The following is a 57174-nucleotide window of genomic DNA, read 5'->3' on the forward strand; positions in this document are numbered from 1 at the left end:
GTTCACGCTCGGCGCGATCGTCGCCGCCGTCGGGGGCCTCACGTTCCTGTGGGCACCGGCCCTGCCTGCCGTGCTGCTGAGCGGGTACATCGCGTATCTGCGGTCGCAGGAACGGCGGCGCTTCGTCTACACCATGGACCGGCGCCGGGCCGAGGCCGCGGCCAAGCGACTGCGCGAGAGCCATCCGCGCCGCCGCCCGCCGGCCGAGACGCCCGTCGCCGACGAACCGGAGGAGGGACCCGAGCCGGAGAGCGACCCCGGCCTCGCCACCCTCGCCGCCGACCGCCGCGCGCTCGTCGAACAGACCGACCACGCGGAGTGGGTGGACCAGCAGCGCGAGCGCCGGCGCGGCCCCGCGCACGGCGACAGCTGGGACCCGGTTCCGGTTCCGCTGCCCACGTACGTCACCGCGCCGGTCGCCCCCCGCGCCGGCGGCAGCGTCGACCTGGGCGCGCCGGACACCTGGAGCTCGGCGCGGTCGAGTGCCGTGGAGCCGGCCCAGGAGCGCGAGGCGGAGGAGGCCCACGCGGCCCCGGAGGTCCCGGCGTCGGATCAGCCGCCGGGCGCCGGCCGCCGGGGCTCGCGCCGCCCCCGCGAGCGGGGCCGCACCCCTCTCTTCGACCAGTACGCGGACGGTGACCGTCCCCGCGCGGCCAACGAGTGAGACCGCGCCCGGGACCGGCCGGGCCGCTCGCTGACCAGCGAGGAGGCCCGCCGGGAACGGATTTCCAAGCACCCGCGTGGGGATGCTAGAGTTTCACTCGTTGCAAGGGCCTGTGGCGCAGTCCGGTAGCGCACCTCGTTCGCATCGAGGGGGCCAGGGGTTCAAATCCCCTCAGGTCCACTGCAATTGAACCCCGTCGGAATGATCCGGCGGGGTTCTTGCCATGCGGGGCGCCGCCCCGCGGGTGGCCCCGTGAGGGGCCCGCACGGATCGGGCGGCGGGCCGCCTCAGTCCACCAGCGGCTTGGCGAAGCAGCGGCTCTCCTGGTGGAAGCGGTAGTAGCCGAACTTGGCGCAGGGTTCGTAGCCGCTCGACGCGTAGAGGGAGATGGCCTCGGGCTGTCTGGCGCCGGTCTCCAGGACCATGCGGGTGCGGCCCGCGCCCCGGGCGTCCTCCTCAAGAGCGGCGAGCACGCGCCGCGACAGACCCCGGCCGCGGGCCTCCGGGACGACGTACATGCGCTTGAGCTCGGCGTCGCCGTCCGCGTAACCCTCGTCGTTCTCGTTCTGCGTGCGCCAGCCTCCGGTGGCGACCGGGGTGTCCGTCGTGTCGTACACGACGAGATACAGGCCGCGCGGCGGCTCGAACATCTGGGGGTCGAGCGGCGTCACATCGCCCTCGTCCTCGTAGCGCTCGGCGTACTCGAGCTGGACGCGGTCGTTGAGCTTGACGGCGTCGGGATGGTCGAAGGGGACGCGACGTATATTCATGCGCTTCAGTGTACTTCTATGCGATCGACGGGGGCAGGCTGTCGTACGGGTCCCTGCCAGTGTGCCGGTAGGGTGCCCGGATGCTCACTGTGACCTCCGCCAATGTGAACGGACTGCGGGCCGCCGCCAAGAAGGGTTTCGTGGAGTGGCTCGCCGGGACCTCCGCCGATGTGCTCTGCCTCCAGGAGGTACGGGCCGAGGCGGCGCAGCTCCCCGAAACGGTCCGTGAGCCCGCGGGGTGGCATGCCGTGCACGTTCCCGCCGCCGCGAAGGGGCGTGCGGGTGTGTCCCTCTATACGCGGCGCGCGCCGGAGCGCATGCAGATCGGATTCGGCTCCGCCGAGTTCGACGGCAGCGGGCGGTACGTCGAGGTGGACCTGCCCGGCGTCACGGTCGCGAGTCTCTATCTGCCGTCCGGCGAGGTCGGCACCGAGCGGCAGGACGAGAAGGTCCGCTTCATGGACGAGTTCCTGGCGTATCTGAAGGCGCTGCGCGAGCGCGCCGCCGCCGACGGGCGCGAGGTGCTGGTGTGCGGCGACTGGAACATCGCCCACCGCGAGGCCGACCTCAAGAACTGGCGCAGCAACCAGAAGAACTCCGGCTTCCTGCCGGAGGAGCGCGCCTGGCTGGGCCGGGTACTCGACGAGGGCGACGGCGGCTACGTCGATGTCGTACGCGCCCTGCATCCGGATGCCGAAGGGCCCTACTCGTGGTGGTCGTACCGGGGCAAGGCCTTCGACAACGACAGCGGATGGCGCATCGACCTCCAGGTGTCGACGCCGGGGCTCGCGCGTCGCGCGGTGAAGGGGTTCGTGGAGCGGGCCGCCAGCTACGACCTGCGGTGGTCCGACCATGCGCCGGTGACGGTGGTCTACGACCTCCAGGGGTGAGGCCCCGGACCTCCGGCGGCCCCGCGGCCCGGCGTCCGGCCGTCCCGCCGTACGCCGGGCGGGCCGGGCCCGGCTCAGGCCCCGTTGCGTCGCTGCGCGGCCAGCCGGCGGTCCAGGGCCAGGGAGAGTTCCGCCTCGACCACGCTCTTCGCCAGCGGGCGGAGGCGTTCGATGTCGGACTCCCTTGCGTGTGCGAGGACCATGTCGGCGAACAACTCGGCCATCGCGTCGGCGTGTTCGCGCACGCGCCGGCCCGCCTCCAGGACCGCGGCGAGGGGGATGCCCTCGTGGACGAGTGCGGACGACACGTCGAGCAGGCGGCGGCTGACGTGGACGATCTCCTCGCCGTCGGTGCCGAGGTAGCCGAGGTCGAGGGCGGCGGCGAGGTTCTCCGGGGTGACCTGGCCGGCGAAGTGGTCGGCGAGCTCCCCGGGGGTGAGGCGGACCGGGATCTCCTCGGTGGGGGCGCCGAGTCCGAGCAGCTCGCCCACGTCGCGGCCGTGGTCGAAGGCCTCGGCGAGTTCGGCGATGCCGCTGAGGGTGTGACCGCGCTCCAGGAGTGCCGCGATGGTGCGCAGCCGGGCCAGATGGTGGTCGTCGTACCAGGCGATGCGGCCCTCGCGCCGGGGTGGCGGGATCAGCTTGCGCTCGCGGTAGAAGCGCAGGGTGCGCACCGTGATGCCGGCTTCCCTGGCCAGCTCCTCCATGCGGTACTCGCGCTTCCCTGATCCCTCTGTCACGGGATCAGCCTATGTTCTGCACGGGTCGTACCGCGGGTAACTCCCTCGTCCCGACCCCTACCCATGAGTACCGCGCTGCTCTACGCTCCTCATCGCGCCAGTGTTTACTGGCGGAATCGCGGCAAGGGAGGCGCCGGTATGGCGGGGACGACCGGGGAGAGGGCCGGGAAGACGGCAAGGGCGACGACCGGGGCGTCGGGGCCGTCCGGGAAGGGGGAGCGGGGAAGCGGGCGCGAGCACGTCCGGGTGGCCGTGATCGGGTCCGGTTTCGGGGGGCTCGGGGCCGCGGTCCGGCTGCGCCGCGAGGGCATCACCGACTTCGTGGTGCTGGAGCGGGCCGGCGCGGTCGGCGGCACCTGGCGCGACAACAGCTACCCGGGCTGCGCCTGCGACGTGCCCTCGCATCTGTACTCGTTCTCGTTCGCGCCCAACCCCGACTGGCCGCGCACCTTCTCCGGGCAGGAGCACATCGCGGCGTACCTGGAGCACGTCGCCGACGTGTACCGGCTGCGCCCGCACATCCGCTTCGACTCCGAGGTGAAGCTGATGCGCTGGGACGCGGACGAGCTGTGGTGGGAGATCGAGACGACCAGGGGGGCCACGCTGACCGCCGACGTCGTGGTCTCCGCCACCGGGCCGCTCTCCGACCCCAAGGTCCCGGACATCCCGGGCCTCGACACCTTCCCCGGCAAGGTCTTCCACTCGGCCCGCTGGGACCACGACTTCGACCTCACGGGCAAGCGGGTCGCCATGATCGGCACGGGGGCGTCGGCGATCCAGATCGTGCCCGCGATCCAGCCGGACGTCGCCAGGCTGACGCTGTTCCAGCGCACCCCGCCGTGGGTGATGCCGCGCGCCGACCGGAACATCACGGGCGTGGAGCGCTGGCTGCACCGGCAGCTGCCGTTCACCACCCAGGCCCGCCGCGGCCTCCTGTGGGGCATCCGGGAACTCCAGGTCCAGGCGTTCACCAAGCGCCCCGACGAACTCGGCCTGATCGAGCGGCTCGCCAAGCGGAACATGGCCCGTGCCGTCAAGGACCCGGCGCTGCGTGCCAAGTTGACGCCGACGTACCGGATCGGCTGCAAGCGGATCCTGCTCTCCAACACCTACTACCCGGCGCTCGCCCGGCCCAATGTGGACGTGGTCGCGAGCGGCCTCGCCGAGGTCCGCGGCTCGACCCTCGTCGCCGCCGACGGCACCGAGACCGAGGCCGACGCGATCGTCTTCGGCACCGGGTTCCACGTCACCGACATGCCGATCGCCGAGCGGGTGGTGGGCGCCGACGGCGGCACGCTCGCCGAGAGCTGGAAGGACGGCATGCGGTCGCTGCGCGGCGCGACCGCGGCAGGCTTCCCCAACTGGATGACGATCATCGGCCCCAACACCGGGCTCGGGAACTCCTCGATGATCCTGATGATCGAGTCCCAGCTGAACTACATGGCCGACTATCTGCGCCAGCTCGGTGTGCTCGGCGGCCGGGTCGCCCTCGGTGCCCGCCCGGACGCCGTCACCGCCTGGAACGACAAGGTCCAGGAGCGCATGAAGCGCACGGTGTGGAACACCGGCGGCTGCACCAGCTGGTACCTCGACGCCAACGGCGTCAACACGACCGTATGGCCCGGTACGACAACGGAGTTCCGCACCGCCACGCGCCGTGTCGACCTCGCCGAGTACGAGGTGATCCGGCCACCCAGGGCCGAGGAGCCGGCGGCCGCGGGGACGAGGACCGGGGCGCAGGGGGCCGCGGACGGCGCGGCGGCCCGCAAGGGTGCCCGTACGAAGAAGGTGGAGGCGGGGGCATGAGCAGACTGACCCATGTGACGTCCGGGCCGTTCGCGCCGCCGGCGCCCGCACAGGAGCTGACCGCGGTCTCCGCCGACGGCTCCCGGCTGCACGTCGAGGTGCACGGGCCCGAGGGCGCGCCGGCCGTGGTGCTCTCGCACGGCTGGACCTGTTCGACGGCGTTCTGGGCCGCACAGATCCGCGCCCTCGCCGACGGCCACCGTGTCATCGCCTACGACCAGCGCGGCCACGGGCGCAGCCCGGCACCCGGCGGGCACGGCGGATACAGCACGCGGGCGCTCGCCGACGACCTGGAGGCGGTGCTCGCCACGGCCCTGGAGCCCGGGGAGCGCGCCGTGCTCGTCGGGCACTCCATGGGCGGGATGACGATGATGGCGGCGGCGGACCGGGCGAAGTTCCACGAGCACGCGGCGGCCGTGCTGCTCTGCTCCACCGGAAGCTCGCAGCTGGTGGCCGAGTCGCTGGTGGTGCCGCTGCGCGCGGGGCGGCTGCGGACCCGTGTCACCCACGCCGTCCTCGGCTCGCGGGCGCCGCTCGGACCGGTGACACCGCTCGCCAGGAAGATCCTGCGGTACGCCACGATGAGCCCGGGGGCCGCCGCGGACAAGGTCGACGTGTGTGCCCGGATCGTGCACGCCTGCCCGCGCACCGTGCGGCACGGCTGGTCGCAGGTGCTGGCCGGGCTCGACCTGGACGCCGGCGTGCGGCGGCTGAGCATGCCGACGGCGGTCGTCGTGGGTACGGCCGACCGGCTGACGCCCGTCGTGCACACGCGGAGTCTGGTCGCCGCGCTGCCGCAGTGCGTCGGCGTCACCGAGCTGACCGGGCTCGGCCATATGACACCGGTGGAGGCCCCGGAGGCGGTCACCGGCCGGATAAGGGAACTCGTCGAGACGTACGTGCAGGTGAAGGGGGCAGCGTCAGCATGAGCAGGGTGAGTCTGGAAGGTCAGGTCGCCGTCGTCACGGGTGCCGCCCGTGGAGTGGGCGAGCTGCTGGCCCGCAAGCTGTCGGCCCGCGGGGCGCGGATCGCGCTGGTCGGGCTGGAGCCGGACGCCCTCAAGGAGGTGTCCGGGCGGCTGCACACCGACAGCGACCACTGGTACGCCGATGTCACCGACCACGAGGCGATGGCGCGGGTCGCGCAGGAGGTGAAGCAGCGGTTCGGAAAGGTCGACATCGTCGTCGCCAACGCGGGGGTCGCTTCGGGCGGGCCCTTCGTCGACTCGGACCCCGAGGCGTGGCGGCGGGTCATCGAGGTCAACCTGATCGGGTCGGCGGTCACGGCACGGGCGTTCCTGCCGGTGCTGATCGAGAGCCGTGGCTATCTGCTCCAGATCGCCTCGCTCGCGGCGATCACGCCGGCGCCGATGATGACCGCGTACTGCGCGTCCAAGTCGGGTGTCGAGGCGTATGCGCACAGCCTGCGGGCCGAGGTCGGCTACCGGGGCGTCAGGGTCGGGGTCGGGTATCTGTCGTGGACCGACACGGACATGGTCCGCGGGGCCGACCGTGACGACGTCATGCGGGAGCTCAGGCAGCGGCTGCCGTGGCCGTCCAACAAGACGTATCCGCTGGGACCCGCGGTCGACCGGATCGTCGCCGGCATCGAGCGCCGCTCGAGCCATGTCTACGCGCAGTGGTGGCTGCGCGGGATGCAGTCGGTGCGCGGATATCTGCCCGGGATCATCGGAGCCGTGGGGCAGCGCGAGATGCGGCGGTTCGAGCCGCGGCTCGGCAGCGTCTCCACCGGCCTCGTGGGGGAGGGCGGCGCCGCGGACGAGCGGGAGCGCGCCGGGCGTTAGCCCTGGGTGCGCGGGGGGCGGTAGCGGACCGTAACTGATCGAAATGCGATGTATGTCCGGGCGTGTCAGTCTGGTCGAGGCCCGATCCCCTCACCCACTACGGGAGTGAAACTCATGGGCATGCAGGATCAGTTCAAGGACAAGGGCGAGCAGCTCGCCGAGCAGGCCAAGCGGAAGGCCGGCGGTGCCAAGCAGGGTGGGCAGCGTCAGTCGCCGCAGCGCCCCTCCTCGCAGGAGCGTTCGCACCAGCAGCCGCAGTCGCGTCGTCCGCAGATCCAGGAGGACGAGGCCGAGCGGACCACCCGTGAGGACCGGGATCGACAGGACATGGACTACGACGCGTAGTTGACGTCACGTCGGCCAACGCAGGGGCGCACCTCTTTCCGGGGTGCGCCCTTCGCGGTGCGGGGCCGGCCGGGGTGCCGGGTGCCGCGCAGGTGTGGCACGGCGGCGGGCGGCGGTGTTCACCGCGGCGGCAGCTTCGGGCGGGACCGGTCGGGGACGTCCGAGTAGTCGGGCGGCGTGGCGGCGGAGTGTTCGGTGAGCAGGTCCAGGGCCACCTGGACGGCGTCGTCGAGGCCCGCGTGACGGCCCTCCGCCCAGTCCAGGGGCGTGCGCAGGACCGCGATGTCGGGGTCGACACCGTGGTTCTCGATGGCCCAGCCGTACGCGTCGAACCAGGCCGCGTTCATGGGAACGGTGATCACCGTGCCGTCGCCCAGGCGGTGCCGCCCCGTCATGCCGACGACCCCGCCCCAGGTGCGCTGGCCCACCACCGGGCCGATTTCGAGCAGTTTGAAGGCCGCCGTGATCATGTCGCCGTCCGACGACGTCGCCTCGTCGGCGAGGGCCACGATCGGGCCGCGCGGGGCGTTGGAGGCGTACGACACCGGCTGGGCGTTCCGGGTCAGGTCCCAGCCCAGGATGGTCCGGGTCAGGCTCTCCACCACCAGCTCGCTGATGTGGCCGCCCGCGTTGCCGCGCACGTCCACGATGAGCGCGGGGCGGGTGACCTCCATGCGCAGATCGCGGTTGAACTGGGCCCAGCCGGAGCCGCCCATGTCGGGGATGTGCAGATAGCCGCAGTTGCCGTCGCTCAACTCCCGTACCACCTCGCGGCGTTTGGCCACCCAGTCCTGGTAGCGCAGGGGTCGCTCGTCGATGAGGGGGATCACCGCGACCCGGCGTGAGGGGCCCTCGCCCTCGGCCGGGGCGAAGGTCAGTTCGACGGTGGTGCCGCCCGCAGCGGCGAGCAGCGGGTACGGGCCCGTCACCGGGTCCACCCGCCGGCCGTCGATATGGGTGAGGGCCGCACCCTCGCGGATCCCGGTGCCCGCCAGCGGTGAGCGGGCCTTGGAGTCCGACGAGTCGCCGGGCAGGATGCGCTTGACCACCCAGTGGTCGCCACGGCGCACCAGGTTGGCGCCGAGCAGGCCGATGGCGCGCTGGTAGTGCGGGGGGCCCTCGTTGCGGCGCGCGGGCGTGACGTAGGCGTGGGACGTGCCCAGTTCGCCGAGCACCTCGCGCAGCAGGTCCGCGAACTCGTCGGGGGACGCGACGCGTTCGACCAGCGGCCGGTACTGGTCGAGCACCCCCGACCAGTCGATGCCGCACATGTTCGGGGCCCAGAAGTAGTCGCGGGTGATCCGTCCGGCCTCGTCGAACGCCTGCCGCCACTCCGCCGTCGGGTCGACCTCGTGCAGGATGCGGCGCAGGTCGATCCAGACCGTCGAGTCCAGGTCCCCGGGCTCGGTGGCGGGCACCGCCTTCAGCTCACCGCTGTCCGCCACGACGAGCCGGGTGCCGTCGCCGCTGACCGCGAACATGTCCAGATGCGGGACGAGTTCGGCCTTGCGGGCCTTGACGATGTCGAAGTGCTCGAGGGTGGGGCGGACCGAGGGGTCGGCCGGGTTGACGAAGGTCTCGCCGAGCGCGCCCGAGATGGGCCACCGCAGCCACACGAGCCCGCCTCCCGCCACCGGGTGCAGGGCCGAGTACTTGGACGCGGCCACCGGGAAGGGGGTGACCCGGCTCTCCAGTCCCTCCGCCTCGACGGTGACGTACCCCTCGCCGCCCTCCTCCTCGGCCTCGGTCGGGTCGAGGCCGCCCGCCGCGGGGCGGCCGTCCGGCAGCAGTGCGAAGGGGGAGGGGGTGGCGGAGGAGAGGGGGACGAGATAGGGGCGGCAGCCCAGCGGGAAGGACAGGTCGCCGGTGTGGACGTCGTAGACGGGGTCGAAGCCGCGCCAGGAGAGGAAGGCCAGATAGCGGCCGTCGCGGGTGAAGACCGGACTCTCGTCCTCGAAGCGGCCGTTGGTGACGTCGACGATCGTCCGTGGTCCCGGCCCGGTGATCCGCGCCATCTTGATCTTCCGCAGGGAGCGTCCGATGTGCGGGTGCGACCAGGTCAGCCAGTCCCCGTCGGGGGAGAAGGCCAGGTCCCGCACGGGGCCGTTGTCGGACCGGATCACCTCGATGACCTCGGGCGGGGACTCCTCGTCCGGGGAGGGTTCGCCCCCTGCCTCCTCGCCCACGGTGAGCAGCAGCAGCCGGCCGTCGTGCGCCGCGATCGCGAGCCGCTCGCCCTCCGGGTCGGAGACCATTTCGAGGACCCGGCCGAGCAGGCCTGACGCCAGTCGCCGCGGCTCCCTGACGCCGCTCGCGCGCGGCAGATAGGCGATCTCGACGGCGTCCTCGCCGTCCGCGTCGGTGACGTAGGCGACCTGTCCGCCCGTGCCCAGCATCTCCGGCAGCCGCACCCGCACCCCGGGGGTGTCCGCGATGGTGCGGGCGGGCCCGTCGCGGTGCGTGAGCCAGTACAGGCTGCCGCGTACGACGACGGCGCTGGCCCGGCCGGTCGTGTCGACGGACAGTCCCTCGACGTTCTGCGAGGCAGGCACCTGGTAGGGGCGGCGCCCGGTGCGCGGACCGCCGAGGCGTACGTCGAGCATGCGCGGTACCGAGTCGGGGGTCAGCGCGTCGACGATCCACAGGTCACCGGCGCACTGGTAGACGACGCGCCGGCCGTCGGACGCGGCGTTGCGGGCGTAGAAGGCGTCGTGGTCGGTGTGGCGGCGCAGGTCGGAGCCGTCGGGCAGGCACGAGTACAGGTTGCCGATGCCCTCGTGGTCGGAGAGGAAGGCGATCCGGCCGTCGACGAACATCGGTGACGCCAGGTGGCCTTCGACGTCCGGCAGCAGCCGTTCGCCGTGCAGCCAGAGCCGTCCCATGGCGCCGCCGCGGTACCGCTTCCAGGAGGCGGGCTCGTGCGGCGGCTTGCCCGTGAGAAGCAGGGTCAGATGCTTGCCGCCGACGTCGGCGATCGCGATGTCGTGGACCGGGCCCCAGGGCAACTTGTCGCCTGGTGAGCCGTCGGTGGGGACGCGGTAGGCCCAGCTGAAGTAGGAGAACGGCTGGCCGTGCGAGCCGACGGCCAGGATGTCGGGGTGGCCGTCCTTCTCGGGCGGGGCCCAGCCGCAGACGCGGGTGTCGGTGCTGCCCCAGTACGTCAGCTGCCGGGTCGGGCTGCCGCCGTCGACCGGTGCAAGATGGATCTCCGGGTCGAGGCTGCGCCAGTTCGTGAACGCGATCAGGGTGCCGTCCGGCGAGAACCGCGGGTGGCTCACCTTGGTCCGGTCGACGGTGAGCCGCCAGGCCCGCTCGTCGCAGGTGCCGTCGGGGGTGAGGGGAGCCAGCCACAGGTCGTCCTCGGCGGCGAAGCAGAGCCGGTCGCCGTGCAGATGGGGAAATCGCAGATAGGCGTGGTCGCCGTGTGCGTCGCTCACCTACTCATGCTTGGCCGGTCGGCAGGCCGCGGCAACTCGTGGCGCGAGGGCGGGCCGGGCCCGTACCGGGTGCAGGCGCCCGGGCCGGTGCCGGGAGCCGTCCGGGCCCGTGCGCGCAAGGCCGTGCCGGCCTGTGGTGGCAAGGCCGTCCCGGCCTGTGGCACAGCACACGTACGAAACGGTTTCGTTTCGCTAGGCGGTGGGGTAGCTTTGAGGCGTACGAAACCGTTTCGTACGGAGCGGGAGGCAGGCATGGCCGAGGCCCCACGGCGCAGCAGGATCACGCCCGAGCGTGAGGCCGAGCTGTACGAAGCCGTGCTCGACCTGCTCCGGGACGTCGGGTACGACGCGCTCACCATGGACGCCGTCGCCGCCCGCACCCGGTCCAGCAAGGCCACCCTCTACCGCCAGTGGGGGAGCAAGCCCGAGCTGGTCGTCAAGGCGTTGCGGCACCGCAAGCCGGTGTGCCTCGCCGAGATCGACACCGGGAGCCTGCGGGGCGACTTCCACGAGATGGCCAGCCGTGAGGACGACTGCCGGATGGCGGAGGACTCCGCGCTGATGCGGGGCCTGGCCATGGCGGTGCACGACAACCCCGATCTGCACAAGGCGTTCCGCGAGCTGCTGATCGAGCCGGAGATGACCGGCCTCGACCAGCTGCTGCTGCGCGCCGTGGAGCGTGGCGAGGTCGCCGCGGACAATCCCGCACTGCGTCTCGTCGTCCCGATGTTCGTCGGAGCCTTCGTCGCCCGGCCGCTCATCGAGAACGTGCCCGTCGACAAGGCCTACCTCACCACGTACATCGACGCCGTGGTCCTCCCCGCCCTCGGCGTCTGACCCGCCCCAGTCCTTCCGCACCTCGTTTCCTGACGCGACCGCTCACGTCGTCGGGCCGATGACCCCTGCCCCGTTGACCCACGACCTGACCGGGAGTACGCCCCCGTGGCCACGTTCCTGTACCGACTCGGCCGACTCGCCTTCCGGCGACGGCACTTCGCCGCCCTGATATGGGTGGCCCTGCTGACCCTCGCGGGTGTCGGCGCCGCCAACGCACCGGCGCCGGGCACCACCTCCTTCTCGATCCCCGGCACCGAGGCGCAGCACGCCTTCGACCTGCTGGAGAAACGCTTCCCCGGCACCACGGCGAACGGCGCCACCGCCCGGGTCGTCTTCCATGCGCCCCACGGCGAGAAGATGACCGACCGCGACAACAGGTCCACCGTCGAGAAGACCGTCAAGAAGCTCGGCTCCGGCTCCGAGGTGGCGCGGGTCGCCGACCCGTTCCGGGCCCGGACCATCAGCAAGGACGGCAGGACCGCCTACGCGCAGGTCTCGTACAAGGTCTCCGGCATGGAGCTGAAGGACTCCTCGCGCGACGCGCTCAAGGACGCGGCGCAGGACGCGCGTGCGTCGGGGCTGACCGTCGAGGTCGGCGGTGACGCGCTCCAGGCGGTCCCGGAGACCGGGGCCGGCGAGGTCGTCGGCATCGGCATCGCCGCGGTCGTCCTCGTGATCACCTTCGGCTCGCTGCTCGCGGCCGGGCTGCCGCTGGTCACCGCCCTGATCGGCGTCGGCATCGGCGTCTCGTCGATCGCCGCGCTCGCCAGCACCCTCGACCTGGGCTCGACCACCTCCACGCTGGCCACGATGATCGGCCTCGCCGTCGGCATCGACTACGCGCTCTTCATCGTCTCCCGCTACCGCGCCGAACTCGCCGAGGGCCGGGAGCGCGAGGAGGCCGCGGGCCGGGCCGTCGGCACCGCGGGCTCCGCCGTCGTCTTCGCCGGACTGACCGTCGTCATCGCCCTGGTCGGCCTCGCCGTGGTCAACATCCCGATGCTCACGAAGATGGGCGTCGCGGCGGCGGCCACCGTCGCCATCGCCGTCCTCATCGCCCTCACGCTGATCCCGGCCCTGCTCGGCTACGCCGGCAGGCGGGTGAAGCCGATGGGCGAGAAGAGCAGGCTGCTCGGCGGGGGCCGCGCCAAGGCGAAGGCGGCCGCCGGCAAGCCGAACATGGGCACCCGCTGGGCCAGCTTCGTCGTCCGCCGCCCGGTCGCCGTGCTGCTCCTCGGCGTCATCGGGCTCGGCGCGGTCGCCGTCCCGGCCGCCTCGCTCGAACTCGGCCTGCCCGACGACGGTTCGCAGCCGGTGTCGACGACCCAGCGCAAGGCCTACGACCTGCTCTCGGACGGCTTCGGCCCCGGCGTCAACGGCCCGCTGATGGTCGTCACCGACACCCGGGACGCCAAGAACCCGAAGGCCGCCGTCGGCGAGGTCGCCAAGAAGGTCAAGGGTCTGCCCGACGTCCAGGTGGTGACCCCGCCGACGTACAACAAGGCCGGGGACACCGCGATGATCAGCGTCGTCCCCGACTCCAAGCCGAGCAGCACGAGGACCGAGGACCTGGTCCATGCGATCCGCGGCGAGCGGGGCGAGATCGCGTCGGACACCGGTGCGAAGATCATGGTCACCGGCACCACGGCCATGAACATCGACGTCTCGCAGAAGCTGAACGACGCGCTGCTGCCCTATCTGGCGCTGGTCGTCGGTCTGGCCTTCCTGCTGCTGATCGTGGTGTTCCGCTCGGTGCTCGTGCCGCTGAAGGCCGCGCTCGGCTTCCTGCTCTCCGTGCTCGCCGCGCTCGGTGCGGTCGTCGCGGTCTTCCAGTGGGGCTGGCTCGGCTCCCTGTTCGGGGTCGAGCAGACCGGCCCGGTCATGTCGATGATGCCGATCTTCATGGTGGGTGTCGTCTTCGGTCTCGCGATGGACTACGAGGTGTTCCTCGTGACGCGGATGCGTGAGGCGTACGTCCACGGGGAGCGGCCCGGGCAGGCGATCGTGACCGGGTTCCGGCACGGGGCGCGCGTGGTGACCGCCGCGGCCGTCATCATGATCGCCGTGTTCTCCGGGTTCATCGGATCCAGCGAGCAGATGGTCAAGATGATCGGGTTCGGGCTCGCGGTCGCCGTCTTCTTCGACGCGTTCGTGGTGCGGATGGCGATCGTGCCGGCGGTGCTGGCGCTGCTCGGCCGGGCGGCCTGGTGGCTGCCGCGGTGGCTGGACCGGGCCCTGCCCAACGTGGACGTCGAGGGCGAGGGGCTGCGTACCGGGGCCGAGGACCGCTCCCAGGGCGACCCGGACCCCGACGGCGAGCGGCAGCTGGCGCGCGTCTGAGCCTCCCGCGGACTCCCACGGACGGTGCCCCTTCCCGGTTGCGGGAAGGGGCACCGTCCGTCGACGAGGAGCTAGCGGACCGCGGACGCCGTGGCGGAGTAGATGCGGTTCAGGAAGCGGATCAGGGTCGAGGAGTCGAACCAGACGACCGCGGTGCCCTCGCGGGAGTGCAGCTCGATCACGGTCTGGACCCGTCCGCAGGGCCAGATCCGCACATCACCCCCCGTGGCGGGGGCCCGCAACCCCTCCTCCAGGAGCTCGCGCGCGAACAGCCAGTCGTTGCGGGCGTCCCCGGGGGCGCCGGGCAGCCGCAGCCGGACGAGGTTCGGATCGGAGTCGGGGTCGTAGCGCAGCGCCACGGGCACCGGACGCTCGCCCACCGCGGAGTCCGTGGCGATGTGGGCCCGTGCGTGCTGCTCGATGGCGGCTGACATCGTCCGACTCCTCACCCTCGTTGTGCACACGGTTCCCGTGCACCGGTGCACCCCGGCCCGGCTGTGTGCCCGGCCCTGTCCTTCGACCCAGTGACGTATGTCCTTTAATGTCCCATATTTCCAGGTTTAATCCTCGGGATATTCGGCCTCGATGCGCTCTTGCAAGCAGTTCGCAATAAGGCACTATCATCGAACGGTTCCAGACAACGGCCGAACTCCCACCCTCGGAGCCCGCTCATGCATGTCCCCGACGGATTCATCAACGCACCCGTCTCGGCGGTCACCGGTGTGGTGGCCGCGGGCGCCGTCGCCGTCAGCCTGCGCGGAGCCCGGCGCGAGCTGGACGAACGGACCGCGCCGCTCGCGGGCCTGGTCGCCGCGTTCATCTTCGCCGTGCAGATGCTGAACTTCCCGGTCGCCGCGGGGACCAGCGGCCATCTGCTCGGCGGGGCGCTCGCGGCGATACTTGTCGGGCCGTACACCGGGGTCCTCTGCGTCTCCGTCGTGCTCCTCATGCAAGGTGTCCTCTTCGCCGACGGCGGTCTCACCGCGCTGGGCGTGAACGTCACCGACATGGCGATCGCGACGACCGTCGTGGCCTATGCCGTCTTCCGTGTCCTGGTGAAGCTCCTGCCCCGTCGGCGGCGTTCCATCACCGTGGCGTCCTTCACTGCCGCGCTGGTGTCCGTACCGGCCGCGGCCGTGGTGTTCACACTGATCTACGCCATCGGCGGCACCACGGACGTGCCGATCGCCAAGGTCGCGACCGCGATGGTCGGCGTCCACGTCCTCATCGGCATCGGCGAGGCCGTCATCACCGCCCTCACGGTCGGCGCGGTCATCGCGGTCCGGCCCGACCTGGTGTACGGGGCCCGCGGCCTCCAGCAGCAGCTGAAGCTGCGGGTCGGCGGGGAACTGGTCGATGCCCCGGCCGCCGCCCCCGTCGCCGTGCCCGCAGCCCGCTCCTCGCGCAAGGTGTGGATCGCCGGCATCGCCACCTCCCTCGTCCTCGCGGGCTTCGTCAGCTACTACGCCTCCGCGAGCCCCGACGGCCTGGAGAAGGTCGCGCACGACCAGGGCATCGACACGAAGGAGCAGAAGCACGCGTCCGAGGACTCGCCGCTCGCCGGGTACGGGGTCAAGGACATCGCCGACGCCCGGCTCTCCGGCGGCCTCGCCGGCGTGATCGGCGTCGGGGCGACGGTCGTCGCCGGCAGCGCGGTGTTCTGGGTGCTGCGCCGCCGCCGCAGCGCCGATGCGGGCCCGGCGTCGCTGCCCGAAGGCGTCTGACATGGCTGCCGAGTCCGAGCGCGTCGCATCCGGGGGTGCCGCACCCGTGCGCGCCGTATACCGTTCGACGGGGGCCTGACATGGGCGCAGGCCACGCACACAAGCTCTACCGGCACGGGCACTCGCCCGTGCACGCGCTGCCCCCGCACACCAAGCTCGCCGCCGTCTTCTGTTTCGTCGTGGTCGTCGTGTCCACGCCGCGCGAGGCGATGTGGGCGTTCGCGCTGTACGCGGCGCTGCTCGCCGTCGTCGCGTACGCGGCCCGGATCCCGGCGGGCTTCCTGCTGAAGCGGCTGCTGATCGAGGTGCCGTTCGTGGCGTTCGCGGTGCTCATGCCGTTCGTCGCGGGCGGCGAGCGGGTCGACGTGCTCGGGCTGTCCCTGAGCGTCAACGGACTGTGGGGCGCCTGGAACGTGCTCGCCAAGGGCACCCTCGGCGTCGCCGCGTCCGTCCTGCTCGCCTCCACCACCGAACTGCGCGAACTCCTCCTCGGCCTGCAGCGCCTGAAGCTCCCGCCGCTGCTCGTGCAGATCGCCTCGTTCATGATCCGGTACGGGGACGTCATCACGGACGAGATGCGCCGGATGCGGATCGCGCGGGAGTCGCGCGGCTTCGAGGCCAGCGGCGTACGCCACTGGGGCGTCCTCGCCAAGTCGGCGGGCGCCCTGTTCATCCGCTCCTACGAGCGCGGCGAGCGCGTGCACCTCGCCATGGTCAGTCGCGGTTACGCGGGCTCGATGCCGGTCATCGACGAGGTGGCCGCCACCCGGGCCCAGTGGACCTACGCGCTGGCCCTCCCCTTCTCCGCCCTTGTCGTCTGTCTGCTGGGATGGACCCTGTGACCGCAACACCGTCCACGGACCCCGTGACCACGCCGCCCTCCCTGGAGGTGGCCGGCCTCGCCTTCGCCTACCCCGACGGCCACCAGGCCCTCTTCGGGGTCGACTTCACGATCGGGCGCGGCGAGCGCGTCGCCCTGCTCGGCCCGAACGGCGCCGGGAAGACCACGCTCGTCCTGCACCTCAACGGCATCCTGTCCGGCGGCGCCGGCAGCGTGCAGGTCGCCGGGCTGCCCGTCGGCAAGCAGCACATGGCCGAGATCCGGCGCCGGGTCGGCATCGTCTTCCAGGATCCGGACGACCAGTTGTTCATGCCGACCGTCCGCGAGGACGTGGCCTTCGGCCCGGCGGCCGCCGGGATCAAGGGGGCCGAGCTGGAGGAGCGGGTGCGCGGCGCGCTGGAGCGCGTGGGCATGGCGGCGTTCGCCGACCGGCCCCCGCACCATCTGTCCTTCGGGCAGCGCCGCCGGGTCGCCGTCGCCACCGTCCTCGCGATGGAGCCGGAGATCCTCGTCCTCGACGAGCCCTCCTCCAACCTCGACCCGGCGTCCCGCCGCGAACTCGCCGACATCCTGCGCTCCCTGGACGTCACCGTCCTCATGGTCACCCACGACCTGCCGTACGCGCTGGAGCTGTGCCCGCGCTCGATGATCCTCAGTGACGGCGTGATCGCCGCCGACGGCCCGACCGGCGACGTCCTCGCCGACGAGGACCTGATGCGCGCCCACCGCCTTGAGCTGCCCTTCGGCTTCGACCCGAGGTCCGTGACCACGGGCGCGTGACGCACGCGACGGCGATGGGCTGCGCTCGCGCGCGACGCAGGTGCCGCGCGACCGCCGCTCACCCGCCCCCGTCCGCTTGGCGACCGAGGAAATATCGATGCATCCCTGCTCCTGGGCTGGGAATCGTAGATGATCCATGCGTGTTGCACCTACTGTCGCAATCACCGAGACTGCCAGCGGCACACCGACAGACAGGGAGCACGGACGTGGTGGAGGAAGGCGTGGTCGTGAACGGCACCGTCGCCGCGGGCTTCGAGCCGGTCGGGGAAGCGTTCGTACGCAACTTCGCCGACCGCGGTGAACGGGGTGCCGCGGTCGCCGTCTACCGCGACGGGCACAAGGTCGTCGACCTGTGGGCCGGCACCCGCGACGTCGACGGGGGCCCCGACGGCGCGCCCTGGGAGCGGGGGACCGCGCAGATCGTCCGGTCCGCGACGAAGGGCGTCGCCGCGGCCGTGCTGCTGCTCCTCCACCAGCGCGGGGAACTGGACCTGGACGCACCGGTCGGCGCCCACTGGCCCGAGTTCAAGGCCCGGGGCAAGGAGCGCACCCTCGTCCGCCACGTCCTGGCGCACCGTGCGGGCATACCCGCGCTCGACCGGCCGCTCACCCCCGCCGAGGCCGCCGACCCCGAGCGGGGTGCCGCCGCCGTCGCCGCCCAGGCCCCGTTCTGGGAGCCCGGCACGGACCACGGCTACCACGCGCAGACGTACAGCTGGCTCACCGGTGAGCTCGTGCGGAGGGTGACCGGCCGCTCCATCGGCCGGTGGATCGCCGACGAGCTGGCCGGGCCGCTCGGGCTCGACCTGTGGGTCGGGCTGCCGGAGGCCGAGGCGCACCGCGTCGGCCGGGTCGGACCGGTCGAGGCCCCCGTCCCGCCGGGCGGCCTGCGCACCCGCCCCAGGCGGAACGTCGCCGAGGCCTATGCCGACCCCGCGTCCCTCACCCGCCGCGCCTTCGGCGCGATCGAACCGGCTCCCGACGAGAACGACCCTGCCTACCGCGCGGCCGTGCTGCCCGCGTCCAACGGCATCGCCACGGCGGACGCCCTGGCCCGCTTCTACGCGGCGCTGATCGGGGAAGTGGACGGGGCGGGCCGGCTGTTCACCCCGCAGACCGTCGCGGCGGCCCGTGCCGAGGAGTCCGCCGGACCCGACCGCGTGCTGGTCGTCGGGACCCGCTTCGGGCTCGGATACATGCTGCACGGCGCCGCGTCGCCGCTCCTCGGGCCCGGCTCCTTCGGGCACCCCGGCCGGGGCGGTTCGCTCGGCTTCGCCGACCCCGGCACCGGTATCGCCTTCGGCTATGTGACCAACGGTCACCAGAAGGGCGTCACCGCGGACCCGCGCGCCCAGGCACTGGTCCACGCGGTACGGACGGTGACAGGGCTCTAGGGGGCGTCTTGCCGGTCGGCCCGCGGGTCCAAGGACCGGCACGTATCACCGGATTGGGGTGAATCGGGCATCGCCCGCGGCCGGTCGTGCCCGTGCTGCCGCCGGCGGAGGCACCCGAACCGCGGGAGTCTAGCTCGCGTGCAGCATCAGGCCGATGCCCGCCACCATCAGGGCCGCCGCGACCAGCCGCGGCGTGCCGAAGCGCTCCTTGAAGAAGAGGGTTCCGATCGCGGCGCCCACGATGATCGAGGACTCGCGCAGCGCCGCGACGGGGGCGAGCGCGGCCCGGGTCTGGGCCCACAGGACCAGGCCGTAGGCCGCCATCGACATGACGGCGCCGAGGAGCCCGCGGGCCGCGTACGGCCGCAGCTGGACGAGCAGCGCACCACGCCGCGCCCACAGCGCGTACGCCGGGATCAGCGTGCCCTCCAGGATCAGCAGCCAGGCGATGTAGCCCAGGGGGGTGCCGGAGGCGCGTACGCCGAGGCCGTCGACGACCGTGTACGCGGCGATGGACAGGCCCGTCGCCACCGCCGCGGTCAGCGCGGGCCCGTGCGGCCGCGCGCCCGCGCCGCGCAGGCCCCACAGCGCAAGACCGAGGAGACCCGCGGATGCCACGGCCACGCCCGCCGCCTGCCAGGCGCCGAGGGACTCGCCGGCGAACACGGCGGCGAGCACCGTCACCACGAGCGGGGCCGTACCGCGGGCGATGGGGTACATCTGGCCGAAGTCGCCCAGCGAGAACGACCGCATGAGCAGCACCTGGTAGGCGGTGTGCAGGATCGCCGATGCCACCAGGTAGGGCCAGGCGGCGGTCTCGGGCAGCGGGGCGAAGCACGCGAGCACCACGCTGACCGCTGCCGCGCCGCCGCCGATCAGAGTGAAGGCGACCAACTGGTCCTTGATGGCGTGGGCGATGGCGTTCCAGCCCGCGTGGGTGACGGCCGCGAACAGGACGGCCACCGCGACGAGCGGCGTCACGAGGCCGTCTCGCGCACGTCCGCCAGGACGGCGCCCGCAGGGGCGGCCGGGGTCTTCGGGGGCATCGGGCACATCGTGTGCGAGGTTCCCGCGCCGGGCCGGACGGCCGCGCGGCCGAGGGGGGAGTGGACCGCGTCGGTCGGCCCCGTCCCGTGCAGGACTTCCGCGAAGCGGGGGCGCGCGGCGACGCTCTCGGATTCGGTCATGGCCCGCAACCTAGCGGTAGGTGTACCGGACACGCGAACGAGTTCCGGAGGCCGGGACGACGGCGAAGCGGCAGGTCATCCGCCCAGCTTCAGCAGGGCCGCCACGATCGGGCCCGCCGAGTCGCCGCCGTGGCCGCCCGCCTGGACGACGCCGGCGGCCGCGAGGTCGCCGCGCCAGGCGGTGAACCAGCCGTTGGGCTCCTTCTGGTTGTCGACCTCGGCGGAACCGGTCTTGGCGCCGTAGTCGGGGCCCAGACCGGCCATGGCCTTCGCCGCGGTGCCCGACGAGGCCGTGTACTGGAGCAGTTCCCGGAGCTGCGCCCGGGTGGACGAGGACAGGGAGCGGGTCGACCTGGCGAGGGTGCGGTGGTCGACGGACGGCGCGACCAGGTACGGCTGGTGGAAGGTGCCCGTCTTGGCCGTGGAGACCACGGACGCCATGTTCAGCGGGTTCATACGCACCCCGCCCTGCCCGATCAGCGACGCCGCCATCTGGGCGTTGCTCTGCACCGGCACCGCACCGTCGAAGGACGGGACGCCGATGGACCAGTTGTCCATGCCCAGCCCGAAGACCTGCTGGGCCTGCTTCGTCAGGTCGTCGTCGTGGAGCTTCTTGGCCTGAGAGATGAAGGCCGTGTTGCAGGACGCGGCGAAGCTCGCCTTGAACGTGCCGTTCTTGATCTGGAACTTGTTGTCGTTCTGGAACTTCCACCCGCCGTACGTCACGTACTTGGGGCACGGGTGCGGCTTGTCGGCCGACGCCAGTTTCTTGTCGATGAGCAGCGACGACGTCACGATCTTCATCGTGGAGCCGGGCGCCAGGGAGCCCTGGAGGGCCGTGTTGAACCCCGTCGGCCGCGAGTTGGCGACGGCAAGGATCTCGCCGGTGCTGGGGCGCATGACGACGACGGAGGCGCGGGACCTGCTCTTGACCTGGTCCTCCGCCGCGGCCTGAAGGCTCGCGCTGAGCGTCGTCCGCACGGTGCCGGGGGTGCCCTCGGTGAGGGTGACGAGCGTCTTGTCGGGCAGCTCCAGGCCCTTGGCCGGCTTCTTCCCGGCACTGGCCCCCGAGCCCTTCGCGCGCACCACGCGCAGCTCGATGCCCGCCTTGCCACCCGCCGTGTCGCCGTACTTCTCGCGCAGCCCGTCCAGGACGCTGCCCAGCGACGGGTACGTCGCCGTGGTCAGCTCCTTGCCGGAGCTGTCCAGCGCCTTGACCGGCGGTGTGCCGGCCTCGCCGGTGACCAGGCGGTCGCCCTGGCGCAGATCGGGGTGGACGACGGAGGGCTTCCAGCCGACGAGCGGCTTTCCGTCCTCGGCCCGGCGGACGACGGTGAGCTCGGAGCCGTACGCGAGGGGCTTGCTCTTCCCCTTGTACGACACCGTGGCCCGCACCGAGAACGGCACCGTCGCGCCCGTCGCGGGGTGCGGCGTCAGCGTGACGTGGGTGATGCGGGCGTCCCGGGCGTATCCGGTGAGGGCGGTGCGGGCGGCCGCCGCGTCGTCGGTGGAGCGGGCGGCCAGCGGGGCGTCGCCGCGCTGCCAGGCGGTGAGGAACGCGCGGGAGACGGACCGCACTTCGGCCGCCGTGGGCGGACCGGTCGGCACGTGCTTCTGGTCGATGGTCGCGTGGGACTCGTCGGACGTCCCACCGCCGTACAGGCCGTACGCACCGACCGCGGCACCGCCGAGGACGACGGCGACCGCTCCGCCGATCACCGCGGGGTGCGTTCTTCCGCGCGCGCGGGCGCGTCTTCTCTGTCCCACGTCCGCCTCCTCCACGAGCTCGGGCATTCTCCCGAAGGCACACCTTAGGGGGTGGCCTCACGCCCCGTTAACGCCTGCCTATTGCCCCTGGTAACGATCCGGTACGCCCCTCACCCCCTGCCGGGTCAGCCGCCGGCCCGCAGCACCGCCGCCACGATCGGGCCCGCCGCGGCCCCGCCGTGGCCGCCCTCCTGGGTCATCGCGGCCGCCGCGACATCGCCCCGGTACCCGGTGAACCAGCTGTTGGACCTGGACTGTCCGTCGACCTCCGCCGAGCCGGTCTTGGCGCCGATGTCGACGCCGAGCCCGGCCATGACCGGCGCAGCGGTGCCGCTGGTCGCCGTGAGCCGCATCATCTGCCGCAGCTGGGCGACGGTGCCCGCGGACAGGCCGCGTGCGTGAGCCAGCTCACGGCCGTCGAGCTTCTGCGACACGATGACCGGCTGCCGGAAGGCGCCGGTCATGGCGGTCGCTGTGACGGATGCCATGTTCAGCGGGGACATCTGGACCTGGCCCTGCCCGATCGCGTTGGCCGCCCGGTCCGGACCGCCGGACGCGGGGACCCGGCCGTCGAAGGAGGCGATGCCGGTCGCCCAGTTGTCCTGTCCGAGCCCGAACCGGTCCTGCGCCTCGCGGGTCAGCGAGTCGTCCGTGAGCGGCTTCTCGTCGACGAGTTTGACGAAGGCCGTGTTGCAGGAGCGGGCGAAGCTGTTGGCGAGCGTGGCGTGCTCGTTGGCGGACATCCCCTGGAGGTTGTGGAAGGTCTGGCTCTGCCACACCGCGGTGTCCGGGCAGGGCGCGGATCCGTTCGCCGAGGTGACACCGTTGTCGATGAGCATCGCCGAGGTGATGATCTTCATCGTGGAGCCGGGGGCCAATTCGCCCTGGAACGCCGCGTTGAATCCGTCGTCGCGGTGGTTCGCCACCGCCAGCACCTCTCCGGTGCTCGGCTTCACCGCCACGACCGACGACTCCGTGTACCGCGTCACCGCCCGCTCCGCGGCGGCCTGCACAGCGGCGCTGAGCGTGGTCCTCAGCTTCCCCGGTCTGCCCTTGGCGAGCGTGAGCAGTGTCGTGTCGGGTGCCGAGTCGTCCTCGTGGTGTACGGACAGTTCGATGCCCGCCCTGCCGCCCGCCTTGTCGCCGTACTTCTTGCGCAGTTGGTCCAGGACCGGCCCGAGCGAGGGGTACTTCTCCTTCGTCAGGACTACGTCGTGGCGGTCCACCGCCTCGATGGGCGGCGCCGTGGCCTCGCCGGTCACCAGACTGTCGCCGCGCTCCAGTTCGGGATGCACGACGGAGGGCGCCCAGTCGACCAGGGCCCGCCCGGTGGAGACGCCGCGGACGACGGTCAGCTTCGTGTCGTACGCAAGGGACTTGCTCCTGCCGCCGTACGACACCGTGGCCCGCACCGAGAACGGCACGGTCGCGCCGGACGCGGGGTGCGGCGTGATGTGTACATGCGTGATGTGCGCGTCGTCGTGGTAGCCGGCGAGCAGCCGCTCGGCGACCTGCGCGTTGTTGGTGGCGGCGGCAGCCTGCGCGGCCTCGCCCTTCTCCCAAGCCGCGAAGAACCGGTGCGTGGTGTCACGGATCTCGGCGCTCGTCGGCGGCCCGGTCCTGACCCTGTCCGCCCCGTCCGACGACGTGCCGCTCCCTCCCGCGATGCCGTGCACGATGGTGTAGGCGCCGTATCCGGCACCCGTCACCATGACGGCGAACACGCCGCCGACCAGGGCGACCTTTGCCCCCTTGCGCATGATGGGTTCCCCTCCCCAAGGCGACCTCCTGAACTTGAACGTGTTCAAGAAGTTGTTCGCCCGTCACTCTACGGGGAGCGGGCGTCACGCAGCCGCATCTTTATGCGACTGGAATCTGGGCGATCACACCGTGCGCCTCGGCCGTGTCCGCCGGCGCCGCGGGGCGGCCGTGAGGCGCCGCTCTCCCTGTACCGCTCCGGCTCGGCGCGCGACGGTCACCCCGGGCGTCCGCCCGCTCCGTCCGCCCGGCCTCGTCGACGGGAGTGAACGCCCCGTCCGTCCGGGCCCATCCGTCCATCGGATGCACTCGCAAATTGTCACCCTCGTGAGTGGATTCACCGCTGCTGCATTCACTCACGGAAAAGTGCAGGTCGGATGGACGGGAGGGGCGCTCCTCATCCGTCGGTCCTTTTCCGGATTGATGGTCGCGCGAAAGCACGCAGTGATACCGTCTGGACGCGCACATCACCCATCCGGGTGATGCAACACGAAGGACCCCGCCCATCCGAGCTGCAACTCGGAAGATCAGAGCGGAGTCCTTCGCGCATCGTGGTCGAAAGGCCCTGGTTGATCACTCAGCTGGGGTCTTTCGCGATCAGAGCCATGTATGCAACCTGTCGATCAGACTGAGTAAGAGCATCGTCACGGCGGCGCATGCCGACACTCGCTGAGCAGTGATCCTGGGCGCCCAGTGCTCTCGCCAACGATCTCGAATCCTCCTCACTAGATTCTTCAAGATCGTCCCCTCCCTGCTGTCTCCGTCGAAGCGACAGCCCGCGGGATTCGGTCCCGTGTCCGTGAAGGTGTTCGTGCCTCCAGCTGGTGAAGCGCGACAACCCGAAGGGATTAAGCGGCACCCTATCCCGCCTGCTACCAGGCGTGCTCGCCCCGTAACGGGCGCGCGAATGCCATAAAAGGGAAGTCGATCAATTGAATGGGCTGGTGGAAAGGGGTGCGGGTCACTGCGTGCCGATTTCCTGGGTGTGGCGTTCGCCTCAGTCGATCCAAAAGGCCCATTCATCGACATTTCGGGCGGAGATCCGAAACCGTCCTTGCTTTCCAAGATCGAAGTAAGGCCTCGGTAAGCATCCGCGGAATCAATACCCGCCGATCAGGGCGATGCTGGCACTGAGTGCCAGGTGTTTTCCGGCAATCTCCACCGCTCAGCGGCGTGAGTGTCACCCAGGCGCGTCACATATCCGGACATTAGAAATCTATAGGACCTAGGAATCAAAGCCCAAGATGTCCATTATGTGGTGCTGGCGTCGATACGAGGACTTTTAGTGATCGTGTCAACAAGAGTTCTCCGGAGCGGTTCGACGGAGAGGAACCCCCCAGCTGATGGGAGGGGCCGGGTCACGGGAAGCGCGGACGGGCGCACGCGCTCCGAGGTGCCTTCGATCCGCCCGGGCCCTGCGCGCGACGCCGCGGTACGTTCCGTCGCGCTCTGTCATCACCCTGGGTCACCGCGCCGCGGGTGGGGCCGCGGCCCGCAACGACCACGAGGGCGCGGCCGGCAGCCGCGCCCTCGTGGTGTGTCCGCCCCGGCTAGACCCAGCTGTCGAGCCACATCCGCGCCCGCCACGCGTCGAGCGGGATGGTGGTGCCCGTGTAGATCGGCCAGAAGTAGATGAAGTTCCAGACGATGAGCAGGACCAGGACGCCCGCGGTCGCGGCCCCGGCCACCCGGCGGCGTTCGGTGGCGCCGGGCGGGCCCAGGATCGCGCCGATCATCATGGCCACGGCCAGGCACAGGAAGGGCACGAAGACGACCGCGTAGAAGAAGAAGATCGTGCGGTGCTGGTACATGAACCACGGCAGGTAGCCGGCCGCGATGCCGCAGGCGATCGCCCCCGCGCGCCAGTCGCGGCGGAACGCCCAGCGCCACAGCACGTACAGCACCGCGAAGCAGGCCGCCCACCACAGCAGCGGGGTGCCCAGCGCCAGGACCTCGCTCGCGCACTTGTCGGCCGCGTCGGCGGGACAGCCGCCCTGACCGGGGGCCGGGGACTCGTAGTAGTACGACACGGGGCGGCCGAGGACGATCCAGCTCCATGGGTTCGACTGGTAGGTGTGCGGGGAGCTCAGGCCGACGTGGAACTGGTAGACCTCGTACTCGTAGTGCCACAGGCTGCGCAGCCAGTCCGGCAGCCAGGTCCAGTCGCCGCCCTTGCCGTCGGTCGCGGCCCAGTTGCGGAAGTAGCCGCCCGTGCCGTCCGCCGGCGAGAGGATCCAGCCCAGCCAGGACAGCAGATACGTTCCGATGGCCACCGGCACCGTCGACAGGAACGCCCAGCCGAGGTCGCGCTTCAGCACGGCCAGGTACGGCCGGCGCGCCCCGGCGACACGTCGTGCGCCCACGTCCCACAGCACCGTCATCAGCGCGAACGCGGCCAGGATGTACAGGCCGTTCCACTTGGTGCCGAAGGCGAGACCGAGGCAGAGTCCGGCGGCCACCCGCCACGGCCGAAAGCCCTGACGGAACGTCTCCGCGACGCCTGCGTCCGGGTGTGCGGCTCCGTCGGGACCGACCGGCAGCGCGGCCGCGAGCCGGGCGCGTGCCTTGTCCCGGTCGATGACGAGGCAGCCGAAGGCGGCGAGCACGAAGAACATCAGCACCTCGTCGAGCAGCGCGGTGCGGCTCATCACGAAGTGCAGTCCGTCCACGGCGAGCAGGGCGCCCGCCAGACAGCCCAGGAACGTCGAGCGGAACAGCCGCCGTCCGATGCGGCACAGCATCAGCACCGACAGCGTGCCGAGCAGCGCCGTCATGAACCGCCAGCCGAACGGATCGAACCCGAACATCCACTCGCCGAGTCCGATCACGTACTTGCCGATCGGCGGGTGCACGACGTACGCGGCGTCGGTGGGCAGTGCGACATGGCCGTGCTGCTGCAGGACCAAGTCGTTGGCATCCTTGGGCCAGTTGACCTCGTAGCCGCGGTGGATCAGCGCCCACGCGTCCTTCGCGTAGTACGTCTCGTCGAATATCACCGCCCGCGGCCTGCCCAGGTTCCAGAACCGCGTCAGACCGGCGACGAGCGTCACCAGCAGCGGCCCCAGCCACTCCAGCCGGCGCACCATCCGCTCGGCCGTGTCCGGGGAGACGCCGAACGTCTCCCACAGGCGCGGGCCGGGCCGGGTGTACGGCGGCACGAGCCGCTCCCGGACGCCGGCTCTGGGCCGCTCGGCGTACCCGAATCGGCGCAGCCGCAACTGCCATGACGGCTGCTGCTCTACGGAGGCCTGGCCCTGCCGGGTGTCCGTGGAGGACGCGGTACTGGTCACCGCGCCATCGTAGGGAACGCGTCTGTGCGAGTCCCGTGGGCCGGGCCCGTGACTCGCCCATGCCGCGCCCGCCACGGGACGGAACGGCGCATGCCGGGCGTCCCGCGACGGCGCGGCGGCCCGTGCCGCGGGTGCTGCGAGGATGGAGCGGTGACAGCAACGCCCGGAACCCTCGTACTCGCAGGCACCCCCATCGGCGACGTCGCGGACGCACCGCCGCGGCTCGCGGCCGAGCTGGCGGGCGCCGACGTCGTCGCCGCGGAGGACACGCGCCGGCTGCGCCGGCTCGCCCAGGCCCTCGGCGTGACCCCGTCCGGGCGTGTCGTGTCGTACTTCGAGGGCAATGAATCCGCCCGTACGCCCGAGCTGGTCGAGGCGCTGGCGGACGGGGCGCGGGTGCTGCTGGTCACCGATGCGGGCATGCCGTCCGTGTCCGACCCGGGCTACCGGCTGGTCGCGGCGGCCGTCGAGCGGGACATCAGGGTGACCGCCGTGCCCGGTCCGTCTGCCGTGCTGACCGCTCTTGCCCTGTCCGGACTGCCCGTCGACCGTTTCTGCTTCGAGGGTTTTCTGCCGCGCAAGGCGGGCGAGCGGCTGTCCCGGCTGCGCGAGGTCGCGGACGAGCGGCGCACCCTCGTCTACTTCGAGGCGCCGCACCGCCTCGACGACACACTCGCCGCAATGGCCGAAGCCTTCGGCGCGGATCGGCGTGCCGCGGTCTGCCGCGAGCTCACCAAGACGTACGAGGAGGTCAAGCGGGGTCCGCTCGGCGAGCTGGCCGTCTGGGCCGCCGAGGGCGTACGCGGCGAGATCACCGTCGTGGTGGAGGGCGCCGCGGAGAAGGGGCCCGAGGAACTGGACGACGCGGAGCTGGTGCGCCGGGTCCGGGTGCGCGAGGAGGCGGGGGAGCGGCGCAAGGAGGCCATCGCGGCCGTCGCCACCGAGGCGGGCCTGCCCAAACGCCAGGTCTTCGATGCTGTCGTCGCGGCAAAGAATGCGGCTCGGAGCGCCCCATAGGACCGCAAAGGATTATCGTAAAAAGCAAAGCGAAGGCGTCACACCGGGCTCGATCGATAAGGAAAGACCAAATCGCGTCCAACAGTCGACAGGCCTGATGCGCTCACGCCGGGAAAAGCGTCCACTGGTTGAAAGGGGACGCACCCGTCCCCCGCGTCCGGGGCGCTCGTTCTCCGCTCCGGAAGCGCTTGTCCAGCGGACAAGAGGAGCTGGCATGAGTGAGATCGCAGGGACCGGCAACCCGACCACGGCGACCGCTGTCGTTCACGAGTCGTACTCCTTCGCCTGTATGCGTTGCGGGCACGGCTGGGAGCAGTCCTACGAGATAGAACACCTCCGCGACGCAGACGGAAACGACTTCGTGGTCTACCGGGCGAACGGGCAGCGCGTGCCCTCCCCGCTCTCCCAGCCCAAGTGCCTGAACTGCGGTCACCGCGTCGTGCGGATCATGCGCGCCGGACGGGTCTCCTCCGTGCGCGACAGCATGCAGCGCATCCACTTCCCCGGACAGCTGGTCGACAAGGTCGACGCCGAGTGGGGGCCGTCCGATGCGCAGGCCACGGCCGATGCGCAGCGGCTGGAGGCGGAGACGCGGCGGGTCGAGGCCGCGGCCGCACGCTCCATAGCCGCCACCCGCGCCGAGCGCGCGGCACGCAGGGGGCAGCACCACTGGGGCCTGTCGGACCTGATGCGGTACTTCCACCGCAAGGGTGACTAGGCGACTCGGGGGTCACCGGCGGATCGCGCCCGGCTCGCCCGATCCGCGGGACGCCTGCCGGATCCCGCTTCGTAGGATCGGGGCATGCCTTCGAATGACGCCCCGCCGCCGCTGCCGGAACCGCTCCGGGTGCCGGTCGCCGACTCGCACACCCACCTCGACATGCAGTCGGGCACGGTCGAGGAGGCCCTGGCCAAGGCCGCGTCCGTAGGGGTCACCACGGTCGTGCAGGTCGGCTGCGACGTGAACGGCTCCCGGTGGGCGGCCGACACGGCGCGGGTCCACGCGAACGTCCACGCGACCGTCGCGCTGCACCCGAACGAGGCGCCCCGCATCGTGCACGGTGACCCCGACGGCTGGTCGCGCCAGGAGGGCCGGGCGCCGGCCGGCGACGCCGGGCTCGACGAGGCGCTCGCCGAGATCGACCGGCTCGCCGCGCTGCCGCACGTCAAGGGCGTCGGCGAGACCGGCCTGGACCACTTCCGTACGGGTGAGCAGGGCCGCGCCGCGCAGGAGCGGTCCTTCCGCGCTCACATCGAGATCGCCAAGCGGCACGGCAAGGCCCTCGTCATCCACGACCGCGAGGCGCACGCCGACGTGCTGCGCATCCTCAAGGAGGAGGGCGCCCCGGAGCGCACCGTCTTCCACTGCTACTCCGGCGACGCCGCGATGGCCGAGATCTGCGCCGCCCACGGCTACTTCATGTCCTTCGCCGGCAACGTCACCTTCAAGAACGCCCAGCCGCTGCGCGACGCCCTCGTGGCCGCCCCGCTCGACCTCGTCCTCGTCGAGACCGACGCGCCCTTCCTCACCCCGGCGCCGTACCGCGGACGGCCCAACGCCCCGTACCTCGTTCCGGTGACGGTTCGCGCGATGGCGCGGACGAAGGGGGTGGGCGAGGACGAGCTGGCGGCCGCGATCTCCGCCAACACCGCACGCGCGTTCGATATCGGGTAACCGGGTCATTCCACTCTCCGTAGCCGCGTCGCTTTGGAGAGTGACGATTCGCTCCGCTAGGTTCTCTCCGCCCGCTTGTCTCCTCGCACGGAGCCGCGCGGGCCGCTGCTTCATTGCCCGGAGAACCTCTGGAGCGTCATCGTGAGCAGATCGCAGTACGGGACGTACGAGGCGTACGAGACCTACGGGGCGGGAACGCACAGGACGTGCGGGGTGCCCAGGACCTGCCCGGCATGTGAGGAGACGGCCCGCGAGCGGGCCCGCGCACGGGCGTACGGCACTCCGGAGTACGGCGGCACCGCCACCTACGAGATCCCCGAGTACGGCACCCCCGCCTGGCACGAGGCGCCCACCGTCCCGGACACCTCCTACAACGCCGTGGTCCCGCAGCCGGAGCGCGAGACGGGGAGCCCGGGCGTACCCGCGCCGGCCGGCCGTCCGTCCGGGGGCGGCGGCCGACGGGCCCGGCCCCGGCGGGCACGCCGCCGGGGGTTCACCGACCGCTCGCCCGACGGGCTGCGGCTGCTGGTCCCGCAGGCACTCGTCGTCGCCTTCCTGGCCGGCGGCACCACCGCGTTCGTCGCCGCCGACAAGGAGGTGCGGCTCACCGTCGACGGGCGGAGCCGCACCCTGCACACCTTCGCCGACGACGTCGGTGAACTCCTCGCCGACGAGGACGTCCCCGTGGGCACCCACGACGTCGTGTCCCCGTCCCCCGGCACCGAGCTGAACAGCGGGGACGAGGTGGCCGTGCGCTACGGGCGGCCCATGGCGCTCACCCTGGACGGAGAGCGGCGCCGGGTGTGGACGACGGCCGCCACCGTCGAAGGGGCGCTCCGGCAGCTGGGAGTGCGCGCCGAGGGCGCCGCCCTGTCGGCCTCGCGCTCCCGCCGGATCGACCGGACGGGCCTGGAGCTGGACGTGCGTACCGAACGCACCGTGACGATCATGGCCGACGGCCGGGAGCGGACGCTCCGTACCAACGCGGCGACCGTCCGGGAGGCCGTCGACGAGGCCGGGATCCGGCTCGGCGGCGAGGACACCACGTCCGTGCCGCCCGACAGCTTCCCGCGCGACGGGCAGACGATCACGGTCATGCGGATCACCGGCGGCCGGGAGGTCCGTGAGGAACCGATCCCCTTCGCGGAGGAGCGCAACGACGACCCCACCCTCTTCCGCGGCACCGAGGTCGTCAGCCGCCCCGGACGGCCGGGCGCCCTCCGGGTCACGTACGCGCTGCGCACCGTCAACGGCGTCAGGCAGAAGCCGCGCCGGATGAACACCGACGTGGTGCGCGAGCCCATGACCCAGCTGATCCGCGTGGGCACCAGACCCCACCCCGACACCGTCCAGGGCGCCGAGGGCCTCGACTGGCACGCCCTCGCCGACTGCGAATCGGGGGGCGACCCGGACGCCGTGGACTCCTCCGGCACCTACGGGGGCCTCTACCAGTTCGACAGACGGACCTGGCGCTCCCTCGGCGGTCAGGGCCGCCCCCAGGACGCGAGCGCGACGGAACAGACGTACCGGGCGAAGAAGCTGTACGTAAGCCGGGGATCCAGCCCCTGGCCGCACTGCGGCGACCAGCTGTGACCCCGCGTGGGCGACGGCGGCCACGGGCCGCCCGTGGGCCCACGTAGGCTTGCCGGGTGAGCAACACCCGCCCCGAGGCCCTCCTGGGCCCCGCCGACGTCCGAGAACTCGCCGCAGCCCTGGGCGTCCGCCCGACGAAGCAGCGCGGCCAGAACTTTGTGATCGACGCCAACACGGTCCGCCGCATCGTCCGCACCGCGGAGGTGCGCCCCGAGGACGTGGTCGTCGAGGTCGGCCCCGGCCTCGGCTCGCTGACCCTCGCCCTGCTGGAGGTCGCCGACCGGGTGACCGCGGTGGAGATCGACGACGTCCTCGCCGCCGCGCTGCCCAGCACGGTCGCGGCACGCATGCCCGACCGCGCCGACCGGTTCGCGCTGGTCCACAGCGACGCGATGCACGTGGAGGAGCTGCCGGGCCCGGCCCCGACCGCGCTGGTCGCGAACCTCCCGTACAACGTCGCCGTCCCGGTGCTGCTGCACATGCTGGAGACGTTCCCGACGATCGAACGCACCCTGGTCATGGTCCAGTCGGAGGTCGCCGACCGTCTTGCCGCCGACCCCGGCTCGAAGGTCTACGGCGTCCCGTCGGTGAAGGCCAACTGGTACGCCCGGGTGAAGCGCGCCGGCGCCATCGGCCGCAATGTCTTCTGGCCCGCCCCGAACGTCGACAGCGGTCTGGTGTCCCTGGTCCGCCGCACCGAACCGCTCGCGACCACCGCCTCCCGGAAGGAGGTCTTCGCCGTCGTCGACGCGGCCTTCGCCCAGCGGCGCAAGACCCTCCGGGCGGCGCTGGCCGGCTGGGCGGGCTCGGCCGCGGCGGCGGAGGCGGCCCTCGTCGCGGCAGGGGTCTCCCCGCAGGCGCGCGGCGAGGCGTTGACGGTGGACGAGTTCGCACGGATCGCGGAGAACCGGGAGGCGGGGCAGTGACGACGGCGTCGGATGCGGAACGCGGGACGGCGGGGCACACCGCGGCGGCGCGGTCCGTGACCGTGCGCGTGCCCGCGAAGGTCAACGTCCAGCTCGCCGTGGGCGCCGCGCGCCCCGACGGGTTCCACGACCTCGCCAACGTCTTCCTGGCGGTCGGCCTGTACGACGAGGTGACGGCGACCCCGGCCGACGGGCTGCGCATCACCTGCTCCGGGCCGGACGCCGCGCAGGTGCCGCTCGACCACAGCAACCTCGCCGCCCGGGCGGCCCTCGCGCTCGCCGAGCGGTACGGCCGCGCCCCCGACGTGCACCTGCACATCGCCAAGGACATCCCCGTCGCCGGCGGCATGGCCGGCGGCAGCGCGGACGGGGCGGGCGCCCTCGTCGCCTGCGACGCCCTGTGGGGCACCGGCGCGCCCCGTGACGAGCTCCTCGCGATCTGCGCCGAGCTCGGCAGCGATGTGCCGTTCAGCCTGGTCGGAGGCGCCGCGCTGGGGACCGGGCGCGGGGAGAGGCTCCAGCCGCTGGAGGTCGGCGGCACCTTCCACTGGGTGTTCGCCGTCGCCGACGGCGGGCTGTCCACGCCCGCGGTGTACCGCGAGTTCGACCGGCTGAGCGAGGGCGTCGAGGTGCCCGAGCCCGTGGCGTCCCCCGCGCTGCTCGACGCCCTGCGCACGGGCGACGCGGGCGCCCTGGCCGCCACGGTCTCCAACGACCTCCAGCCCGCCGCGCTGTCGCTCTTCCCCGCACTCGCGGACACCCTCGCCGCGGGCCGGGCCGCCGGGGCGCTGGCGTCCCTGGTCTCCGGCTCCGGCCCCACCACCGCGTTCCTGGCCGCCGACGCGGACACGGCCCACGCGGTGGCCGACGCGCTCCGGGCCTCGGGCACGTGCCGGGCCGTCCGCGTCACCGACTCCCCGGCCCCGGGAGCCGCGCTCCGCTGACCCGCACGCCGGCCGACCCGTCCGCGGCAGCCGGACGCCCCCGCTTCCGTCGCCGTTCCCCCGGTGCCTCCCGGCCCCGGGGCGACGGGGGTGCCCCCCGCTGCCCGGGCTCCCGGGTATCCCGCGTGGGCCGGTACCCGCAGGGCCTACGCTAGAAGGCTGATCCATCGTTCCAGACCCCCGTCAGGAGACCCGTTCCGTGGCCGTCAACCTGGTCAACGTCGAAGGCGTCAGCAAGATCTACGGCACCCGTGCCCTGCTCGACACCGTCTCCCTCGGCGTGTCCGAGGGAGACCGGATCGGTGTCGTCGGACGCAACGGCGACGGGAAGACGACGCTGATCCGGATGCTCGCCAAGCTGGAGGAGCCGGACGCGGGCCGCGTCACCCACAGCGGTGGCCTCCGCCTCGGCGTCCTCACCCAGCACGACTCCCTCGACCCCACCGCCACCATCCGGCACGAGGTCATCGGCGACCTGGCCGACCACGAGTGGGCGGGCAACGCCAAGATCCGCGACGTCCTCACCGGGCTGTTCGACGGACTGGACCTGTCCGGGTTCCCGGACGGGCTCGACACCGTCATCGCCCCCCTCTCCGGCGGCGAGCGCCGCCGTATCGCCCTGGCGAAGCTGCTGATCGGCGAGCCCGACCTGATCGTCCTGGACGAGCCCACCAACCACCTCGACGTGGAGGGCATCGCCTGGCTCGCCAAGCACCTCAGCGAGCGCCGCTCGGCGCTCGTGTGCGTGACGCACGACCGCTGGTTCCTCGACCAGGTCTGCACCCGTATGTGGGACGTGCAGCGCGGCGCCGTCTACGAGTACGAGGGCGGCTACTCCGACTACGTCTTCGCCCGTGCGGAGCGCGAGCGCATCGCCGCCACCGAGGAGGTGAAGCGGCAGAACCTCGTCCGCAAGGAGCTCGCGTGGCTGCGGCGCGGCGCACCGGCCCGTACGTCCAAGCCGCGCTTCCGCGTCGAGGCGGCCAACGCCCTCATCCAGGACGTGCCGCCGCCCCGCGACACCTCCGAGCTGATGAAGTTCGCGTCGTCGCGGCTCGGCAAAACCGTGTTCGACCTGGAGGACGTGACCGTCCATGCCGGGCCCAAGGTGCTGCTGGAGCACGTGACCTGGCAGCTGGGCCCGGGCGACCGGATCGGCCTGGTCGGGGTGAACGGCGCGGGCAAGACCTCGCTGCTGCGCGCCATGGCGGACGCCGCCCGCACGGACGGCGAGGAGCAGCCCGTGGCCGGCCGCGTCGTCACCGGCAGGACCGTGAAGCTCGCCTACCTCTCGCAGGAGGTCGTCGAACTCGACCCCGACTGGCGGGTGCTGGAGGCCGTGCAGCGGGTGCGCGACCGCGTCGACCTCGGCAAGGGCCGGGAGATGACGGCGGGTCAGCTGTGCGAGACCTTCGGCTTCGGCAAGGAGAAGCAGTGGACGCCCGTCGGGGACCTGTCCGGTGGTGAGCGGCGCCGGCTGCAGCTGCTGCGGCTGCTGATGGACGAGCCCAACGTCCTCTTCCTCGACGAGCCCACCAACGACCTCGACATCGAGACCCTGACCCAGCTCGAAGACCTGCTGGACGGCTGGCCCGGGTCCATGGTGGTCATCTCGCACGACCGTTTCTTCGTCGAGCGCACGACGGACAACGTGTACGCGCTCCTCGGCGACCGCACCCTGAGGATGCTGCCCCGCGGCATCGACGAGTACCTGGAGCGGCGGCAGCGGATGGTGGAGGCTGCCGCCCCGGCCGCCGCGCCCACGGCCTCCGCGGCCCCCGTAAAGGAGAAGAGCGCCGCGGACGTTCGCGTGGCGAAGAAGGAACTCCAGAAGATCGAGCGGCAACTGGACCGTATCTCCGGCAAGGAGAGCACGTTGCACGAACAGATCGCCGAAAACGCCACGGATTTCGAGAAGGTGGCGAAACTGGACGCGGAACTGCGTGAACTGATTGCCGAGCGCGAAGAGTTGGAACTTCGCTGGCTGGAGCTCGCGGAGGACGCGTGAAGGCCCCGTAACGGAGGCATCACGGGCCGGTCCGCCCTTGGGAACAGGGGGCGTACCGGCCCGTTGCGTGCGCGGGGGGAGTGATAGAAAGGGCGACCGGACAACAACAGAAAACGCGGTACGCCCGCCGGATGCTTCTCGGCCGTGTACGACCGCGCACACCTCAGCCGCGCACATGTAGGGCGTCGCTGAGAAATCAGTGAAATGAACAGGGGGAAGGCGCTGATGACTCAGCCGCCCAATCAGCCGCCGCAGGGCGGTTTCGGAGCTCCGCAGGAACCGCAGCCGAACGGCCCGCAGCCACCGGCCCAGTCGCCGACGCCTCCGGGCCAGCCCCCGCAGATGCCGCCGCAGTCCCAGCCCGGTTACGGCTACCCCCAGGCGCCGCAGCCCGGTTACGGCTACCCCCAGACTCCCCCGTCCGGTTACGGCTACCCGCAGCAGCCCGCGCAGCCCGGCCCTTACGGAGCGCCGCAGTCCGGCCCCTACGGCCAGCCGCAGCAGCCGGGCCCGTATGCGCAGCCGCAGTACGGGTATCCGCAGCAGCAGCCCTACCCCGGCCCGTCCACGGGCGGTTCCGGTGGCGGGGGCAAGAACCCGTTCACGGGCAGGACGGGCCTGATCATCGCGGCGGCCGTCGCGGGTCTGCTGGTCATCGGCGGCACCGTCTGGGCGGTCGTCGGCGGCGGCGACGACAAGAAGCCCACCGCGGACAAGAACCACGACCCGAAGTCCTCCGCGTCGGCTCCGGTCAACCCGGGTGACGGCAGCGGCGACGGCGGCAAGGACCCGGAGAACCTCAACAAGGGTCGCCGGCCCGGCGAGGCGAAGGTCCTCTGGTACAAGCCGGCGCCGGACGTGCCCGGTTCGGGGGCCGACGCACCCGGTATGTGGGTCACGAAGAAGGTCGCCGTCAAGGCCGCGTACAAGCAGCTCTCCGCGTACAACGTCTCGAACGGGGAGCCGGCCTGGGGCCCGCTCTCGCTGCCCTACAAGATCTGCGGCGCCTCGAAGCAGACCACCGACGACAACAAGATCGTCGTCGCGTACATGAGCGGCGTCAGCGACAAGGCCAAGTGCAACCAGCTGATGCAGGTCGACCTGAACACGGGCAAGTCGGGGTGGAAGAAGGAGGTTCCCGAGGAGGGCCTCTTCGACATCATGACCGACCTGGAGCTGACCATCAGCGGGAACACCGTGACGGCGACCCGTCTCGGCGGGGTGAGCGGGTTCCGGGTCAGCGACGGCAAGAAGCTGTTCGGCAAGTTCAAGGGCGACTGCCAGCCCGACGCGTTCGCGGGCGGCGCCAAGCTGATCGCGGCGGAGAGCTGCGGCACCTCCGACGCCGAGCAGGTCCAGGAGGTCGACCCGAACACGGGCAAGCCCAAGTGGACCTTCAAGCTGCCCAAGGGCTGGAAGGTCAGCCACATCTACGCCGTCGACCCGGTCGTCATCCATGCGACGAACGAGGCCAAGAAGACGTGGAACATCAGCACGCTGAAGGCCAACGGCACCCTGATGTCGCAGGTCTCCGTCAACGAGAAATTCGCGCCGGAGTGCGGCCTGTCCATCCTCAGCCGTAACCTTCAGGGCTGCCTGGGTGCCACCGTGGGCAAGAGCAACCTCTACCTGCCGACCAAGCCCAAGACCGTCGGCGGGGCGAACGAGGTCGTCGCCATCGACCTCGCCACCGGCAAGGAGCGGTGGCGGGTGAAGTCCCCCGACGGCACGCTGATGCCGATGCAGGTCGAGGGCGGCCGGCTCATCGCGTACGCCGAGCCGACCTACAGCAAGCCCGGGGCGGTCTACGGCATTCCGTTCGGGAGCAAGAAGCCCGAGAAGATCCTGCAGCACCCTCAGGGGACCGCGCAGATGGAGAACGGTTTCTTCTCGAAGGACGTCGCCTACGCGGACGGGCGCTTCTACATCTCCACCACGACGCTGTCGGGCAGCACCCAGGGCCAGCAGAAGCTGATGATGGCCTTCGGCAAGTGACGGCCCAGGCCCCGGTACGTGAAGTCCCGCTCCGCACACCCCGTTTCGTTCCCGAGGTAGACACACCATGACCCAGCCGCCGCAACCGCCGCAGCCGCCCAACGAGCCCCCGCAGGGAGGTTTCGGCGCGCCCCAGGACCAGCCGCCCGGCGGTTTCGGCGCCCCGCAGCCGCCGCAGACGCCCCCGCCCGGCCAGCCGCCGCAGACGCCCCCGCCGGGTCAGACGCCCCCGCCTCCCGGGCCGGGTTACGGCTACCCGCAGGCGCCCCCGCAGACCCCGCCCCCGGCGCAGCCGCCCTACGGCTATCCGCAGCAGGGGGCGCCCGGTCAGCCGCCCTACGGCTACCCGCAGCAGGGCGCGCCCGGTCAGCCGCCCACCGTGCCCGCCGGCCAGCCGCCCACCATGCCCGCCGGGCCCGGTTACGGCTATCCGCAGCAGCAGCAGCCGCAGTACGGCGCGTACCCGCCGCCCACGGTTCCGATGCAGACCCAGGGCAGCGGCGGGGGTTCGAAGTTCGGCAACCCGATCGTGCTGATCGTCGGCGTGGCCGTCCTGGTCATCGCCCTGATCGTCGGCGGAGGCGTCTGGTACGCGTCCTCCTCGGGCGGCGACGACCCGAACGTCAGCTCGGGCGGTGCCACCGGCGGCGGGGGCAAGGACAAGAAGGGCGGCGGCGACGACAAGGCGGCGGAAGCCACCGAGAAGGCGCCCGCGAACCCGAGCGCCAAGGTGCTGTTCCAGCTGCCGGCCCCGGCCGTGCCCAAGGACCACATTGACAGCGTCAAGGGTTCCTGGCTCACCGACACGGTGTACGCCAAGGCCGGCCTGTACAAGGTCGTCGGCTACGACCCGGACTCCGGCAGCACGAAGTGGACGCTGCCGCTGCCCGGCGAGACCTGCGGGTACTCCCGCGAGATCACCAAGGACGGCCTGTCGGCGGTGATCAGCGAGGGAGCCAAGCGCAACGCCAAGGGCGACCACCAGTTCTGCAGCGAGGTCACGGTGTTCAACGTCAACACCGGTGCCAAGGTGTGGACCAAGAGCATCGACGCCGACCAGCAGGTCAAGTTCGAAGAGGTCACCATCACCGGCAACACCGTCGCCGCGGGCTCGGGCCTGACCGGTGGTGCCGCGTTCGACCTGAAGACCGGCAAGGTGCTGTGGCAGCCGAAGGCGGGCAACTGCCAGGACGTCGGCTACGCGGGCGGGGAACAGCTCGTCGCGGTCCGCAAGTGCGGCAACTTCGACGACGAGAAGTACGAGGTACAGCTGCTCGACCCCACCGACGGCAAGGTCAAGTGGAGCTACAAGCTGCCCGCCGGGATCGACAACGCCAAGATCCTCTCCACCAAGCCGGTCGTCTTCGGTGTCGACTCGGGCGAGGTCACCGCGACCGGTGTGACGGACGTCTTCTCGCTCGACGACAGCGGCAAGCTGCGGATCAAGATCACGCTGGGGGACGGCAAGTACGACGGCGACTGCGAGGTCGGCCATGTGTGGGACTGCAAGGGCATGGTCGTCGGCAACGACAAGCTCTACGTCGCCACGAAGGAGCACGACGGCTCCGGCGGAGGCCTGAACCAGACCAACGAGATCGTGTCCTTCTCGCTGGCCACCGGCAAGACCACCGGCGACCGTGTCGACGCGGGCGACGACTACACGATCTTCCCGGTCCGGATGGACGGCGGGAACGTGATCGCGTACAAGGACGGCCCGTACGACAAGGGCAGCCAGATCGTGTCGGTCGACGGTTCCACGACGAAGGCCACCAAGCTGCTGGAGACCCCGGCGACGGAGTCCGTGCAGGACGCGGTCAGCAGCATGGTGCCCGACTCGGCCGAACTGCTGTACCACGACGGCCGGTTGTTCTTCGGCAAGGATCTGATCAGCAAGCCGTACTCGGCGGACGAGAAGGAGTACACGGTCCTCGGTTTCGGTGCCGCTCGGTAGCGGCGGAACCACGGAGCGCACGCCCCACGGCCCCGGTCGACGCCCTCGGCGCGTCGACCGGGGCTGTGGCGCGTTTCGGGAGCTTCCGTGTAGCTTCCGGGGGATGAGGGCCGGGGGGCTCGGGATCCATCGGGGATCCATGGGGGGAAGCTGGGGGTTGCTCGATGGGTGTGCGGCTCATGGTGGTCGACGACCACCGATTGCTCGCCGAGGCGCTGGCCTCGGCGTTGAAGCTGCGCGGGCACCGGGTGCTCGCCGCGGCCGCGCCGGCCGCGGGCGCGGCGGAGCTGGTGATCAGCAGGGCGCCGGAGGTGTGCCTGCTCGGCACCGCGACGCCCGCCGGGCCGGGTGCGTTCGACCCGGTGGTGCGGATCAAGCGGGAGCGGCCGCAGGTCGCCGTCGTCGTGCTCGGTCCGGTGCCGAGCCCGCGGGGGATCGCCGCGGCCTTCGCCGCGGGTGCCTCCGGGTACGTACGGCACGACGAGCGGATCGAAGGGGTCGAGCGGGCCATCATGAAGGCGCGGGCGGGAGAGGCCGCGGTGGCGCCGCAGTTGCTCCAGGGCGCGTTCGGCGAGCTGCTCAACCCGGCCGCCCAGCCGGACGACGAGGGGCAGCGGCTGCTCCAGATGCTCACGCCCCGCGAGGTGGAGGTGCTGGTCCGCGTCGCCGACGGCGAGGACACCCGGGTGATCGCGGCCGGGATGGGGATCGCGCCCAGCACGGCGCGTACGCATGTGCAGCGGGTGCTGATGAAGCTGGGCGTCGGCTCACGGCTGGAGGCGGCGGCGCTCGCGGCCCGCACGGGTCTGCTCGACCGTGCGGGCCGCGGGGGGCTCCTCGGGCGGGCTCCGGATCAGGCGCCCGAGGTCACTGAGCGTCCTGGTCCTGCGGGACCGGCGGAGCCGTAGGCCGCAGCTTCAGCCACACCAGGAAGAACAGGCCGAGGGCGAGCATGCCCAGGCCGGTCCACAGGTTGATGTTGATGCCCTGGGCCTTGCGGAGGTCCGCGTCGGAGGCCGTGAACCCGGCGATCGTCACGATCACTCCGTAGATCACGAACAGGCCGCCGATGATGCGGCGTATGTCGAAGAGACGGGCGGCGGTCTCGGACTTGCTCTGCAGGTCGGAGACCTCGCGCTGCAACTGGGACATGGTCTTCGGGCTCCGATCGGCTCAGAAGGAGTACGGGACGTAGCAGGCGACGGCCAGCGCGATGGCGCCCCAGCCGAGCAGGGCCGGCTTGCGGTACCAGGCGCTGTCGCCCTCGGCCGGCGGTTCCGTCATGCCCGGCGACCTCGTTCCCCAGACCAGACCGGCGAGTTCGGCCTCCGGCCTGGGCTCGGTGAACAGGGTGACCACGACCATCACGAGCGCGCCCGCCGCGAAACCGACGATCGCGGAGACGAAGTTGGCGCCCTGGTCGGTGGGGATGGAGATGATGCCCTGCTTGTAGATGACGAAGTAGTTCACCATCGCCGCGGCCGTACCCGCGATCAGGCCCCAGAAGCCCGACTTCATCGATGCGCGCTTCCAGAACATGCCGATGACGAAGACGACGAACATCGGCACGTTGAAGAAGCTGAACAGTGTCTGCAGGTAGCTCATGATGTTGGAGAAGGACGAGGCGAGGAACGCCGTGCCGATCGATGCCAGCACGCCGATCGCCGTGATGAGGCGCCCGAAGCGCAGGTAGTAGGCGTCGTCGCGGTCCTTGGCGACGTACTTCGCCCAGATGTCCGTGGTGAAGACGGTGTTGAAGGACGAGACGTTCGCCGCCATGCCCGCCATGAAGGCGGCGAGCAGTCCGGTCACGGCGATGCCGAGCACGCCGTTCGGCAGCAGCTCCTGCATCAGGTAGGGGATCGCGTCGTTGTACGTCAGGTCCGAGCCGGCGGTGCCGATCTTCGGCACCAGCACGGCGGCGACCAGACCCGGGATCATCACCAGGAAGACGATGAACATCTTCGGGAACGCGGCGATGAGCGGGGTGCGCTGCGCGGCGCTGAGGTTCTTCGCGGACAGGGCGCGCTGCACCTCGGCGAAGTTGGTGGTCCAGTAGCCGAAGGAGAGCACGAAGCCGAGGCCGAGGACGATCGTCAGCCAGTTGGCACCCAGCGGGTTGGCGTCACCTATGCCCGTACCGCCCCATGCGGTGAGGAAGTTGTGGCCGTGGCTGTGCTCCAGGGAGCCGGTCAGACCGTCCCAGCCACCGGCCTTCTTCAGGCCGAGAATCACGATGGGGATGAGCGCGGCGAGGATCACGAAGAACTGGAGCACCTCGTTGTAGATCGCCGAGGACAGTCCGCCCACCGTGATGTACGCGAGGACGAAGAAGCCCGCGACGACGATCGCCACCCACTGCGGCCAGCCGAGCAGCGCCTCGACGACGATCGCGAGGGCGTACAGGTTCACACCCGCGATGAGGACCGCGGCGAACGCGAACAGGATCGAGCTGAGCAGATGGGCGGACCTGTCGAAGCGCTGGAGCAGGAACTCCGGCACGGAGCGCACCTTGGAGCCGTAGTAGAACGGCATCATCACCAGGCCCAGGAAGACCATGGCCGGGATGGCACCGATCCAGTACCAGTGGACGACCGCGACGCCGTACTGCGCGCCGGTCGCCGCCATGCCCAGGATCTCCGTCGCGCCCAGGTTGGCCGCGACGAACGCGAGGCCGGTGACCCAGGCGGGCAGTGAGCGGCCCGACAGGAAGAAGTCGAGGCTGGTCCGCACGCTGCGCCGGGCGGCGAATCCGATGCCCAGGACGACCGCGAAGTAGATCGCCAGGATCGTGTAGTCGAGCCCGTTCGTGGGGAGCCGGAGCCCGGCGGCCAGCTGCGGCCCGTCGGCCAGGTCCAGGTAGTGCATGGGATCTCGCTTCGTCGCGGGAACGGAACGGACCGGAACCTACGCCTCTCGGTAAGAGAAATGAACAGTTGTGTTGATGTTTTTTGTTTGATTGTGAGCCACTGCACATCCGGGGATTCTCGTGCGGCGCTGTTGACGGTAGGTGTTGAGTTACGGTTTGTTGTGTTCGTTAATGTTGGGTGGGTTGGTGAGGAGCCCCAGACGTGAAGAAGACCTCGACCCGGCTCGCCGACGGTCGTGAGCTCGTCTACTACGACCTGCGCGACGACGCCGTCCGTGACGCGGCCGACCGGCGGCCCCTCGCGCCCACGCGCACCACCTCGGAGATCCGCCACGACCGGCTCCTCGGCGACGCCGTCGCCATCGCCTCGCACCGGCAGGGCCGCACCTACCACCCGCCGGCAGACGAGTGCCCGCTGTGCCCGTCGGACGGGGACCGGCTGAGCGAGATCCCCGATTCCCGGTACGACGTCGTGGTCTTCGAGAACCGCTTCCCCTCCCTCGTCGGCGACTCCGGCCGCTGCGAGGTGGTCTGCTTCACCTCCGACCACGACGCGTCCTTCGCCGACCTCACCGAGGAACAGGCCGGGCTCGTCCTGGAGGCCTGGACCGACCGCACGGCCGAGCTGTCCCAGCTGCCCGGCGTCCGCCAGGTGTTCTGCTTCGAGAACCGCGGCGCCGAGATCGGCGTGACCCTCGGCCATCCGCACGGCCAGATCTACGGCTACCCCTTCGTCACACCGCGGACCGCCCTGATGCTGCGCTCGCTCGCCGAGCACCGGCGGCGCACCGGGCGGAACCTCTTCGACGACGTCGTCGCCGACGAGCTGGCCGACGGGCGCCGGGTCGTGCTGGAGAGCGCGCACTGGGTCGCCTTCGTGCCGTATGCGGCGCACTGGCCGTACGAGGTGCACCTGTACCCCCGGCGCCGGGTGCCCGATCTGCTCGGCCTGGACGAGGCGGCACGCACAGAGTTCTCCCAGGTCTATCTGGAACTCTTGAGGCGCTTCGACCGGATCTTCGACGCGATGGAGGGAGGGGAGGAGGCCGCCGGCCGGCCGCCGACGCCGTACATCTCCGCCTGGCACCAGGCGCCCTTCGGGCACGAAGGCGTGCCGGACGGCGGGGAGGACGGCGCACCCGGGCGGGACGACTTCGCCGTGCACCTCGAGCTTTTCACCATCCGACGCACTTCCGGCAAGCTGAAGTTTCTCGCGGGTTCCGAGTCCGGCATGAATGTGTTCATCAACGACGTGCCGCCGGAAGCCGCGGCCGAGCGACTGCGAGAGGTAGCGAGTTCATGAGCGGGAAGTACCTGGTCACCGGCGGTGCGGGCTACGTCGGAAGCGTCGTTGCGGCGCATCTGCTGGAGGCCGGTCATGAGGTGACCGTCCTCGACAACCTCTCCACCGGCTTCCCCGAGGGGGTCCCGGCGGGCGCCGCCTTCATCGAGGGCGACATCCGCGACGCCGCCAAATGGCTGGACTCCTCGTACGACGCGGTCCTCCACTTCGCCGCCTTCTCGCAGGTCGGCGAGTCCGTCGCGAAGCCCGAGAAGTACTGGGACAACAACGTCGGCGGGACCATGGCGCTGCTCGCCGCGATGCGCGACGCGGACGTCCGCACGCTGGTCTTCTCCTCCACGGCCGCGACGTACGGCGAGCCGGTCGGCACCCCGATCACCGAGTCCGACCCGACGGCCCCGACCTCTCCCTACGGCGCGTCCAAGCTCGCCGTCGACCACATGATCTCCGGCGAGGCGGCGGCGCACGGCCTCGGCGCGGTGTCGCTGCGGTACTTCAACGTCGCGGGCGCCTACGGCGAGTACGGCGAGCGGCACGACCCCGAGTCCCACCTCATTCCGCTCGTCCTCCAGGTCGCCCAGGGCCGCCGCGAGGCCATCTCCGTCTTCGGCGACGACTACCCGACCCCGGACGGCACCTGCATCCGCGACTACATCCACGTGGCCGACCTGGCCGAGGCCCATCTCCTCGCGCTGGACGCCGCCACCCCCGGCGAGCACCTGATCTGCAACCTCGGCAACGGCAACGGCTTCTCCGTGCGCGAGGTCGTCGAGACGGTGCGCCGGGTCACCGGGCACCCCGTTCCCGAGGTCATGGCGCCGCGCCGGGCCGGCGATCCCGCGGTCCTGGTCGCCTCGGCCGCCACCGCCCGCGAGCGCCTCGGCTGGAACCCCACGCGCGCGGACCTCGACGGCATCGTCGCGGACGCCTGGGCCTTCGCGCAGGGCCGGCAGAAGTAGTAGTACAAAACCTCGGAAGTAGGAGAGAATGGACGTCCGCGAGGGGTACGAGGAGCTGTACGGGGCCGCGCCGGACGGTGTCTGGGCGGCCCCCGGCCGAGTCAACCTGATCGGCGAGTACACGGACTTCAACGAGGGCTTCGTGATGCCGCTCGCGCTGCCGCACACCGCGGTCGCCGCGGTCTCCCGGCGCGCCGACGGCGTGCTGCGCCTGCACTCCGCGGACATCGGGGAGCCGGTCGTCGAACTGCGCGTCGAGGAGCTGGTCCCGCGCTCGGCGCCGGCCGGGAGCTGGGCGGCGTACCCCGCCGGTGTGGTCTGGGCCCTGCGCGCCGCCGGGCACACGGAGGTGACCGGCGCGGACATTCATCTGGCCTCGACGGTGCCGACCGGCGCGGGCCTGTCCTCGTCGGCGGCGCTCGAAGTGGTGACCGCGCTCGCCCTCGACGACCTCTACGGGCTGAGCCTGTCCCGGCCCGAGCTGGCCCGGCTCGCCCAGCGCGCCGAGAACGAGTTCGTCGGCGTGCCCTGCGGCGTCATGGACCAGACGGCGTCGGCCTGCTGCACCGAGGGCCATGTCCTCCATCTCGACTGCCGCGATCTGTCGGTCCGGCAGGTGCCCTTCGACCTTCCCGCCGAAGGCCTCGCGCTCCTCGTCGTCGACACCCGCGTCCAGCACGCCCTCGGGGACGGCGCCTATGCGGAGCGGCGCGCGGGGTGCGAGGAGGGCGCACGGCAGCTCGGTGTCCCGCATCTGCGCGACCTTCCGTACGACGCGCTTCCGGACGCCCTCTCACGCCTGACGGACGACCGGATCCGCCGCTATGTGCGCCACGTCGTGTCGGACGACCACCGCGTGGGCCGGGTCGCCGCGCTCCTGGACGCGGGCGACGTACGCGGTATCGGCCCGGTCCTCACCGAGGGGCACGCCTCGCTCCGCGACGACCTGCGGATCTCCTGCCCGGAGCTGGACACCGTCGTGACGGCGGCGAACGCGGCCGGCGCGCTCGGCGCACGGATGACGGGCGGTGGTTTCGGCGGCTCCGCGATCGTCCTGGTCGAGGCTGCGGACACGGAGACGGTCACCAAGTCGGTGCGGGAGGCCTTCGCGACGGCCGGGTTCCCGGCACCGCGGGTGTTTCCGGCGGTGCCGTCGGCGGGGGCGCGGCGGATCGCCTGAGCGGCGGCCGTGTGCCGGGGCCGGTCAACCCGCCGGGATGCGGGCCCGATTCGCCGGGCCGGCCGGGACGCGCCCTCAGGCCAGGGGCTTGGCCAGGATGTACTCGGTGACCCCCGGCGGATAGTCGGGGACCGTGCCCACCACGGCGTACCCCTGCTTCCGGTAGAACTCCGGTGCCTGGAAGTCCCAGGTCTCCAGGCGCGCGCCGACGCATCCGCGCTCCTCGCGCGCGATGCGCTCCGCGTCCGCGAGCAGCCGTGCGCCGAGGCCCGCGCCGCGGTGCCGGCCGTCCACCCACAGGTGGTCCACGTGCAGCCAGCCCGCCCAGGTGTACGCGTCGAGACCGCCCGCCAGTACGCCGCCCCCGTCCAAGGCCCAGACCTGGAGCGGGAATTCCTCTCCGGCCGGGGTGCCGCGCAGGGAGCGCAGGACCGGCGAGGCCTCGGTGTTGGTGTCCCTCAGCCGTGACCGGAGCAGTTCACGTCGTTCGTTGTCGACTTCCGCCTCAAAGCGAAACATGCGGCTCACGATAAACACGCTGGCCAAACAGATCCTGCAATTTGCCTTCCGCTCCTGGCCCCTGGCCCTACTCTGAGGACAGCACCGGTGGGGGCCGGTGCCGATCAGGGGGCGAGACAGTCGGGTACGACGCCCGAAGTGGGGGGTAGCAGTTCCGGCACGGCGGCGGCCGTGCGGACGCGGCGACCCGTTTCCGGACCATTGCGGCCCGGGGACTCCGTTTCGGGCGCCGTACCCGTACCGGTCGTCCCCCGACTATGGGGTATCCCCTGCTCCTGAAGAGCATTGGGGAAGGGGTCTATGTGGTTCGCATCCGAGTTCTGGTCGTCGACGACCACCGCATCTTCGCCGAGTCGCTGGCCGCGGCACTGGCCGCCGAGCCGGACGTCGAGGTGTCGGCCGCCGGGAGCGGCCCGGCCGCACTGCGCTGTCTGGAGCGCGCGGCCGCGGACGGGCGCCGGTTCGACGTGCTGCTGGTCGACGCCGACCTGGGCGTCGGAGCGGGCGCGGCACCGGGCATCCGGCCCGCCGCCGTCCCCGTGCCGGACGGTCAGGCGGACCGGCACGTCGACGGGATCTCGCTGGTGACGGGCGTGCGGACCGCGCAGCCCGGTGTGCGGACCGTGGTGCTGGCCGAGCGGGACGACCCGCGGCGCGCCGCGCTCGCCCTGCAGGCCGGTGCGTCCGGCTGGGTCGCCAAGGACTGCTCGCTGTCCCGGCTGCTCAGTGTCATCCGCGGCGTCCTCAAGGACGAGACCCATCTGCCGCCCGCGCTGCTCACCGGCGTCCTGCGCGAGCTGACCGCGGCCCGCAAGCACCGCACCGAGAGCGAGCGCCTGGTGGAGTCGCTGACCCCGCGCGAGCGGGAGGTGCTCCGCTGCATGGTCGCGGGCCTGGGCCGCAAGGCCGTGGCCGAACGGCTCTTCCTCTCCCCGCACACGGTCCGCACCCATATGCAGAACGTGCTGGGGAAGCTCGGGGTGCACTCGACCCTGGCGGCGGTGGCCCTGGCGCGGCGCGCCGGGGTGGGCCCGGCGGACCTGGAGGCCGCGTCGTAGGCAGGGCTCCCGCGGTCCGGGCTCGGCCGGGGATGCTGTCGGCGGGGCCCGGTCAGGGGTGCTGCCGACGCGGCCCACTCAGGGATGCCGTCGAGCGCGGCCCCGTCAGGGGTGCTGCCGAGCGGGGCTCAGCCGGGGATGTTGTCGAACGGCGCCGTCAGCTGGCGCAGCAGATCGGCCAGTTCACCCCGCTGGACCCGCGACAGCTCCGAGAGGATGGCCCGCTCCTGGTCGAGCAGTCCGGCGAGCGCCTGGTCCGCCCGGTCGCGGCCCTCGTCCGTGAGCCGCACCAGTACACCGCGCCGGTCGCTCGGATCGGGCAGCCGCTCCACCAGGCCCTTCTTGGCGAGCCGGTCGATGCGGTTGGTCATGGTGCCGGAGGTGACGAGGGTCTGCGTCAGCAACTGGCCGGGCGAGAGCTGATACGGGGAGCCGGCGCGCCGGAGCGAGGTCAGAACGTCGAACTCCCACGGCTCCAGCTGGTGCTCGGAGAACGCGATACGGCGGGCACGGTCGAGGTGCCGGGCCAGCCTGCTCACCCGGCTCAGGACCTCGAGCGGTTCCACGTCGAGGTCCGGGCGCTCCCGGCGCCATGCTGCGACCAGCCGATCGACCTCGTCCTCCATGACGATCAGTGTAGAGGGTCTGTCGACATGAAGTCTCTTGACGTCAAGATATCCTTGGGTCAAGGATGATCCGGACAGTGCTCCGGCGCGCGTCGCAGGGTGCGTGTCCGGGGGAGAGCTCCGCCGTTCCGCGAGGAGGCTTCGCCATGCCCGCTGCAACGCCGACCTGGGACCCGCGTCAGTACCTTCGTCACGCCGGTCACCGCACCCGCCCCTTCCTCGATCTGCTCGCCCGGCTGCCGGAGCCGCCCGCGCGCGGCCGCCCGCCCCGGATCGCCGACCTCGGCTGCGGGGCGGGCAATGTCACGGTGCTGCTCGCCGAGCGCTGGCCGGACGCCCGTATCACCGGCCTCGACAACTCGCCGGAGATGCTCGACAAGGCCCGCCGGGACCACGCGGGCCCGACGGCGGGCGGCGGCGGCCTCGACTTCGCCCACGCCGACGCCGCGACCTGGGTGCCGGACCCGGCCGACCCGTACGACCTGATCGTCTCGAACGCCACGCTCCAGTGGGTACCGGGCCACGTGGACCTCTTCGCCGGCTGGATCGGCTCACTGCCCCCCGGCGGGGCCTTCGCCTTCCAGGTCCCCGGCAACTTCGACGCGCCGAGCCATGTCCTGATGCGCGACCTGGCCGGGTCGCCCGCCTGGCGGGACCGCCTCTCCGGGGTGCTCCGCCACGGGGACGCGGTGCTCACGCCCGCCGCGTACCTGGAGCGCCTGACGGCCCTGGGATGCGAGGCGGACGTCTGGGAGACGACGTATCTGCACCTGCTGGAGGGCGAGGACGCGGTGCTCGACTGGGTGAAGGGCACGGGCCTGCGTCCCGTCCTCACCGCGCTCGCCGACGATCCGCGGGCCCGGGACGCCTTCGTCGCCGAGTACCGCGACCTGCTGCGCAGGGCGTATCCGGCGACCCCGCAGGGCACGGTCTTCCCCTTCCGCCGGATCTTCGCCGTGGCCCGTAAGGAGGGCGCGTGATGCTGACCGCCGTGGATCACGTCCAGCTCGCGGCTCCGCCCGGCTCGGAGGACGTCCTGCGCGGGTACTACGTCGATGTCCTCGGTATGGAGGAGATCCCCAAGCCTCCGGTGCTCGCGGCGCGCGGCGGCTGCTGGTTCCGGGCGGGAGCGGTACAGCTGCACCTCGGGACCGAGACGGGCTTCCGCCCGGCGAAGAAGGCTCACCCGGGGCTGCGGGTCACGGGAATCGAGGCCTACGCGGCACGGCTCGTGGCGCGCGGCGCGGCGGTGACCTGGGACGACAACCTGCCCGGGCACCGGCGCTTCTACTCGGAGGACCCGGTGGGCAACCGGCTGGAGTTCCTGGAGCCGGTCACAGCTGCTTGAGCGCGTCCGGGGTGATGTCGATGTCGATGTCGTACGGCACGCGGATCTTGAGCTGATCGTGATGGCTGCCGGTCAGCTCGTACTCCTTGGTCACGGGGTCGAGCTCGTAGACCCGGACCACGGGGTGCTGGTCCGCACCGGCGGTCTCGACCAGCCAGAAGTGGGGAATGCGGGCGGCGGCGTACTTGTGGGGCTTCGTGTCGTGGTCGCGCGCCTCCGAGTCCGGGGAGACGACCTCGACCGCGAGCAGTACGTCCGCGGCTTCGAAGCGGGTCTGTTCCAGATCCCTCGCCGCTTCGGCGCGTACGACGGAGACATCCGGCTCGGGGCCGTTCCTCCGGTCCAGTAGGACCGTCATTTCACGCTCGACCTTGAGGCCGCTCGGAACGGTGCGACGTAGGCCGTTGACCAGAAGGTCGATCATCTTGCTGTGGAAACGCCGCTGCGGACTCACGAAAACCAGGCTCCCGTCGATCAGCTCGGTGTGCGGCGGGAGGTCGGGCAGCGTGAACAGGTCGTCCACGGTGTATCCGTCCTGGGGCGGCATCGGCCAGCGGCCACCAGGCTCCGGGTCGCGGCCCGGCCCGGTGTCCTGCGCAGCGATCGGCTCGGCGGTCATGATTCCTCCCATGGACGGGATTCTTCGGCCTGCCCGTCCACGGTAGCGGCCGGATCCCGATCACGTCATCACAAAGAGTGACGAGTCGCGCGGCATGGTGAGGGGCCTGCAGGGTCAGTTCTTGCGGTGGCCTATCAGCCGGGGCTTCTGCTCCAGGCCGTCCAGGCCGTGCCAGGCAAGATTGACCAGGTGGGCCGCCACCTCCGCCTTCTTGGGGCGACGGACGTCGAGCCACCACTGGCCGGTGAGGGCGACCATGCCGACCAGGGCCTGGGCGTACAGCGGGGCCAGCTTCGGGTCGAAGCCGCGGCTCTTGAACTCGCGGCCGAGGATGTCCTCGACCTGGGTGGCGATGTCCGAGATGAGCGAGGCGAACGAACCCGTCGACTGCGGGATGGGCGAGTCGCGGACCAGGATGCGGAAGCCGTCCGTGTACTCCTCGATGTAGTCGAGGAGGGCGAAGGCCGCCTGCTCGAGGAGCTCGCGGGGGTGGCCGGCGGTCAGCGAGCCGGTCACGCCGTCCAGCAGGCGGCGCATCTCGCGGTCCACCACGACCGCGTACAGCCCCTCCTTGCCCCCGAAGTGCTCGTACACCACCGGCTTGGAGACGCCGGCCTTGGCCGCGATCTCCTCCACCGAGGTGCCCTCGAAGCCCTTCGCGGCGAAGAGGGTGCGACCGATCTCCAGCAACTGCTGGCGGCGCTCGGCGCCGGTCATCCGGGTGCGGCGGGTCCGCCGCGGTTTCTCGTTGCTCGGGGTGCTGGAGTCGGTCGCCACGTCCCCCATCATGCCGGTTCGGTGGTCCGAGCCCCGCGCCGGGACGACGTTCCGTCCGTATCACGGCGCGCGTCGATGCGGGACTTCGAGGGCCAGCGCACGTCGTAGGCCCAGCCCAGCTGCTCGCACCAGCGGATGATGCGCGCCGACGAGTCGAGCTGGCCGCGCATCACGCCGTGCCGGGCCGACGTCGGATCGGCGTGGTGGAGGTTGTGCCAGGACTCGCCGCAGGACAGGACGGCCAGCCACCAGACGTTGCCGGAGCGGTCCCGGGACTTGAAGGGGCGCTTGCCGACCGCGTGGCAGATGGAGTTGATCGACCACGTGACGTGGTGCAGCAGGGCCACCCGGACCAGCGAGCCCCAGAAGAAGCCCGTGAAGGCGCCCCACCACGACATGGTCACCAGGCCGCCGATCAGGGCCGGCAGCAGCAGCGAGAGCGCCGTCCAGAGGACGAACTGCCGGGATACCGCCCGCAGGGCCGGGTCCTTGATCAGGTCCGGGGCGTACTTCTCCTGCGGGGTCTGCTCCTCGTCGAACATCCATCCGATATGAGCCCACCACAGGCCCTTCATCAGGGCCGGGACCGTCTCGCCGTAGCGCCAGGGCGAGTGGGGGTCGCCCTCCGCGTCCGAGAACTTGTGGTGCTTGCGATGGTCGGCCACCCAGCGGACCAGGGGGCCCTCCACCGCCATCGAGCCGGCGATGGCGAGCGCGATGCGCAGCGGGCGCTTCGCCTTGAAGGAGCCGTGCGTGAAGTAGCGGTGGAACCCGATCGTGATTCCGTGGCAGCCCAGGTAGTAGAAGAACACCATGAGGCCGAGGTCCAGCCAGCTCACGCCCCAGCCCCAGGCCAGCGGCACCGCCGCGACCAGGGCGAGGAAGGGTACTGCGATGAACAGCAGCAGGGTGAGTTGCTCGACGGACCCTTTCTTCTCGCCGCCGAGGGTGGCCGAGGGTAGTTCCGTGCCGGACGACGACTGCGGGGCGTCGTCGATCACATCGCTCGTGGTCATGGGCGTCCCCTGTGGGATCGAGGGTATGGGGGTGGGTGAGGCTCGTGGCCGTCCAGCCGTGCCTACGGTTCCGTAACCTACGGCGTCGTAAGTATGGCAGTGCGGAGCCGCGCGGCAAGAGCCCCGCGGCCGCCCGCCCGTCGCGCCACCTATCCTTGGACTCGGTCGGACAGCGTGGTCCGCTGTGTTCTCTGCCCGGGGCCGGCCGCCGTCACCCACGTCGTGACCAGGATCCGGACCCGGGTACCCCTCCAGAAGTGCCCACCCGTCTCCCTCTCCACTGTTACGGGAGACGCTGCGCGCCGCACCTTCTCTTCACTGCAAGGAGCCGCACCTGTGAGCAGTGCCGACGACCACAGCCGCGAGGCCACGACCGCGAACGCGGAGCTGCGAGCCGACATCCGCCGACTGGGTGATCTGCTCGGTGAGACCCTGGTCCGCCAGGAGGGACCCGAGCTGCTGGAGCTGGTGGAGAAGGTCCGCCGGCTGACCCGCGAGGACGGGGAGGCCGCCGCCAGGCTGCTGGGCGGGACGGAGCTGGAGACCGCCGCGAAGCTCGTACGCGCGTTCTCCACGTACTTCCATCTCGCGAATGTGACCGAGCAGGTGCACCGCGGCCGCGAGCTGCGGGCCAGGCGGGCCGCCGAGGGCGGACTGCTCGCCCGGACCGCGGACCGCCTCAAGGACGCCGACCCCGAGCACGTGAGGGCCACCGTCCAGCATCTGAACGTTCGCCCGGTTTTCACGGCCCACCCGACCGAGGCCGCGCGCCGGTCCGTGCTGAACAAGCTGCGGCGTGTCGCGGAACTCCTGGACACGCCCGTCATCGAGTCCGACCGGCGCCGCCACGACACACGGCTCGCCGAGAACATCGACCTCGTATGGCAGACGGACGAGCTCCGCGTCGTGCGCCCGGAGCCCGCGGACGAGGCCCGCAACGCCATCTACTACCTCGACGAGCTGCACACCGAGGCCGTCGGGGACGTCCTCGAGGACCTGACGGTCGAACTGGAGCGGGTCGGGGTCAAGCTCCCGGACGACACCCGTCCGCTGACCTTCGGCACCTGGATCGGCGGTGACCGCGACGGCAACCCGAACGTGACGCCCGAGGTCACCTGGGACGTGCTGATCCTCCAGCACGAGCACGGCATCAACGACGCGCTCGACATGATCGACGAGCTGCGCGGGCTGCTCTCCAACTCCATCCGCTACACGGGCGCCACCGAGGAGCTGCTGACCTCCCTCCAGGCCGACCTGGAGCGGCTGCCCGAGATCAGCCCCCGCTACAAGCGCCTCAACGCGGAGGAGCCCTACCGCCTCAAGGCCACCTGCGTACGGCAGAAGCTCGTGAACACCAAGGAGCGCCTGGCCAGGGGCACCGCGCACGAGCCCGGCCGCGACTACCTCGGCACGGCCGAGCTGCTGCACGACCTGTCCCTCATCCAGACCTCGCTGCGCGCGCACCGCTGCGGCCTCGTGGCCGACGGCCGGATGAACCGGACGATCCGTACGCTCGCCGCCTTCGGCCTCCAGCTCGCCACCATGGACGTGCGCGAACACGCGGACGCCCATCACCACGCGCTCGGCCAGCTCTTCGACCGGCTCGGCGAGGAGACCTGGCGGTATGCGGACATGCCGCGCGACTACCGCGCCAAGCTGCTCGCCAAGGAGCTGCGCTCGCGCCGCCCGCTCGCCCCGACCCCGGCACCGCTGGACGCGGCGGGCGCGAAGACCCTCGGCGTCTTCGAGACCGTCAAGCGGGCCCTGAAGGTCTTCGGGCCCGAGGTGATCGAGTCGTACATCATCTCGATGTGCCAGGGCGCGGACGACGTGTTCGCGGCGGCCGTGCTGGCGCGCGAGGCGGGCCTGATCGACCTGCACGCGGGCTGGGCGAAGATCGGCATCGTGCCGCTGCTGGAGACGACGGACGAGCTGCGCGCCGCGGACGTCATCCTCGACGAGATGCTGGCCGACCCCTCGTACCGCCGTCTGGTCGCGCTCCGGGGCGACGTCCAGGAAGTGATGCTCGGCTACTCCGACTCGTCGAAGTTCGGCGGCATCACGACGAGCCAGTGGGAGATCCACCGCGCCCAGCGCCGGCTGCGTGACGTCGCCCACCGCTACGGCGTACGCCTGCGCCTGTTCCACGGCCGCGGCGGCACCGTCGGCCGGGGCGGCGGCCCCACCCACGACGCGATCCTCGCGCAGCCGTGGGGCACCCTGGACGGCGAGATCAAGGTGACCGAGCAGGGCGAGGTCATCTCCGACAAGTACCTCATCCCGTCGCTGGCCCGGGAGAACCTGGAGCTGACGGTCGCCGCCACGCTCCAGGCGTCCGCGCTGCACACCGCGCCCCGGCAGAGCGACGAGGCGCTGGCGCGCTGGGACGCGGCGATGGACATCGTCTCGGACGCCGCCCACGGGGCCTACCGGCGCCTGGTCGAGGACCCGGACCTGCCCGCGTACTTCTTCGCCTCCACCCCCGTCGACCAGCTCGCCGACCTGCACCTCGGGTCCCGGCCCTCGCGCCGCCCCGACTCCGGGGCCGGGCTCGACGGACTGCGGGCGATCCCGTGGGTGTTCGGCTGGACGCAGTCGCGGCAGATCGTGCCGGGCTGGTTCGGCGTCGGCTCGGGCCTGAAGGCGCTGCGCGAGGCGGGACTCGACTCCGTCCTCGACGAGATGCGCGAGCAGTGGCACTTCTTCCGCAACTTCGTCTCCAACGTCGAGATGACGCTAGCGAAGACCGATCTGCGGATCGCCCGCCACTACGTCGACACGCTGGTCCCGGAGGACCTCAAGCACATCTTCGCGACCATCGAGGCGGAGCACGAGCTGACGGTGCGTGAGGTGCTGCGTGTGACGGGCGGCGAACGGCTCCTGGACACGAACCCGGTGCTCCAGCAGACCTTCGCGATCCGCGACGCCTATCTCGACCCGATCTCCTACCTCCAGGTCACGCTGCTCAAGCGGCAGCGGGACGCGGCGGAGGCCGACGCCACTCCCGACCCGCTGCTGTCCCGCGCACTGCTGCTGACGGTGAACGGCGTGGCGGCGGGCCTGCGCAACACGGGCTGACCCGGCGGACGGCGGTGCCCCCGTGCTCGTACGAAGAGCACGGGGGCACCGCCGTGTCGTGACACCGCCGTGTCCGCTCCCGCGGCGGCTACTGCTGCCCGGAGGCCTTGCGGCGGCGGAACACCAGGTAGCCGCCGGCCGCGACCAGGGCGGCGGCGGCCGCGGACAGCAGCCCGACGGGCGCGCCGTTGCCGGTCTCGGCGAGGTCACCGCCCTGGGCGGACGGGGACGCCGACGGCGTCGCGGAACCGGTGGGGGAGGGCGCGGCGGACGTCGGCGCGGTGCCGCCGGGAGCGGACGAGCCGGGCGCCGCCGTCGGGGTCGCCGATGCGGACGGGGCCGCGGAGGCCGAGGGCTTGCCGCCGCCCTGGCCGGTCTCCTCGCAGTCGGTCCAGAAGACCTTGTGCTTGGCGCGGCCGTGTTCGCCGTCGAAGGTCCAGAACAGCTTGTAGTGACCGTCGGGCAGGGTCATGTTCTGCGTCCGGCCGTGGCCTTCGGCGTCCAGTACGAGCGAACCCGACTTCACGGTCCCGCCCTTGACATGGGCGGTCGGAGCCCAGGCCTCGATGTGCCACGCGACCTGCTGGCCGCCGTCGAAGCCGAACGCGTCGAGGTAGAAGGCGCACACATGGGGCTCGTTCTTGCGGAGCTCCTCGCCGGTACCGGCGTCGTGGATCTTCACGGTGCCGTTGTCGCCGGGAGGGGTGGCGTGTGCGGAGGGGGCGAACACCAGGGCGGCGGCGACGGCGGCCGTGAGCGCGCTGGCGGGGATGAGGGGGCGCATGGGCAGTCCAACGGGGGGAGAGGGATGCCGTGGGGGGCGGCTCAGCTTCCCGACTGGTCAGGTGCCGGTCAAGATGCGAGCCATCACATAGATGCCGTACGGGAGCCCTCGTCCCAATGGTCCTGGATAACAATCAGGTGAATGAGCCGTTCCGCAACGGCGGCCGAGTGTCCGGCCACCGGCCGGGGCACGTGGGCGGACCGGGTGTCCCGGTCGTCTGCCGGGGCACAGGGGCGGGCCGGGTGTCCTGCCCCGGCGGCGTCACAGGGTCACGAAGGCCGCCGTCACCAGGGCCAGGCCGCTGAGGGCCAGTGCCCATGCGGTGCGGCGGGCCCGGAGGCCGCCCGCCACGACGACCGATGCGAGGAGGAGTCCGCCGCCGAGGGGGACCCAGGCGCGCAGCAGACCGGAGAACCCGGTGCGGACGGCGTCCGTGGTGCCGGGCTTGAGGGCCACCGCGATGTGCTCGCCCTTGTGCGCGCCGACCGCCTCGACCGCCTGGTCGAGCGACACCCGGTCGCGGGGCTGGGAGCCCGGAGACGCCGGGTCGTAGGGACCCGTGCACCGGTTGTCCGAGCATCGGGTCACCGTCATCGTGCCGCGCTCGCGGCCCTTGGTGAACATCACGTGCTGCGCGGTGCCCCAGGAGGCCCAGACCCCGGCGATCAGCAGCAGCGCGGCGACGCCGCCCATCGCCACCCGCTGCCCGAGCAGCAGCAGCCCGAACGCGCTCTCACCCGCCCTGCGAGTACGGCTGCGCTTGACCCGGGCGGGGCGTGGTGCGGGACGGGAGGAGGTGCGTCGGACGGATCCGGTGCGTGTCGTGGCCGGCATGGCACGCGATCCTTGGCCATGGGCATACGCCGGGTCAAGGCGGGCCGGGGTGTGCACGGGGCGCGGAGGCCCGGCACGCGTCTCCGTTCGCGGCTCACCACCGCCCGTCCCGGTGGTCGCGGACGCCTGCGGCCGTGAAGCCGGACGCTCCGGCCCGGGGCCGGACGCGGCCGGGCCGGGGCCGGACGCGGCCGGGCCGGGGAGGCGGATCCGCCGCGCTGCTCAGGAGTTGTACGCGCTCTGCGCCCGCTCCAGGCCCTCCGTGATCAGGCACTCCACGGAGTCCGCCGCGCGGTCCACGAAGAAGTCGAGCTCCTTGCGCTCGGTCGACGAGAAGTCCTTGAGCACGAAGTCCGCGACCTGCATCCGGCCCGGCGGACGCCCGATGCCGAACCGCACGCGGTGGTAGTCCGAACCCATCGCCTTCGTCATCGACTTGAGGCCGTTGTGGCCGTTGTCACCGCCGCCGAGCTTCAGCCGCAGCGTGCCGTAGTCGATGTCGAGCTCGTCGTGGATCGCGACGATGTGCGCGGCCGGCACCTTGTAGAAGTCGCGCAGCGCATTGACCGGGCCGCCCGACAGGTTCATGTACGAGGTGGGCTTGGCCAGCACCACACGGCGGCTCGCCGGCCCAGGGGCGCCGATCCGCCCCTCGACGACCTGCGCCTGTGCCTTGCCGCTGCGCTTGAACGTGCCGCCCACCCGCTCCGCGAGCAGGTCGGCCACCATGAAGCCCACGTTGTGGCGGTTCATGGCGTAACCCGGTCCGGGGTTTCCGAGGCCGACGATCAGCCAGGGGGCGTTCGAGGCGTCGGTCGTCATCTGCATGTCTCCTTGATACGCGACAGCCGCCGCTCCGGAGAGCGACGGCTGACGGCTGTGGCTGTCGCCGGATCAGGCCTCGGCCGTCTCCTCGGCCTCCTCGGCGCCCTCCTCCGGGGCCTCCTCGGCCTGGGCGGCCAGCACCTGGAGGACGACCGCGTCCTCCTCGACGGCCAGGGTGGTGCCCTTCGGGAGCGTGATGTCCTTGGCAAGGACGGAGGCGCCGGCCTCCAGGCCCTCGACGGACACGGTGACGGCCTCGGGGATGTGCGTGGCCTCGGCCTCGACCGGAAGCGCGTTCAGCACGTGCTCGAGCAGGTTGCCGCCCGGGGCCAGCTCGCCCTCGGTGTGGACCGGGACCTCGACCGTGACCTTCTCGCCGCGCTTGACCAGCAGCAGGTCGACGTGCTCCAGGAAGCCCTTCAGCGGGTCGCGCTGCACGGACTTCGGGATGGCCAGCTCCGACTTGCCCTCGATGTCGAGGGAGATCAGAACGTTCGGCGTGCGCAGCGCGAGCAGCAGCGCGTGACCCGGGAGGGTCAGGTGGACCGGCTCGGTGCCGTGACCGTACAGAACGCCGGGAACCTTGCTGTCGCGGCGGATACGGCGCGCGGCACCCTTGCCGAACTCGGTACGGGTCTGCGCGGTGATCTTCACCTCGGACATGTGCACTCCTCGTAGTGATCGAGACGATGGGTTCCCCCCTGCTCGAAGAGCTGGGGAGGTCACCCGGCCACACGACTGGCCTGCTACGAAGAGCGCGTCGATAACGGACCGCCGCACCGAACGGTGCGGCCTCCCTCGCCGAGCAACTTCGACAGTCTACTCAGCGGGGAGGCCGCAACTGAAATCGATCTCCGGTGGAGCCGTGGAGCTCGTGGAGCCGTGGAGGCCCGAGG

49 protein-coding genes and 1 tRNA gene (1 of these 50 running past the window's edge) are annotated in these 57174 nt (G+C 71.6%); 30 read left to right on the forward strand and 20 right to left on the reverse strand.

All coding sequences use genetic code 11. The features are described 5' to 3' along the window. Both sepX and ACWCP6_RS08030 read left to right on the forward strand, forming a co-directional pair. Window positions 1–664, forward strand: partial view of a divisome protein SepX/GlpR gene (sepX, locus tag ACWCP6_RS08025; protein WP_450931514.1) — the 3' portion only. It extends 518 nt beyond the left edge of the window; only the last 664 of its 1182 coding nucleotides appear in the window; its start codon lies beyond the left edge, outside the window; it ends in the stop codon at window positions 662–664. Between the two features lie 106 nt (window positions 665–770). Beyond that, window positions 771–844 (forward strand) — tRNA-Ala (locus ACWCP6_RS08030). 107 nt (window positions 845–951) lie between these two features. Here the strand turns inward: ACWCP6_RS08030 and ACWCP6_RS08035 are convergent. After that, window positions 952–1434, reverse strand: a complete 483-nt coding sequence (locus tag ACWCP6_RS08035; RefSeq protein WP_450931515.1) for a GNAT family N-acetyltransferase — start codon at window positions 1432–1434, stop codon at window positions 952–954. 80 nt (window positions 1435–1514) lie between these two features. Between ACWCP6_RS08035 and ACWCP6_RS08040 the strand changes: the two genes are divergently transcribed. After that, on the forward strand, window positions 1515–2324 hold the full coding sequence (locus tag ACWCP6_RS08040; protein ID WP_450931516.1) for an exodeoxyribonuclease III: 810 nt from the start codon (window positions 1515–1517) through the stop codon (window positions 2322–2324). A 74-nt stretch (window positions 2325–2398) separates the two neighbouring features. On the opposite strand, the gene ACWCP6_RS08045 is transcribed toward ACWCP6_RS08040, so the two are convergent. Continuing rightward, window positions 2399–3031: a MerR family transcriptional regulator gene (locus tag ACWCP6_RS08045; protein ID WP_450931588.1), complete on the reverse strand. Its 633-nt coding sequence runs from the start codon at window positions 3029–3031 to the stop codon at window positions 2399–2401. Between the two features lie 171 nt (window positions 3032–3202). On the opposite strand from ACWCP6_RS08045, the gene ACWCP6_RS08050 reads away from it, so the two are divergent. The 4 genes from ACWCP6_RS08050 to ACWCP6_RS08065 all read left to right on the forward strand — a co-directional run bounded on the left by ACWCP6_RS08050 (window position 3203) and on the right by ACWCP6_RS08065 (window position 7019). Further along, entirely contained in the window at window positions 3203–4870 is a 1668-nt protein-coding gene (locus tag ACWCP6_RS08050) for a flavin-containing monooxygenase (RefSeq protein WP_450931517.1), read from the forward strand. Continuing rightward, window positions 4867–5799, forward strand: coding sequence for an alpha/beta fold hydrolase (locus tag ACWCP6_RS08055; protein ID WP_450931518.1), 933 nt, complete (start codon window positions 4867–4869; stop codon window positions 5797–5799). The genes ACWCP6_RS08050 and ACWCP6_RS08055 overlap by 4 nt, the downstream gene beginning before the upstream one ends. Next, on the forward strand, window positions 5796–6674 hold the full coding sequence (locus tag ACWCP6_RS08060) for an SDR family oxidoreductase (RefSeq protein WP_450931519.1): 879 nt from the start codon (window positions 5796–5798) through the stop codon (window positions 6672–6674). The genes ACWCP6_RS08055 and ACWCP6_RS08060 overlap by 4 nt, the downstream gene beginning before the upstream one ends. Window positions 6675–6794: 120 nt before the next feature. Continuing rightward, the gene (locus ACWCP6_RS08065; RefSeq protein ID WP_450931520.1) at window positions 6795–7019 is read left to right on the forward strand and encodes a hypothetical protein; all 225 of its coding nucleotides are present in this window, start codon (window positions 6795–6797) and stop codon (window positions 7017–7019) included. Between the two features lie 119 nt (window positions 7020–7138). Here ACWCP6_RS08065 and ACWCP6_RS08070 read toward each other — a convergent pair whose 3' ends face one another. Continuing rightward, window positions 7139–10456 (reverse strand): S41 family peptidase, encoded by a 3318-nt coding sequence (locus ACWCP6_RS08070; RefSeq protein WP_450931521.1) that lies wholly within the window; start codon window positions 10454–10456, stop codon window positions 7139–7141. A gap of 252 nt (window positions 10457–10708) precedes the next feature. Between ACWCP6_RS08070 and ACWCP6_RS08075 the strand changes: the two genes are divergently transcribed. Both ACWCP6_RS08075 and ACWCP6_RS08080 read left to right on the forward strand, forming a co-directional pair. After that, the gene (locus tag ACWCP6_RS08075; protein ID WP_450931522.1) at window positions 10709–11293 is read left to right on the forward strand and encodes a TetR/AcrR family transcriptional regulator; all 585 of its coding nucleotides are present in this window, start codon (window positions 10709–10711) and stop codon (window positions 11291–11293) included. A gap of 105 nt (window positions 11294–11398) precedes the next feature. Next, complete coding sequence (locus ACWCP6_RS08080) at window positions 11399–13633, forward strand: MMPL family transporter (protein WP_450931523.1); 2235 nt, start codon at window positions 11399–11401, stop codon at window positions 13631–13633. Between the two features lie 71 nt (window positions 13634–13704). Here ACWCP6_RS08080 and ACWCP6_RS08085 read toward each other — a convergent pair whose 3' ends face one another. Beyond that, window positions 13705–14067 (reverse strand): SsgA family sporulation/cell division regulator, encoded by a 363-nt coding sequence (locus tag ACWCP6_RS08085; protein ID WP_450931524.1) that lies wholly within the window; start codon window positions 14065–14067, stop codon window positions 13705–13707. Window positions 14068–14304: 237 nt separating this feature from the next. On the opposite strand from ACWCP6_RS08085, the gene ACWCP6_RS08090 reads away from it, so the two are divergent. From ACWCP6_RS08090 to ACWCP6_RS08105, 4 genes are all read left to right on the forward strand, one after another. Continuing rightward, window positions 14305–15357 carry an energy-coupling factor ABC transporter permease gene (locus tag ACWCP6_RS08090; RefSeq protein ID WP_450931525.1) on the forward strand — a complete coding sequence of 351 codons (1053 nt, stop codon included), beginning with the start codon at window positions 14305–14307 and terminating at the stop codon, window positions 15355–15357. A gap of 80 nt (window positions 15358–15437) precedes the next feature. Then, on the forward strand, window positions 15438–16199 hold the full coding sequence (gene cbiQ, locus ACWCP6_RS08095) for a cobalt ECF transporter T component CbiQ (RefSeq protein WP_450931526.1): 762 nt from the start codon (window positions 15438–15440) through the stop codon (window positions 16197–16199). After that, window positions 16187–16978 carry an energy-coupling factor ABC transporter ATP-binding protein gene (locus tag ACWCP6_RS08100; RefSeq protein ID WP_450931527.1) on the forward strand — a complete coding sequence of 264 codons (792 nt, stop codon included), beginning with the start codon at window positions 16187–16189 and terminating at the stop codon, window positions 16976–16978. Before cbiQ ends, ACWCP6_RS08100 begins: the two co-directional genes overlap by 13 nt. Before the next feature lie 221 nt (window positions 16979–17199). Further along, window positions 17200–18372: a serine hydrolase domain-containing protein gene (locus ACWCP6_RS08105; protein ID WP_450931589.1), complete on the forward strand. Its 1173-nt coding sequence runs from the start codon at window positions 17200–17202 to the stop codon at window positions 18370–18372. A 129-nt stretch (window positions 18373–18501) separates the two neighbouring features. On the opposite strand, the gene ACWCP6_RS08110 is transcribed toward ACWCP6_RS08105, so the two are convergent. The 5 genes from ACWCP6_RS08110 to ACWCP6_RS08130 all read right to left on the reverse strand — a co-directional run bounded on the left by ACWCP6_RS08110 (window position 18502) and on the right by ACWCP6_RS08130 (window position 26374). Then, complete coding sequence (locus tag ACWCP6_RS08110; protein WP_450931528.1) at window positions 18502–19353, reverse strand: EamA family transporter; 852 nt, start codon at window positions 19351–19353, stop codon at window positions 18502–18504. Further along, window positions 19350–19559: a hypothetical protein gene (locus ACWCP6_RS08115; RefSeq protein ID WP_450931529.1), complete on the reverse strand. Its 210-nt coding sequence runs from the start codon at window positions 19557–19559 to the stop codon at window positions 19350–19352. Before ACWCP6_RS08115 ends, ACWCP6_RS08110 begins: the two co-directional genes overlap by 4 nt. Window positions 19560–19634: 75 nt before the next feature. After that, a complete protein-coding gene (locus ACWCP6_RS08120; RefSeq protein WP_450931530.1) occupies window positions 19635–21326 on the reverse strand; it encodes a penicillin-binding transpeptidase domain-containing protein in 1692 nt (563 codons plus the stop codon). A gap of 125 nt (window positions 21327–21451) precedes the next feature. Beyond that, complete coding sequence (locus ACWCP6_RS08125) at window positions 21452–23086, reverse strand: penicillin-binding transpeptidase domain-containing protein (protein ID WP_450931531.1); 1635 nt, start codon at window positions 23084–23086, stop codon at window positions 21452–21454. 1548 nt (window positions 23087–24634) lie between these two features. After that, the gene (locus tag ACWCP6_RS08130) at window positions 24635–26374 is read right to left on the reverse strand and encodes a dolichyl-phosphate-mannose--protein mannosyltransferase (RefSeq protein WP_450931532.1); all 1740 of its coding nucleotides are present in this window, start codon (window positions 26372–26374) and stop codon (window positions 24635–24637) included. Between the two features lie 150 nt (window positions 26375–26524). Here ACWCP6_RS08130 and rsmI point away from each other — a divergent pair, with 150 nt between their 5' ends. From rsmI to ACWCP6_RS08180, 10 genes are all read left to right on the forward strand, one after another. Then, window positions 26525–27391, forward strand: a complete 867-nt coding sequence (gene rsmI / locus ACWCP6_RS08135) for a 16S rRNA (cytidine(1402)-2'-O)-methyltransferase (protein WP_450931533.1) — start codon at window positions 26525–26527, stop codon at window positions 27389–27391. Between the two features lie 214 nt (window positions 27392–27605). Then, window positions 27606–28109, forward strand: a complete 504-nt coding sequence (locus ACWCP6_RS08140) for a hypothetical protein (protein ID WP_450931534.1) — start codon at window positions 27606–27608, stop codon at window positions 28107–28109. Window positions 28110–28193: 84 nt separating this feature from the next. After that, entirely contained in the window at window positions 28194–29066 is an 873-nt protein-coding gene (locus ACWCP6_RS08145) for a TatD family hydrolase (RefSeq protein ID WP_450931535.1), read from the forward strand. 141 nt (window positions 29067–29207) lie between these two features. Next, a complete protein-coding gene (locus ACWCP6_RS08150; RefSeq protein ID WP_450931536.1) occupies window positions 29208–30659 on the forward strand; it encodes a ubiquitin-like domain-containing protein in 1452 nt (483 codons plus the stop codon). A 56-nt stretch (window positions 30660–30715) separates the two neighbouring features. Further along, window positions 30716–31585, forward strand: a complete 870-nt coding sequence (rsmA, locus tag ACWCP6_RS08155; protein WP_450931537.1) for a 16S rRNA (adenine(1518)-N(6)/adenine(1519)-N(6))-dimethyltransferase RsmA — start codon at window positions 30716–30718, stop codon at window positions 31583–31585. Next, on the forward strand, window positions 31582–32529 hold the full coding sequence (locus ACWCP6_RS08160) for a 4-(cytidine 5'-diphospho)-2-C-methyl-D-erythritol kinase (protein WP_450931538.1): 948 nt from the start codon (window positions 31582–31584) through the stop codon (window positions 32527–32529). Before rsmA ends, ACWCP6_RS08160 begins: the two co-directional genes overlap by 4 nt. Window positions 32530–32728: 199 nt before the next feature. Then, the gene (locus ACWCP6_RS08165; RefSeq protein WP_450931539.1) at window positions 32729–34537 is read left to right on the forward strand and encodes an ABC-F family ATP-binding cassette domain-containing protein; all 1809 of its coding nucleotides are present in this window, start codon (window positions 32729–32731) and stop codon (window positions 34535–34537) included. 225 nt (window positions 34538–34762) lie between these two features. Further along, the gene (locus tag ACWCP6_RS08170) at window positions 34763–36532 is read left to right on the forward strand and encodes an outer membrane protein assembly factor BamB family protein (RefSeq protein WP_450931540.1); all 1770 of its coding nucleotides are present in this window, start codon (window positions 34763–34765) and stop codon (window positions 36530–36532) included. Between the two features lie 67 nt (window positions 36533–36599). After that, the gene (locus tag ACWCP6_RS08175; RefSeq protein ID WP_450931541.1) at window positions 36600–38483 is read left to right on the forward strand and encodes an outer membrane protein assembly factor BamB family protein; all 1884 of its coding nucleotides are present in this window, start codon (window positions 36600–36602) and stop codon (window positions 38481–38483) included. Window positions 38484–38647: 164 nt separating this feature from the next. Further along, window positions 38648–39391, forward strand: coding sequence for a helix-turn-helix transcriptional regulator (locus ACWCP6_RS08180; RefSeq protein ID WP_450931542.1), 744 nt, complete (start codon window positions 38648–38650; stop codon window positions 39389–39391). Here ACWCP6_RS08180 and ACWCP6_RS08185 read toward each other — a convergent pair. Continuing rightward, complete coding sequence (locus ACWCP6_RS08185; RefSeq protein ID WP_450931543.1) at window positions 39351–39635, reverse strand: hypothetical protein; 285 nt, start codon at window positions 39633–39635, stop codon at window positions 39351–39353. The genes ACWCP6_RS08180 and ACWCP6_RS08185 overlap by 41 nt on opposite strands. Before the next feature lie 21 nt (window positions 39636–39656). Further along, window positions 39657–41351, reverse strand: coding sequence for a sodium:solute symporter family protein (locus ACWCP6_RS08190; RefSeq protein ID WP_450931544.1), 1695 nt, complete (start codon window positions 41349–41351; stop codon window positions 39657–39659). 203 nt (window positions 41352–41554) lie between these two features. Between ACWCP6_RS08190 and galT the strand changes: the two genes are divergently transcribed. Genes galT through galK form a run of 3 tightly spaced genes read left to right on the forward strand, consistent with a single transcriptional unit; the run spans window position 41555 to window position 44794 of the window. Next, complete coding sequence (gene galT / locus ACWCP6_RS08195; protein ID WP_450931545.1) at window positions 41555–42655, forward strand: galactose-1-phosphate uridylyltransferase; 1101 nt, start codon at window positions 41555–41557, stop codon at window positions 42653–42655. Next, the gene (gene galE, locus ACWCP6_RS08200) at window positions 42652–43614 is read left to right on the forward strand and encodes a UDP-glucose 4-epimerase GalE (RefSeq protein ID WP_450931546.1); all 963 of its coding nucleotides are present in this window, start codon (window positions 42652–42654) and stop codon (window positions 43612–43614) included. The genes galT and galE overlap by 4 nt, the downstream gene beginning before the upstream one ends. Window positions 43615–43642: 28 nt before the next feature. Continuing rightward, on the forward strand, window positions 43643–44794 hold the full coding sequence (galK, locus tag ACWCP6_RS08205) for a galactokinase (RefSeq protein WP_450931547.1): 1152 nt from the start codon (window positions 43643–43645) through the stop codon (window positions 44792–44794). 75 nt (window positions 44795–44869) lie between these two features. On the opposite strand, the gene ACWCP6_RS08210 is transcribed toward galK, so the two are convergent. Continuing rightward, entirely contained in the window at window positions 44870–45313 is a 444-nt protein-coding gene (locus ACWCP6_RS08210; protein WP_450931548.1) for a GNAT family N-acetyltransferase, read from the reverse strand. 302 nt (window positions 45314–45615) lie between these two features. Between ACWCP6_RS08210 and ACWCP6_RS08215 the strand changes: the two genes are divergently transcribed. Continuing rightward, window positions 45616–46371: a LuxR C-terminal-related transcriptional regulator gene (locus tag ACWCP6_RS08215; RefSeq protein ID WP_450931549.1), complete on the forward strand. Its 756-nt coding sequence runs from the start codon at window positions 45616–45618 to the stop codon at window positions 46369–46371. A gap of 128 nt (window positions 46372–46499) precedes the next feature. Here ACWCP6_RS08215 and ACWCP6_RS08220 read toward each other — a convergent pair whose 3' ends face one another. Beyond that, window positions 46500–46997, reverse strand: a complete 498-nt coding sequence (locus ACWCP6_RS08220) for a MarR family winged helix-turn-helix transcriptional regulator (RefSeq protein WP_450931550.1) — start codon at window positions 46995–46997, stop codon at window positions 46500–46502. Window positions 46998–47143: 146 nt separating this feature from the next. On the opposite strand from ACWCP6_RS08220, the gene ACWCP6_RS08225 reads away from it, so the two are divergent. Then, a complete protein-coding gene (locus tag ACWCP6_RS08225) occupies window positions 47144–47977 on the forward strand; it encodes a trans-aconitate 2-methyltransferase (RefSeq protein ID WP_450931551.1) in 834 nt (277 codons plus the stop codon). Continuing rightward, window positions 47977–48345, forward strand: a complete 369-nt coding sequence (locus tag ACWCP6_RS08230; RefSeq protein WP_450931552.1) for a VOC family protein — start codon at window positions 47977–47979, stop codon at window positions 48343–48345. Before ACWCP6_RS08225 ends, ACWCP6_RS08230 begins: the two co-directional genes overlap by 1 nt. Here ACWCP6_RS08230 and ACWCP6_RS08235 read toward each other — a convergent pair. From ACWCP6_RS08235 to ACWCP6_RS08245, 3 genes are all read right to left on the reverse strand, one after another. Next, window positions 48332–48964: a Uma2 family endonuclease gene (locus tag ACWCP6_RS08235; RefSeq protein WP_450931590.1), complete on the reverse strand. Its 633-nt coding sequence runs from the start codon at window positions 48962–48964 to the stop codon at window positions 48332–48334. The two genes, ACWCP6_RS08230 and ACWCP6_RS08235, sit on opposite strands and share 14 nt — an antisense overlap. Before the next feature lie 114 nt (window positions 48965–49078). Further along, complete coding sequence (locus tag ACWCP6_RS08240; protein ID WP_450931553.1) at window positions 49079–49753, reverse strand: TetR family transcriptional regulator; 675 nt, start codon at window positions 49751–49753, stop codon at window positions 49079–49081. Beyond that, the gene (locus ACWCP6_RS08245) at window positions 49750–50757 is read right to left on the reverse strand and encodes an acyl-CoA desaturase (protein WP_450931554.1); all 1008 of its coding nucleotides are present in this window, start codon (window positions 50755–50757) and stop codon (window positions 49750–49752) included. The genes ACWCP6_RS08240 and ACWCP6_RS08245 overlap by 4 nt, the downstream gene beginning before the upstream one ends. Window positions 50758–51093: 336 nt before the next feature. Here ACWCP6_RS08245 and ppc point away from each other — a divergent pair, with 336 nt between their 5' ends. Next, entirely contained in the window at window positions 51094–53835 is a 2742-nt protein-coding gene (ppc, locus tag ACWCP6_RS08250) for a phosphoenolpyruvate carboxylase (protein ID WP_450931555.1), read from the forward strand. Between the two features lie 88 nt (window positions 53836–53923). Here ppc and ACWCP6_RS08255 read toward each other — a convergent pair whose 3' ends face one another. From ACWCP6_RS08255 to ACWCP6_RS08270, 4 genes are all read right to left on the reverse strand, one after another. Further along, window positions 53924–54619, reverse strand: a complete 696-nt coding sequence (locus ACWCP6_RS08255) for an LPXTG cell wall anchor domain-containing protein (RefSeq protein WP_450931556.1) — start codon at window positions 54617–54619, stop codon at window positions 53924–53926. A 261-nt stretch (window positions 54620–54880) separates the two neighbouring features. Next, window positions 54881–55453: a hypothetical protein gene (locus ACWCP6_RS08260; RefSeq protein WP_450931557.1), complete on the reverse strand. Its 573-nt coding sequence runs from the start codon at window positions 55451–55453 to the stop codon at window positions 54881–54883. 222 nt (window positions 55454–55675) lie between these two features. Next, window positions 55676–56281 (reverse strand): aminoacyl-tRNA hydrolase, encoded by a 606-nt coding sequence (gene pth, locus ACWCP6_RS08265; protein ID WP_450931558.1) that lies wholly within the window; start codon window positions 56279–56281, stop codon window positions 55676–55678. Window positions 56282–56347: 66 nt separating this feature from the next. Continuing rightward, entirely contained in the window at window positions 56348–56941 is a 594-nt protein-coding gene (locus ACWCP6_RS08270; protein WP_450931559.1) for a 50S ribosomal protein L25/general stress protein Ctc, read from the reverse strand. Window positions 56942–57174: the final 233 nt, after the last annotated feature.

It is taken from the genome of Streptomyces sp. NPDC002004, assembly GCF_053593975.1.

Bases quoted from the DNA above. Each gene is read 5' to 3' on its own strand.
- ACWCP6_RS08035 (WP_450931515.1), bottom strand. From the start codon at position 1,434: ATGAATATACGTCGCGTCCCCTTCGACCATCCCGACGCCGTCAAGCTC.
- ACWCP6_RS08040 (WP_450931516.1), top strand. From the start codon at position 1,515: ATGCTCACTGTGACCTCCGCCAATGTGAACGGACTGCGGGCCGCCGCC.
- ACWCP6_RS08045 (WP_450931588.1), bottom strand. From the start codon at position 3,031: ATGGAGGAGCTGGCCAGGGAAGCCGGCATCACGGTGCGCACCCTGCGC.
- ACWCP6_RS08050 (WP_450931517.1), top strand. From the start codon at position 3,203: ATGGCGGGGACGACCGGGGAGAGGGCCGGGAAGACGGCAAGGGCGACG.
- ACWCP6_RS08055 (WP_450931518.1), top strand. From the start codon at position 4,867: ATGAGCAGACTGACCCATGTGACGTCCGGGCCGTTCGCGCCGCCGGCG.
- ACWCP6_RS08060 (WP_450931519.1), top strand. From the start codon at position 5,796: ATGAGCAGGGTGAGTCTGGAAGGTCAGGTCGCCGTCGTCACGGGTGCC.
- ACWCP6_RS08065 (WP_450931520.1), top strand. From the start codon at position 6,795: ATGCAGGATCAGTTCAAGGACAAGGGCGAGCAGCTCGCCGAGCAGGCC.
- ACWCP6_RS08075 (WP_450931522.1), top strand. From the start codon at position 10,709: ATGGCCGAGGCCCCACGGCGCAGCAGGATCACGCCCGAGCGTGAGGCC.
- ACWCP6_RS08085 (WP_450931524.1), bottom strand. From the start codon at position 14,067: ATGTCAGCCGCCATCGAGCAGCACGCACGGGCCCACATCGCCACGGAC.
- ACWCP6_RS08090 (WP_450931525.1), top strand. From the start codon at position 14,305: ATGCATGTCCCCGACGGATTCATCAACGCACCCGTCTCGGCGGTCACC.
- cbiQ (WP_450931526.1), top strand. From the start codon at position 15,438: ATGGGCGCAGGCCACGCACACAAGCTCTACCGGCACGGGCACTCGCCC.
- ACWCP6_RS08100 (WP_450931527.1), top strand. From the start codon at position 16,187: ATGGACCCTGTGACCGCAACACCGTCCACGGACCCCGTGACCACGCCG.
- ACWCP6_RS08115 (WP_450931529.1), bottom strand. From the start codon at position 19,559: ATGACCGAATCCGAGAGCGTCGCCGCGCGCCCCCGCTTCGCGGAAGTC.
- ACWCP6_RS08125 (WP_450931531.1), bottom strand. From the start codon at position 23,086: ATGCGCAAGGGGGCAAAGGTCGCCCTGGTCGGCGGCGTGTTCGCCGTC.
- ACWCP6_RS08140 (WP_450931534.1), top strand. From the start codon at position 27,606: ATGAGTGAGATCGCAGGGACCGGCAACCCGACCACGGCGACCGCTGTC.
- ACWCP6_RS08145 (WP_450931535.1), top strand. From the start codon at position 28,194: ATGCCTTCGAATGACGCCCCGCCGCCGCTGCCGGAACCGCTCCGGGTG.
- ACWCP6_RS08170 (WP_450931540.1), top strand. From the start codon at position 34,763: ATGACTCAGCCGCCCAATCAGCCGCCGCAGGGCGGTTTCGGAGCTCCG.
- ACWCP6_RS08175 (WP_450931541.1), top strand. From the start codon at position 36,600: ATGACCCAGCCGCCGCAACCGCCGCAGCCGCCCAACGAGCCCCCGCAG.
- ACWCP6_RS08180 (WP_450931542.1), top strand. From the start codon at position 38,648: ATGGGTGTGCGGCTCATGGTGGTCGACGACCACCGATTGCTCGCCGAG.
- ACWCP6_RS08185 (WP_450931543.1), bottom strand. From the start codon at position 39,635: ATGTCCCAGTTGCAGCGCGAGGTCTCCGACCTGCAGAGCAAGTCCGAG.
- ACWCP6_RS08190 (WP_450931544.1), bottom strand. From the start codon at position 41,351: ATGCACTACCTGGACCTGGCCGACGGGCCGCAGCTGGCCGCCGGGCTC.
- galE (WP_450931546.1), top strand. From the start codon at position 42,652: ATGAGCGGGAAGTACCTGGTCACCGGCGGTGCGGGCTACGTCGGAAGC.
- galK (WP_450931547.1), top strand. From the start codon at position 43,643: ATGGACGTCCGCGAGGGGTACGAGGAGCTGTACGGGGCCGCGCCGGAC.
- ACWCP6_RS08210 (WP_450931548.1), bottom strand. From the start codon at position 45,313: ATGTTTCGCTTTGAGGCGGAAGTCGACAACGAACGACGTGAACTGCTC.
- ACWCP6_RS08220 (WP_450931550.1), bottom strand. From the start codon at position 46,997: ATGGAGGACGAGGTCGATCGGCTGGTCGCAGCATGGCGCCGGGAGCGC.
- ACWCP6_RS08225 (WP_450931551.1), top strand. From the start codon at position 47,144: ATGCCCGCTGCAACGCCGACCTGGGACCCGCGTCAGTACCTTCGTCAC.
- ACWCP6_RS08230 (WP_450931552.1), top strand. From the start codon at position 47,977: ATGCTGACCGCCGTGGATCACGTCCAGCTCGCGGCTCCGCCCGGCTCG.
- ACWCP6_RS08235 (WP_450931590.1), bottom strand. From the start codon at position 48,964: ATGACCGCCGAGCCGATCGCTGCGCAGGACACCGGGCCGGGCCGCGAC.
- ACWCP6_RS08240 (WP_450931553.1), bottom strand. From the start codon at position 49,753: ATGATGGGGGACGTGGCGACCGACTCCAGCACCCCGAGCAACGAGAAA.
- ACWCP6_RS08245 (WP_450931554.1), bottom strand. From the start codon at position 50,757: ATGACCACGAGCGATGTGATCGACGACGCCCCGCAGTCGTCGTCCGGC.
- ACWCP6_RS08255 (WP_450931556.1), bottom strand. From the start codon at position 54,619: ATGCGCCCCCTCATCCCCGCCAGCGCGCTCACGGCCGCCGTCGCCGCC.
- ACWCP6_RS08260 (WP_450931557.1), bottom strand. From the start codon at position 55,453: ATGCCGGCCACGACACGCACCGGATCCGTCCGACGCACCTCCTCCCGT.
- pth (WP_450931558.1), bottom strand. From the start codon at position 56,281: ATGCAGATGACGACCGACGCCTCGAACGCCCCCTGGCTGATCGTCGGC.
- ACWCP6_RS08270 (WP_450931559.1), bottom strand. From the start codon at position 56,941: ATGTCCGAGGTGAAGATCACCGCGCAGACCCGTACCGAGTTCGGCAAG.